Origin of the sequence: Hahella sp. CCB-MM4, assembly GCF_002260525.1 — a bacterium.
In the GTDB taxonomy this organism is placed as follows: Bacteria; Pseudomonadota; Gammaproteobacteria; order Pseudomonadales; family Oleiphilaceae; genus Hahella.
The window spans coordinates 346,029-403,699 of sequence record NZ_MRYI01000001.1 but is presented as its reverse complement, the minus strand read 5'-3'; the positions used below and the strand labels follow the sequence as shown (position 1 = coordinate 403,699).

52 protein-coding genes (1 of these 52 only partly in view) are annotated in these 57,671 nt (G+C 50.8%); 32 read left to right on the top strand and 20 right to left on the bottom strand.

Going from position 1 to position 57,671, the window contains the following annotated elements:
- From BTA51_RS01845 to pilG, 7 genes are all read right to left on the bottom strand, one after another.
- On the bottom strand, window positions 1-278 hold the 5' portion of the coding sequence (locus tag BTA51_RS01845) for a chemotaxis protein CheB (RefSeq protein WP_094705678.1). 772 nt of this gene lie to the left of the window's left edge; only the first 278 of its 1,050 coding nucleotides appear in the window; it begins with the start codon at window positions 276-278; the stop codon falls past the left edge of the window.
- Window positions 278-8,392: an Hpt domain-containing protein gene (locus BTA51_RS01840; RefSeq protein WP_094705676.1), complete on the bottom strand. Its 8,115-nt coding sequence runs from the start codon at window positions 8,390-8,392 to the stop codon at window positions 278-280. Before BTA51_RS01840 ends, BTA51_RS01845 begins: the two co-directional genes overlap by 1 nt.
- A gap of 11 nt (window positions 8,393-8,403) precedes the next feature.
- Window positions 8,404-9,297 (bottom strand): protein-glutamate O-methyltransferase CheR, encoded by an 894-nt coding sequence (locus BTA51_RS01835; RefSeq protein WP_094705674.1) that lies wholly within the window; start codon window positions 9,295-9,297, stop codon window positions 8,404-8,406.
- Between the two features lie 70 nt (window positions 9,298-9,367).
- On the bottom strand, window positions 9,368-11,464 hold the full coding sequence (locus tag BTA51_RS01830; protein ID WP_210404742.1) for a methyl-accepting chemotaxis protein: 2,097 nt from the start codon (window positions 11,462-11,464) through the stop codon (window positions 9,368-9,370).
- Window positions 11,465-11,548: 84 nt separating this feature from the next.
- Complete coding sequence (locus BTA51_RS01825) at window positions 11,549-12,091, bottom strand: chemotaxis protein CheW (protein WP_094705670.1); 543 nt, start codon at window positions 12,089-12,091, stop codon at window positions 11,549-11,551.
- Window positions 12,092-12,171: 80 nt separating this feature from the next.
- A complete protein-coding gene (gene pilH / locus BTA51_RS01820; RefSeq protein WP_094705668.1) occupies window positions 12,172-12,534 on the bottom strand; it encodes a twitching motility response regulator PilH in 363 nt (120 codons plus the stop codon).
- A gap of 58 nt (window positions 12,535-12,592) precedes the next feature.
- On the bottom strand, window positions 12,593-12,979 hold the full coding sequence (gene pilG, locus BTA51_RS01815) for a twitching motility response regulator PilG (protein WP_094705666.1): 387 nt from the start codon (window positions 12,977-12,979) through the stop codon (window positions 12,593-12,595).
- A 637-nt stretch (window positions 12,980-13,616) separates the two neighbouring features.
- Between pilG and gshB the strand changes: the two genes are divergently transcribed.
- The 8 genes from gshB (at window position 13,617) to BTA51_RS01775 (ending at window position 20,081) form a co-directional block, all read left to right on the top strand.
- Window positions 13,617-14,570: a glutathione synthase gene (gene gshB / locus BTA51_RS01810; RefSeq protein ID WP_094705664.1), complete on the top strand. Its 954-nt coding sequence runs from the start codon at window positions 13,617-13,619 to the stop codon at window positions 14,568-14,570.
- A 7-nt stretch (window positions 14,571-14,577) separates the two neighbouring features.
- Window positions 14,578-15,480, top strand: a complete 903-nt coding sequence (locus BTA51_RS01805) for an energy transducer TonB (protein ID WP_094706038.1) — start codon at window positions 14,578-14,580, stop codon at window positions 15,478-15,480.
- A 168-nt stretch (window positions 15,481-15,648) separates the two neighbouring features.
- Window positions 15,649-16,206: a YqgE/AlgH family protein gene (locus BTA51_RS01800; RefSeq protein ID WP_094705663.1), complete on the top strand. Its 558-nt coding sequence runs from the start codon at window positions 15,649-15,651 to the stop codon at window positions 16,204-16,206.
- Between the two features lie 48 nt (window positions 16,207-16,254).
- Window positions 16,255-16,683: a Holliday junction resolvase RuvX gene (gene ruvX / locus BTA51_RS01795; protein ID WP_094705661.1), complete on the top strand. Its 429-nt coding sequence runs from the start codon at window positions 16,255-16,257 to the stop codon at window positions 16,681-16,683.
- A gap of 9 nt (window positions 16,684-16,692) precedes the next feature.
- Window positions 16,693-17,205, top strand: a complete 513-nt coding sequence (pyrR, locus tag BTA51_RS01790; RefSeq protein WP_094705659.1) for a bifunctional pyr operon transcriptional regulator/uracil phosphoribosyltransferase PyrR — start codon at window positions 16,693-16,695, stop codon at window positions 17,203-17,205.
- Window positions 17,206-17,337: 132 nt separating this feature from the next.
- Window positions 17,338-18,342: an aspartate carbamoyltransferase catalytic subunit gene (locus tag BTA51_RS01785; protein ID WP_094705658.1), complete on the top strand. Its 1,005-nt coding sequence runs from the start codon at window positions 17,338-17,340 to the stop codon at window positions 18,340-18,342.
- Window positions 18,339-19,631, top strand: coding sequence for a dihydroorotase (locus BTA51_RS01780; protein ID WP_094705656.1), 1,293 nt, complete (start codon window positions 18,339-18,341; stop codon window positions 19,629-19,631). The genes BTA51_RS01785 and BTA51_RS01780 overlap by 4 nt, the downstream gene beginning before the upstream one ends.
- Before the next feature lie 42 nt (window positions 19,632-19,673).
- Window positions 19,674-20,081 (top strand): helix-hairpin-helix domain-containing protein, encoded by a 408-nt coding sequence (locus BTA51_RS01775; protein ID WP_246840883.1) that lies wholly within the window; start codon window positions 19,674-19,676, stop codon window positions 20,079-20,081.
- Window positions 20,082-20,160: 79 nt separating this feature from the next.
- On the opposite strand, the gene BTA51_RS01770 is transcribed toward BTA51_RS01775, so the two are convergent.
- The gene (locus BTA51_RS01770; RefSeq protein WP_256385697.1) at window positions 20,161-20,472 is read right to left on the bottom strand and encodes an HU family DNA-binding protein; all 312 of its coding nucleotides are present in this window, start codon (window positions 20,470-20,472) and stop codon (window positions 20,161-20,163) included.
- A gap of 372 nt (window positions 20,473-20,844) precedes the next feature.
- On the opposite strand from BTA51_RS01770, the gene BTA51_RS01765 reads away from it, so the two are divergent.
- On the top strand, window positions 20,845-21,897 hold the full coding sequence (locus tag BTA51_RS01765; RefSeq protein ID WP_246840882.1) for a hypothetical protein: 1,053 nt from the start codon (window positions 20,845-20,847) through the stop codon (window positions 21,895-21,897).
- A 126-nt stretch (window positions 21,898-22,023) separates the two neighbouring features.
- On the top strand, window positions 22,024-24,114 hold the full coding sequence (locus tag BTA51_RS01760) for a TRAP transporter large permease subunit (protein ID WP_094705651.1): 2,091 nt from the start codon (window positions 22,024-22,026) through the stop codon (window positions 24,112-24,114).
- Window positions 24,115-24,198: 84 nt separating this feature from the next.
- Here the strand turns inward: BTA51_RS01760 and BTA51_RS01755 are convergent, their stop codons facing one another.
- The 4 genes from BTA51_RS01755 to yrfG form a co-directional block, all read right to left on the bottom strand.
- Complete coding sequence (locus BTA51_RS01755) at window positions 24,199-25,734, bottom strand: phosphoenolpyruvate carboxykinase (RefSeq protein WP_094705649.1); 1,536 nt, start codon at window positions 25,732-25,734, stop codon at window positions 24,199-24,201.
- 310 nt (window positions 25,735-26,044) lie between these two features.
- Complete coding sequence (gene hslO, locus BTA51_RS01750; RefSeq protein WP_094705647.1) at window positions 26,045-26,902, bottom strand: Hsp33 family molecular chaperone HslO; 858 nt, start codon at window positions 26,900-26,902, stop codon at window positions 26,045-26,047.
- 85 nt (window positions 26,903-26,987) lie between these two features.
- The gene (gene hslR / locus BTA51_RS01745; RefSeq protein ID WP_094705645.1) at window positions 26,988-27,404 is read right to left on the bottom strand and encodes a ribosome-associated heat shock protein Hsp15; all 417 of its coding nucleotides are present in this window, start codon (window positions 27,402-27,404) and stop codon (window positions 26,988-26,990) included.
- An 84-nt stretch (window positions 27,405-27,488) separates the two neighbouring features.
- Window positions 27,489-28,169, bottom strand: a complete 681-nt coding sequence (gene yrfG / locus BTA51_RS01740; RefSeq protein ID WP_094705644.1) for a GMP/IMP nucleotidase — start codon at window positions 28,167-28,169, stop codon at window positions 27,489-27,491.
- Window positions 28,170-28,398: 229 nt separating this feature from the next.
- Here yrfG and cysQ point away from each other — a divergent pair, with 229 nt between their 5' ends.
- Window positions 28,399-29,235, top strand: a complete 837-nt coding sequence (gene cysQ, locus BTA51_RS01735) for a 3'(2'),5'-bisphosphate nucleotidase CysQ (protein ID WP_094705642.1) — start codon at window positions 28,399-28,401, stop codon at window positions 29,233-29,235.
- A gap of 139 nt (window positions 29,236-29,374) precedes the next feature.
- On the opposite strand, the gene BTA51_RS01730 is transcribed toward cysQ, so the two are convergent.
- The gene (locus BTA51_RS01730) at window positions 29,375-29,710 is read right to left on the bottom strand and encodes a hypothetical protein (protein ID WP_094705640.1); all 336 of its coding nucleotides are present in this window, start codon (window positions 29,708-29,710) and stop codon (window positions 29,375-29,377) included.
- 169 nt (window positions 29,711-29,879) lie between these two features.
- Window positions 29,880-30,698 (bottom strand): bifunctional DNA-formamidopyrimidine glycosylase/DNA-(apurinic or apyrimidinic site) lyase, encoded by an 819-nt coding sequence (gene mutM, locus BTA51_RS01725; protein WP_094706036.1) that lies wholly within the window; start codon window positions 30,696-30,698, stop codon window positions 29,880-29,882.
- A 410-nt stretch (window positions 30,699-31,108) separates the two neighbouring features.
- Here mutM and BTA51_RS01720 point away from each other — a divergent pair, with 410 nt between their 5' ends.
- Window positions 31,109-32,305 (top strand): acyl-CoA desaturase, encoded by a 1,197-nt coding sequence (locus tag BTA51_RS01720; protein WP_094705638.1) that lies wholly within the window; start codon window positions 31,109-31,111, stop codon window positions 32,303-32,305.
- Between the two features lie 99 nt (window positions 32,306-32,404).
- Here the strand turns inward: BTA51_RS01720 and rsmD are convergent, their stop codons facing one another.
- Complete coding sequence (rsmD, locus tag BTA51_RS01715; protein ID WP_094705636.1) at window positions 32,405-32,989, bottom strand: 16S rRNA (guanine(966)-N(2))-methyltransferase RsmD; 585 nt, start codon at window positions 32,987-32,989, stop codon at window positions 32,405-32,407.
- 191 nt (window positions 32,990-33,180) lie between these two features.
- Here rsmD and ftsY point away from each other — a divergent pair, with 191 nt between their 5' ends.
- The 9 genes from ftsY to BTA51_RS01670 all read left to right on the top strand — a co-directional run bounded on the left by ftsY (window position 33,181) and on the right by BTA51_RS01670 (window position 42,726).
- On the top strand, window positions 33,181-34,575 hold the full coding sequence (gene ftsY, locus BTA51_RS01710; protein ID WP_094705634.1) for a signal recognition particle-docking protein FtsY: 1,395 nt from the start codon (window positions 33,181-33,183) through the stop codon (window positions 34,573-34,575).
- Between the two features lie 105 nt (window positions 34,576-34,680).
- Window positions 34,681-35,337, top strand: coding sequence for a cell division ATP-binding protein FtsE (gene ftsE, locus BTA51_RS01705; RefSeq protein WP_094706035.1), 657 nt, complete (start codon window positions 34,681-34,683; stop codon window positions 35,335-35,337).
- A 33-nt stretch (window positions 35,338-35,370) separates the two neighbouring features.
- Window positions 35,371-36,402: a permease-like cell division protein FtsX gene (gene ftsX, locus BTA51_RS01700; protein ID WP_094705632.1), complete on the top strand. Its 1,032-nt coding sequence runs from the start codon at window positions 35,371-35,373 to the stop codon at window positions 36,400-36,402.
- 420 nt (window positions 36,403-36,822) lie between these two features.
- A complete protein-coding gene (rpoH, locus tag BTA51_RS01695) occupies window positions 36,823-37,677 on the top strand; it encodes an RNA polymerase sigma factor RpoH (RefSeq protein ID WP_094705630.1) in 855 nt (284 codons plus the stop codon).
- Between the two features lie 86 nt (window positions 37,678-37,763).
- Window positions 37,764-38,654: an NAD(P)-dependent oxidoreductase gene (locus BTA51_RS01690; RefSeq protein ID WP_094705628.1), complete on the top strand. Its 891-nt coding sequence runs from the start codon at window positions 37,764-37,766 to the stop codon at window positions 38,652-38,654.
- A 50-nt stretch (window positions 38,655-38,704) separates the two neighbouring features.
- Window positions 38,705-39,478 carry a hydroxypyruvate isomerase gene (hyi, locus tag BTA51_RS01685; protein WP_094705626.1) on the top strand — a complete coding sequence of 258 codons (774 nt, stop codon included), beginning with the start codon at window positions 38,705-38,707 and terminating at the stop codon, window positions 39,476-39,478.
- Between the two features lie 281 nt (window positions 39,479-39,759).
- The gene (djlA, locus tag BTA51_RS01680; protein WP_094706034.1) at window positions 39,760-40,569 is read left to right on the top strand and encodes a co-chaperone DjlA; all 810 of its coding nucleotides are present in this window, start codon (window positions 39,760-39,762) and stop codon (window positions 40,567-40,569) included.
- A 41-nt stretch (window positions 40,570-40,610) separates the two neighbouring features.
- Complete coding sequence (locus tag BTA51_RS01675) at window positions 40,611-41,291, top strand: response regulator transcription factor (RefSeq protein WP_094706033.1); 681 nt, start codon at window positions 40,611-40,613, stop codon at window positions 41,289-41,291.
- Window positions 41,278-42,726, top strand: coding sequence for a HAMP domain-containing sensor histidine kinase (locus tag BTA51_RS01670; protein ID WP_094705624.1), 1,449 nt, complete (start codon window positions 41,278-41,280; stop codon window positions 42,724-42,726). Before BTA51_RS01675 ends, BTA51_RS01670 begins: the two co-directional genes overlap by 14 nt.
- A 44-nt stretch (window positions 42,727-42,770) precedes the next feature.
- On the opposite strand, the gene BTA51_RS01665 is transcribed toward BTA51_RS01670, so the two are convergent.
- Complete coding sequence (locus tag BTA51_RS01665) at window positions 42,771-43,067, bottom strand: hypothetical protein (RefSeq protein ID WP_094705622.1); 297 nt, start codon at window positions 43,065-43,067, stop codon at window positions 42,771-42,773.
- Between the two features lie 238 nt (window positions 43,068-43,305).
- A complete protein-coding gene (locus tag BTA51_RS01660; RefSeq protein ID WP_094705620.1) occupies window positions 43,306-43,962 on the bottom strand; it encodes a TetR/AcrR family transcriptional regulator in 657 nt (218 codons plus the stop codon).
- 339 nt (window positions 43,963-44,301) lie between these two features.
- On the opposite strand from BTA51_RS01660, the gene BTA51_RS01655 reads away from it, so the two are divergent.
- From BTA51_RS01655 to BTA51_RS01645, 3 genes are all read left to right on the top strand, one after another.
- The gene (locus tag BTA51_RS01655; RefSeq protein ID WP_094705618.1) at window positions 44,302-44,727 is read left to right on the top strand and encodes a hypothetical protein; all 426 of its coding nucleotides are present in this window, start codon (window positions 44,302-44,304) and stop codon (window positions 44,725-44,727) included.
- A 58-nt stretch (window positions 44,728-44,785) separates the two neighbouring features.
- The gene (gene greB, locus BTA51_RS01650) at window positions 44,786-45,283 is read left to right on the top strand and encodes a transcription elongation factor GreB (protein WP_094705616.1); all 498 of its coding nucleotides are present in this window, start codon (window positions 44,786-44,788) and stop codon (window positions 45,281-45,283) included.
- 439 nt (window positions 45,284-45,722) lie between these two features.
- Window positions 45,723-46,127 carry a hypothetical protein gene (locus BTA51_RS01645; RefSeq protein WP_094705614.1) on the top strand — a complete coding sequence of 135 codons (405 nt, stop codon included), beginning with the start codon at window positions 45,723-45,725 and terminating at the stop codon, window positions 46,125-46,127.
- Between the two features lie 30 nt (window positions 46,128-46,157).
- Here BTA51_RS01645 and BTA51_RS01640 read toward each other — a convergent pair whose 3' ends face one another.
- Together BTA51_RS01640 and BTA51_RS01635 are read right to left on the bottom strand one after the other, a co-directional pair.
- Window positions 46,158-46,478 (bottom strand): site-specific integrase, encoded by a 321-nt coding sequence (locus BTA51_RS01640; RefSeq protein ID WP_094705612.1) that lies wholly within the window; start codon window positions 46,476-46,478, stop codon window positions 46,158-46,160.
- 196 nt (window positions 46,479-46,674) lie between these two features.
- Window positions 46,675-46,950: an acyl-CoA-binding protein gene (locus BTA51_RS01635; RefSeq protein WP_094705610.1), complete on the bottom strand. Its 276-nt coding sequence runs from the start codon at window positions 46,948-46,950 to the stop codon at window positions 46,675-46,677.
- A gap of 189 nt (window positions 46,951-47,139) precedes the next feature.
- On the opposite strand from BTA51_RS01635, the gene BTA51_RS01630 reads away from it, so the two are divergent.
- The 8 genes from BTA51_RS01630 to BTA51_RS01595 all read left to right on the top strand — a co-directional run bounded on the left by BTA51_RS01630 (window position 47,140) and on the right by BTA51_RS01595 (window position 55,220).
- Entirely contained in the window at window positions 47,140-47,622 is a 483-nt protein-coding gene (locus tag BTA51_RS01630) for a DUF4442 domain-containing protein (protein WP_094705608.1), read from the top strand.
- Window positions 47,623-47,727: 105 nt separating this feature from the next.
- A complete protein-coding gene (locus BTA51_RS01625) occupies window positions 47,728-48,648 on the top strand; it encodes a DUF3179 domain-containing protein (protein WP_094706032.1) in 921 nt (306 codons plus the stop codon).
- 455 nt (window positions 48,649-49,103) lie between these two features.
- Window positions 49,104-50,942 (top strand): ABC transporter ATP-binding protein, encoded by a 1,839-nt coding sequence (locus tag BTA51_RS01620; protein ID WP_246840881.1) that lies wholly within the window; start codon window positions 49,104-49,106, stop codon window positions 50,940-50,942.
- Between the two features lie 121 nt (window positions 50,943-51,063).
- Complete coding sequence (locus tag BTA51_RS01615) at window positions 51,064-52,188, top strand: ABC transporter permease (RefSeq protein WP_094705606.1); 1,125 nt, start codon at window positions 51,064-51,066, stop codon at window positions 52,186-52,188.
- Window positions 52,188-52,958 (top strand): ABC transporter ATP-binding protein, encoded by a 771-nt coding sequence (locus BTA51_RS01610; protein WP_094705604.1) that lies wholly within the window; start codon window positions 52,188-52,190, stop codon window positions 52,956-52,958. Before BTA51_RS01615 ends, BTA51_RS01610 begins: the two co-directional genes overlap by 1 nt.
- 14 nt (window positions 52,959-52,972) lie before the next feature.
- A complete protein-coding gene (locus BTA51_RS01605) occupies window positions 52,973-53,989 on the top strand; it encodes an MlaD family protein (RefSeq protein ID WP_094705602.1) in 1,017 nt (338 codons plus the stop codon).
- Between the two features lie 60 nt (window positions 53,990-54,049).
- The gene (locus BTA51_RS01600; RefSeq protein WP_094705600.1) at window positions 54,050-54,727 is read left to right on the top strand and encodes a membrane integrity-associated transporter subunit PqiC; all 678 of its coding nucleotides are present in this window, start codon (window positions 54,050-54,052) and stop codon (window positions 54,725-54,727) included.
- A gap of 178 nt (window positions 54,728-54,905) precedes the next feature.
- On the top strand, window positions 54,906-55,220 hold the full coding sequence (locus BTA51_RS01595; protein WP_094705598.1) for a DUF2007 domain-containing protein: 315 nt from the start codon (window positions 54,906-54,908) through the stop codon (window positions 55,218-55,220).
- Window positions 55,221-55,255: 35 nt separating this feature from the next.
- On the opposite strand, the gene BTA51_RS01590 is transcribed toward BTA51_RS01595, so the two are convergent.
- Window positions 55,256-57,517, bottom strand: a complete 2,262-nt coding sequence (locus tag BTA51_RS01590) for an ATP-dependent helicase (RefSeq protein WP_094705596.1) — start codon at window positions 57,515-57,517, stop codon at window positions 55,256-55,258.
- Between the last annotated feature and the right edge of the window lie 154 nt (window positions 57,518-57,671).

Below are 57,671 nucleotides of genomic sequence, written 5' to 3'. Positions count from 1 at the left end.
GGAGAATGCTTCCCGGGAGCTTCACCGAGCCCAAATAGAATAGGTGCTTCACTAAGTTCTATCAGGGCATCAATGGCTTCCGACCACAGATCTTCATCTGCGAGTATGACTACCCATGCCTGAACCAACATGTACCGTTCCAGAAACTCTTTGTCGATACGTGCCGGGTCACTGTTGGCCGCCACAGCAAAACCATAGCCTTCAATGGCGGCTTGCATGATGTGACGTTGCAGCGGGCAGTCAGAAATCAGCCCTATGACTGCTTGTTGGTCCGGCATCAGCGTTTATCCACAAGACTCTCTATCGTGTCGAGAAGAACGCTTTCCTGGAACGGTTTACCCAGGTACTCATTCACGCCGATGGACAGAGCACGTTCTCTGTGCTTCTGACCGGTACGTGAGGTGATCATGATGATCGGCACGTCTTTCAGACGCGAGTCGTGGCGAACAAGGCTGGCAACCTCGAAGCCGTCCATCCTGGGCATCTCAATATCCAATAGCATAACGTCTGGTTTGTGATCCTGCAGAATGGCAATCGCATCGACACCATCTTTTGCAGTGATTACTTCCATGCCGTTCCTTTCCAACAGACGTGAGGTAACTTTCCGTACTGTTACCGAGTCGTCCACCACCATAACTTTGGTCGGACCGACGGAGCGGGCCGCTTCTGCTGGCTGTTCAACTTCTCTGTGCAGCTGAGTCGTAATATCAGTCCGCAACAGGGCCGGCAAGTCGAGAATGACCACCACGCTACCATCCCCAAGAATGGTTGCACCGGATACACCGCGAACATTGGCAAACTGTGGTCCGAGACCTTTTACCACAATTTCACGGGAGCCCATGAGGCTGTCGACCTGCAAGGCCAGAGGCTTATCGCCACCGCCACGTACCAGAATTACCGGCAATGGCAGGACTTGTCCCTGCAGTTTAGGATGGTGCTCACTGTTAAGAAGACTGCCCAGATACTGCAGACGATATCTCTGTCCGGCATATTCATACAGCGGAGCATCGGGTTTGTAGTATTCCTCAAGCTCGTAGGTGCTGACACGAACAATACCTTCGATGGTATTCAGCGGAATGGCGTAATAGTCTTCGCCGGTGTTTACCATCAGGGCACGGTTTACCGATACGGTAAACGGCAGGTGAACGATAAAGCGGGTTCCTTTGCCTGGCTTGGAGTCAATCGAAACCCGGCCACCCAGCTGTTTGATTTCGCTGGCCACGACGTCCATACCTACGCCTCGCCCGGAAATCTGAGTTACTTTTTCCGCCGTACTGAAGCCTGCATGGAAGATAAACTGCAATACATCATGATCAGATACATGCATGCCTTCGTCCAATAGGCCTTGCTTGACCGCTTTCTTACGAATGGCGTCAACGTTGATACCGCCGCCGTCATCAGACAGGATCAGCACGACGTCACCACCCTCACGGCCGATGGAAAGCTCTATGCGGCCAGTCTCGGACTTGCCGGCAGCAGCACGCACGTCGGGCATTTCTACACCGTGGTCGACCGCGTTACGCAGCATGTGCTCCAGAGGGGCAATCATCCGTTCCAGAACCGTTCTGTCCAGCTCGCCTTCTGGGTTATAGACCTCAAAATCGACTTTCTTGCCGAGTTCTGTGCTGACTTGGCGAATGATTCTGCGCAGACGGGGGACTGTGCTGGTAAACGGTACCATGCGGGTTTTCATCAGCCCTTCCTGCAACTCGGTATTGATCCGGGATTGTTGCAGCAACAGGGTTTCCGCGTCGCGGGTCTTATTCATCAGAGTTTCACGGAGGTCCGTCAAATCCGAGGAGGATTCGCCCAGTGCCCGTGAAAGCTGCTGTATGGATGAATAACGGTCCATTTCCAGTGGATCGAAGTCTTCGTATTCAGGGCCGCCTTCTTTTTCCATACGGAAAAGAACCTGGGCCTCTGTTTCCATGTCCATTCGGCGTAACTGTTCACGCTGACGGTCGATGGTGGCCTGCATTTCTTCCAGAGTATAACCAAAGTCACTGATCTGCTGTTCCAGCAGGCCACGGGCAATACTGGTCTCACCGGCAAGGTTGACCAGGCCTTCAAGTAACGGAGCCGATACCCTGATAGTGTCAACAGGTGCCTGACGGGGAGCGGCAGGTGCCGGAGTGGCAGGCTTTTCCTCTTTCGCTTTGGCTGGGGCGGCAGGTTGCTCGCGCTGGAACTGCATCATTTGTTCCGCGAGCTTTTCGTCTGTCGCTTTTTCCTGTGGTTCCGCTATCTCTGGCGTCTGTTCCTGTTCGGCCTCTGCCTGGGTTTCCTGGAAGGCTTTCACTCGTGAGATTTCGACCTTCAAGCGATTAAACAGTGTTTCAATCTCACCGCGCAGACTATCATCCAGTTCGTGCTTGTTATTGGAAGCGTCCAGTACGATGGATTCCAGTTCCTGGGTCAGGTCACCGATATCAGACAGGGTTGCCAGACGAGCACCACCTTTCAAGGTATGCAGCGCCCGCGCCATTGCGTCAGCATGGTTGGCGTTGCGCGGATCTCTTGACCAATCACCCAGCTCACGGTCAAGAGAGGACAGCAGTTCATCTGCCTCTTCGATAAAGACCTGGAGAATTTCTGGGTCCACTTCCAATTCGAGAGTGGTGCGGACAATAGGTTCGCCACGCTCCAGCTGTTCAAGTTCATGGATCAGCTCGTTGGGTACTTCCGGCTGTTCCAGCTGCTCAATTTGATCCAGCAGACGGGAGATATAACGCATGGAGCGTTCAACCAGACTGATGACTTCATCACTGATCTGGTGTTGTCCGTCGACGACTGATTCCATGCACTTGGTCAGTGCTTCGGTCAGCGTGCTGACGCTGCCCACGTGAGCCAGCTTGGCACCACCATTCAAGGTCGCCAGGTCACGGGTGAGTTCGCGAGCCGGACTAACATTGTCCGGATTCTCCTTCCAGCGATCAAAGCAGTCCATCACGGCTTCCATGATGTCCCTGGATTCATCGAGGAAAATCACCCTCAATTCATCTTCACTGGTGTCACCGGCGAGGTTTTGCAGAGATTGCTGTTCGCGCTCAATTTCTGAAATCGTGTCGCGAGCTTGCAATCCGCCCTTGGCATGGTGGTTGTAGTAATGAGTAACCCGCATGATCAGGTCATTGGCGGCAGAAACCGGCTGCTGGTTAGCAACGTTTTCAACCATAACCGCAAGCCTGTCATGGCACTGCAGCATAAGATCTGATAGAGAAGGCTCCGCAGCGAAACGTCCTTCGACGATCCCTTCAAATAGTGTTTCCAGTTCGTGAGAGAGGTCACCGATCGGCTTGATTTCAGCCATCCGGGCGCCACCTTTGAGGGTGTGCAGTGCGCGCTGCAACTCTTTCACGTGCTCTATATTGTCGAGATCAGTCAGCCAGCTCTGCAGGTTCTGCGCTGTGGTGTCGATCAGTTCTTGAGCTTCTTCCAGGAAAATGGAAACCAACTCTCCATCGAGATTTGCGGTGTCGTAGGTTTCGTTTTCTACGCCGCTGACATCAAGCTCTTCCAACTTAGGCGTTACCGCTGGAGCTGGAGCCAGGCTCTCGGCATCAGGAGTTTCATCAGACAGTTCGACTTCTGGAAGCTCCAGCTCTTCATCTGTCTGTATTTCGGGTAACTCTTCAACCTGCATGGTGGGAGTTTCGAGTTCGAAGTCTGTCTCTTCCTCTACTTCCTCAACCGCTTCATGAGGTGTCCCCGAAGCCATAGCCTGAATGCGTGTAACCAGATCCTGGGCAGGTTGGACCGGATGCAATTGTGCGACTGCATCGACCATCCCGGCGAGCCGGTCATGGGATTCTGTTGCCAGACCCACCATACCTGGAACAGGTTGCAGGCGACCTTCTGTCAGGCGTTCAAACAGGGTCTCAAGTTCGTGGGCGAGATCGCCGATAGGCCTGATCTCGGCCATTCGGGCACCGCCTTTCAGGGTATGCAGATCCCGTTGCAGTTGCGCCAGCAGATCGCTGTTCGTCAGATCGGCTGACCAGTCATGAAGGGTTTCACCGGTGCGATGAATAATGTCCTGTGCTTCCTCAAGGAATATATCCACCATCTCAGGATCAAGTGGAGCGACTTCCTCCAGCACCGGAATCTCGTCGTCGCCATTAGCATCAATTTCCGGCAACGGAAGTTCGTATTCTGTTTCTTCGGAGCTGTCATCGGTTGTGGAACCGCTAATATAGCCGCGTAGGGCTTCAATCAGATCCGGAGCATCGCTGGCGGTTGAGGCATTGGAGATAGAGTCCACCATGCCGGCCAGAGTGTCGTGGGCCAGGAGTGCCAGATTAACGGCTTCTTCATCAGTGTGAACTCTGCCTTCAACAACACCTTCGAACAGACTTTCCAGCTCATGGGCCAGGTCGCCAATCGGCGGAATCCCCGCCAGACGGGCACCGCCTTTAAGCGTGTGCAGGTCTCTCTGAAGTTGCTTGACCAACTCCAGATTTGTCGAATCCTGACTCCACTCCTGAATAACTTCACCGGAGCTGGTCATGATGTCATTGGCTTCTTCGAGGAAAACTTCTGCCAGATCCGGATCCAGGGTATAAACGCCAGCTTCCGGAGCTGATGTTGAATCTTCCAGATTTTCTTCAAGGACTGGAATTTCCGCAGCAGCAGCTTCCTCGACGGAGATAGATTCCTCTTCCTCAACAGAAGGTTCATTGACTGATTGCAGAGAGACGGCTAATGCATTCAGCTCGGCGATCAGACCTTGTTCAGGTTGTGTTGCCAGCCCGGCTGCAACCTGATCCATCATGCTGATAAGGGACTCGTGACCGCGGATGGCCAGATCGAAGAAGTAGTCTTCCCCCGGCTCTCCCTTCATAGCGCGTTCGTAGAGACCTTCCAGTGCCTGAGCCAGCTCTGCCACATCGTCCAGTCCTGCAACATGGGCACCGTGGGCCAGAGTTGTCAGTTCGTTAACCAGATTATCGATGTCTATAGTGACTTCAGGATCCCGGCGCCATTCATTCAGGATACGCTCGGCATCAAGAAGAATATCCACGCCGTCTGTCAGGAACAGATTGATCAGATGTGGGTCTGGCTTATCTTCATTCTGCAGGTTGCCGTAACGGTTATCATCCGCAAGATATTCAGCGCTGATGTGCTGTAATTTCTCCAGGAATTCGGATGTTCCCTCCAGCTCCCTTAAAGGTGTGGTATCAACCTGATCCAGACCTTCGCGAACGAAGCGGGCGGTATCTGCCAACATTTCTGCAATACGTCCGTCTACTTTGACGGCATGGGCTCTGGCTTCTTTGACAAATTTCTCGACAGGAACCACAACGCTGGCAATAGGTTCGATGCCGGCCGTATTGGCGCTGCCTTTCAAAGTATGCATTGCCCTGGAAATATCATCGGTAAGATCGATCGGCTCTGCAGCAGTTTGTGCCTCACGGACAAACGCGCCCAAAGTTTCCAGATGGCTTTCTGTCTCCGCCAGGAAAATTTCTTTCAGTGCAGGGTCGATATCCAGAGTTTCTTCAACCAGCATGCTGTCAGCGTTAAGCGCGGAAGGCTCAACGAAATCTGGTAGATCTTCACCTGCCGGGATGGTGCTGCTGGGCACTTCGCCTTTTGCCAGAGCATGGGCTTGCTCCATCAGTCCATCAGTATTGTGGGAAGGCCCGCGTTGAAGTTTGAAATCCTCAACGAGATCAGGCAGAACTCCCACGACAGTGGTGATCAGATTGCCGATCACATCACTCATGAAAATGGTGCCATCGAGGACCCTGTTCAGCAGGTTTTCAACGGACCAGGAAAGCTCGCCGACCTGGGAAGCGCCAACGAGTCTTCCACTTCCTTTCAGGGTATGGAAGGCACGACGAACTTCCGTCAAGGCCTCATTGTTATCGTAACTGGACAGGTATTGGGGCAGGAATTCGTTGATGGTATCAAGAACTTCACCTGCCTCTTCGACGAATATCTCGATGATCTCATCATCGATCATGTCATCGTCATCTGCCACAGCAGCAGGAGCCGCAGTGGATTCAGCAACCGGCTCCTCAGTAATGCTTTCAGCTTCCGGTTCTTCCTCTTCTTCCACTGTAGGCAGAGCACCACCGGATGCAAATTCTGATGGGCTGGCGGGTTCAGATGGAGTAATGGGAAGAATAGGACCAGTAGTATCACTGTCTTCTTCCGGAGCCTCTAGAGTGGCTTCGATTTCAGTCTCGCTGTCTTCTTCCAGGTCTTCCTGGCTGACACGGGCCTGCTTTCTGGCAGCTGCCAGACGTTCTGCAGTGTCAATATAAGCCTGGGTATCAGCGACGCCGCTACCGGATTTATAACTTTCAATCAGTTCCGGGAGTTTGTCATTGACGTGTTCCAGCAGTTCAAACATTTCAAGGTTTGTCTGGATGGAACCTTCAATCACCCGGTTGAGCATGTTTTCCACAGCCCATGCCAACTCGCCAATGGCAGTGGCACCGACCAGACGTCCGCTACCTTTCAAGGTGTGGTAGGCACGGCGTAGCTCAGTCAAAGCTGTGCGGTCTTCCGGATTAGCCTGGAATGACGGGTAAAACTGTTTGATCGTTTCCAGAACCTCGGCAGCCTCTTCCACAAAGATCTCTATGATCTCGTCGTCGATCAGCTCCTGGTCTGTTGCTTTCTCGCTGGAAGATTCGGGGGCTGCAGCCGGGGGCGCCGGTTGTGGGGCTGCCACAGGTGCCGGTGCAGCAGCACCTCCGCCGATAGGATAGCCAAGCTGGGCCAGGCTCTGTTCTGCAACCTCCAGAATCATGTCGTTATCGCGACTACCTTCGCTTAGGCGTTCCAGGTAGTACTCAATGCTGGTGATGGCATCGGCCAGGGTGTCCAACTGGCTCCAGTCCGGAGCCTGTTCTTTTTTGAGCAATTGCTCATCAATATATTTTGCGCAGGCCTCCAGCAAATCTGCTGCCTGATCCAGAGGGATGATCTTCAATCCTCCCCGAATACTTTGCAGTAACGCTGGTACGCCTTGAATTTCGGATTTGTCCCAGTGAGAGGCAATAAACTCTACGATATCTGTTTTTGCCTGCTCCAGCCCGTTTCTGGCTTCGCGAATGACCGCCTCATGGGCATTCTGAACCTGATCTTTAGGCACTTCTGCTGGAGCACCGGCACTTGGCTCTTTCTGTTCATCTCCGCCAAAACCGCTAAGCGTGGCTTCGATATACAGCAGCGCGCCGGCAATATCCATCAGGACATTGTCATCAGGAACTTCGCCTGTCTTGACGAGATTTTCAATAATTTCAATCTGCTCGCCAATGACTTTGCGGGGAATGCCAAGGCCCAGTACCGCCATGGTATTGGATACCTGCTGCAGGCCAGGGATCAGTTCCTGCAGGTCTGAAGCATCTTTGTATTCACCACGGACAAACAAGTCCAGTTGATCTTTGACCCGCGCAAGCTCTTCATTAAGAGCATCGACAACGGAATCAATCGCACCACGGTCTGGTCCGGTCATCCGTTGACGTTCTTCGTTGACTTCCTGCTCGCTCGGCAGAGCCTGGGAGAGTCGATAATCCTTGCGAATGCTATCTATTGAGGAGTTGGACCCTTCGCTGCGTGCAATGTAATAAAGCAGGTGTTTGGCCAGATCTTCCGGAGCGGGTTGCCCGAGAATATCAACGTGTTCCTCAATCATTCTTTTCAGGTTAGCGTCCAGGTACCGCAACACATTCTTAGTGCCTGACGACAGCTCAATGTATTTGGCCTGTAACCCTGAAGTGAAACCGCCACTCAACCGCCACAATTGGCTGAATGGGGTATCCTGGCATATGCTCTCAAGGCGTTGGAACACCTTGATCATATAGTTGTAATTTGCTTCCAGGTCCGATTCCCGAATGATGCCGGCCAGAGCGAACTGGTACATCTGACGCAGCTTACGCAGCTGCGCTACCATCTTGTCATTTTGCAGGCGTTGGCGTGCAACATCCGGCGCCGGTATCCGCAATATAGACAGATCCGGGGTGAACAAAGAGGTATCGGAAAGTAGTGACTCGCCCCGTGAGGCGCGCAAATCGTTAAGAAGAGGAAGTAGTACTACCGGCAGATCACGCTGACTGCTTTGCAGACGGCTGAGATAGTTGGGCAACTGCAGGATTGCCTGCATGAGTACTTCGATTGCCTCGGTGGGATTGGCAACCTTCTCCTGTAACAGTGCCTTGGCCAGCTGCTCCATCTCTTCTGCGAGCAGCGCGGCGCCATAAAACTCCACCATCTGCAAGGTGCCGTGCACCTGGTGAATGTAGTTCAGACAGAATCTGAGCTTGGCACTGTCCTCGGTGTTGTTCACATAGTCCTCAAGCGCGAGTTGCGCCTGATTCAGTGTGCTATCAATTTCGCCCTTAACCCACTCAAGAGCTACGTAGTCATGGTTGCCCGCCATAACTTCTCCAGTTAGTTATCCCGCTCGTTGTGCCTGATAAATGCCAGTGTATTGTCACTTGGTATACGCTCCAAAAGAGGGTTATGCCAATCAACAATCTCCCCTTGTCCCAGGACCAGAAGTCCGCCGGGAACCAGGCGTTCAGCAAGGCGATTCAAAATCTCTTTACGCCGCCAGCGTTTGAAATAAATCAACAGGTTCTGACAAAAAATAACTGTCATGCCATGCATGGGAGCATCTTTGAGTTCAAGTACGTTGACTCTCGAAAAGCATACCCGTTCTTTCAATCGTGGCACGACGGCAAATTCATTGCCCGTCAGTTGATTAAAGTACTTATCTTTCCGCTCCTGGTTTAACGTAACCAGTTTGCGTGCCGGATAAACCGCTGCCCGGGCTTTTGCCAGCGCCGGGATACTGATGTCAGTGCCGGTGACGCCGTAATACCCTTTAAGCTTTTCAGCTTCCAGGGCTTCTTCAATGATCATGGCCAGTGTGTAGGGTTCTTCTCCAGTGGAGCAACCTACACTCCAGGCCTCAATACTTTTTTGGGTTAACGCATGGGGTGGGCGGGTGCAGAGATAATCTTTAACCAGATTAAAGGCATCTTCATCCCTGTAGAACCTCGTTTCCTGCACCGTTAGCCGGTCCACCAGCACGGTCCACTCCACCATGGCTTTGGCCCCTTTGGCCACCATGTCGAAATATGCCTGATAGGATGGGCAGCCGATTTCTCTCATTCGAATGCCCAAACTGGTCTGCAGAAAGACCTTGCGCTCCACCGGGAGATTCATTCCCGTACGCTTTTCCAGTAAATCCTGCCATCTGATGAACTCTTTATCGTCCATCTGTGGCAGGCTCTTCAGGCTCCAGAGTCCTTCTGTCTGTTGACCATCACTGTTCGCCATAGAGGCGCCCTAACATAACTTTGGCCCGCATTAACCCTCGGCTATCTCCTGATAACCATTCGTCATCGGATTAAGCTGCATCCATATCTGCATCTGCGTCGTCGATATCAATTTCTTCGCTATCGTCCATATCGTGGCCAAGCTGATCAGGCAGCTTGAAGCCTGCTACAGAGTTACGCAGCTGGTTCGCCAGTTCTGCAAGCTTACCGATAGACTTGGCCGTTGCGTTGGTACCGGCAGAGGTCTGTGAGGTGATTTCCTGGATAACGTTCATCGTATTGGAAATGTGACCAGCGGAAGAAGACTGCTGACGTGCAGCGTTCGAAATGTTCTGGATCAAGTCCGCAAGGTTTTTGGATACGTTCTCGATTTCTTCCAGGGCAACACCCGCGTCCTGGGCGAATCGAGCACCACGTACCACCTCTGCGGTGGTTTGTTCCATCGAGATTACCGCTTCGTTGGTATCTGTCTGGATGGTTTTTACCAGTGCTTCAATCTGCTTGGTTGCTGCTGAGGAACGTTCCGCAAGGCGCTGTACCTCGTCCGCAACCACCGCGAAGCCCCGACCTGCGTCACCAGCCATAGATGCCTGGATTGCAGCGTTAAGAGACAGAATGTTGGTTTGGTCGGCAATGTCGTTAATCAACGATACGATATCACCGATCTCCTGGGATGATTCACCCAGTCGTTTGATCCGCTTGGAAGTTTCCTGGATCTGTTCACGGATATTGTCCATCCCGCGAATGGTAGACTGTACGATTTCCGCACCTTTCTTCGCGATCGCAACCGACCGCTCCGCAACCGCGGCTGATTCAGCAGCGTTAGAAGATACCTGGTCGATAGAAACCGCCATCTCGTTGATCGCGGCAGATGCCCCGGCAATTTCCTGGGCCTGGTGCTCAGAAGCGTCGGCGAGGTGCATCGCAGTCGCCTGGGTTTCCTGGGCAGCGCCCGCAACCCTTACAGCGGTCTCGTTAATGGAGGTTACCAGCTGACGCATCTGGTCGATCGCGAAGTTGATAGAGTCAGCGATCGCACCGGTGAAGTCCTCGGTTACCGTCGCCTCTGTGGTCAGGTCACCGTCAGCGAGGTCGGCAAGTTCGTCAAGCAGACGCAGGATCGCGTTCTGGTTCTGTTCGTTCTGAGAAGCCTCTTTCTCATACCGTTTTTTCGCTTCCTGGTTACCCACAACACCGATAATACCGATGGCGACGATAATGACGAACAGCAACAGGTAACCCAATTCGTCACTGACGATCCGGGTTTCAGCCTGAGTCTGGAAGGTGTTGTTCAGCTCTGACGTTTCTGACAGCAGAGACTGTGATTTTTCGAAGATGTTGTTGGCAGCTTCACGTACCCGGAACAGTTCGGGGGAGGTTTCCAGGATGGTGTCAACGTTTTCGTTAACAAATTCGAAGAGTTCGGCGATGGCTTCAAGACCGAAGACGGCGTCTTCGTCTTTTACTTTACTGATACCCATGACCTGGTTGCCTTCCACCATGCCGTTGAGTACCCGACCAAACAGGTTTACGTCCCGACCGAAACGGTCAGCAGCTGTTACAGCGTCTTCTCCACCTGCAAGTACTTTGTTAACACTTCGAACGATACGTTCTGCCAGCAGCGCCTGGCGCTGGGCTACCGCTACCTGGTCTGCAGGAGCGTCGTTTTCCAGGAGGATCTGAACAACGTCATCATACTCAACCTGCAGCTGGGGGATAGTGTCGTTGAGGGTGATGGCAACCTGGTGAAGGCCCAGTACGGTATCTTTTGAATTCAGAATCTGGTCAGCATTGGCCCGTACTTCTTCCCACAGGGTTCCAACGTTGGACATCTGCGCCATTTCAACCGGAGGCAGGTTCTGTTCCGGATTCCCCTTGTCAAGGACGTCCCATAAACCTTGGAAGTCATCACGGGAGCGGCGCAGCTGGTCGAATGCCTCAGGCTTACCGTCAGCGGCTTCCGATGAGTTCTTTGCGATTTCCTGTGACAGTACCCGCAGTTCGGATGCGTAACTGATGTAGGTCTTATCTCGGCTTGCGTCCAAGTTTACCGTGAATATTACATAGAGCAGGGCGATAACCGCGACCACTACGATGCCGTACATGGCCATCTGTAGCGGGTTTGTTGTCCCCTGTCCGGATGTTGATTTTCCAGCTTTTGATATCATTGCTAAGGCTCCCCAGCCGTTTCAACTCTTACCTGTTAAGCGTAGCAGACGCAGGTTACAGGCGCCGTAATCACTGCGCAGCGATTACTGCGCCACATTTAAAAAATTTGGATTGTCGATCAGATTGTCGGTGTTAAATACGTTCCAGCGATCCTGGCTTCGGGCATAATAGCCACTGACAAAGTCTTGAATTTTATCAGGAACATCGGATTTACCGGTCTGGAAGCTGTCGATGGGAAAGTACTGCATGCCCAGTACGCCATCGACAATCAAACCGCTGAATATATCATCTTTCTCAATGACCAGAACCCGCCGGTCGCGGGTGCTTCTGGTTTTGTGATCCAGGCCAAAGAATTCGGATAGGTCCATGACGGGAAGCAATCGGCCCCGTACATTGGCAATGCCTTCCATCCACCCTTTCACGCCGGGAATCTGCGTGAACCGTGGAACAGGAAGGATTTCGACAACCTCGCCCATCGCGGCCACAAATTTATGGCCAGCCAGCGAAAAACCGATGCCATTCCATAACTCGATGACATCTTCCTGGGCAGGTAGACCCTCAGCTAAGGCCCGGCTTTTGCTCTCTATATCTACAAGAACACTAAACGGGTCTGTCTTTGTTGGCATGATTTATGGCGGCTCCTTCGGGCGGCTTCTGTGGCCGTTTCCGATATTTCTTTATCTAGTGAATATCCAGCGCTTGGTAATTAACCAATCAGGTCATTGATCGTTTTGATCAAATCACCTTCATTCACCGGCTTGACCAAGTACCCTTTGGCTCCCTGTCTGGTGCCCCAGACCCGATCAGTTTCCTGATCTTTGGTGGTCACGATCACAACTGGAATGTTCGCTGTGTCGTCTCCACGGGTGAGCTGACGGGTTGCCTGAAAACCATTCAGGCCTGGCATGACCACGTCCATTAGGACCAGGTCCGGCTTTTCAGCGCGGGCCAGGGCCACACCGTCCGCACCATTGTCGGCGGTCAGAATTTCATGTTGGTGTTTTTCAAGAATGCTGCTGATTTTTCGCACTTCAGTAGGCGAGTCATCTACAATCAGTATGCGAGCCATAATTCCCCCAATAAAAGAATGATAAGCTGTAGTCCTAGTTTAGCTTATTTAAACGATGCTATTTGTTCGAAACGTGATTGCGGATTGTGCCCAATAACTCATCCTTGCTGAAGGGCTTGGTTAAATATTGGTCAGATCCGACAATACGGCCTTTGGCTTTATCGAACAGGCCGTCCTTACTGGACAGCATGATGACAGGCGTGCTTTTAAATGCGCTGTTATTCTTGATAAGTGCGCAAGTCTGATACCCATCAAGTCGTGGCATCATGATGTCCACGAAGATGATATCCGGGTGTGAGTCAGCAATCTTTGCTAAGGCATCGAAGCCATCCGTTGCAGTGATAACGGTGCAACCGACTTTCTTCAGCAAAGTCTCGGCCGTTCGACGAATCGTCTTGCTATCGTCAATGACCATGATCTTGAGGTTTTCAAAGTTATCTTCCATCTCAATACGGCCCTGATATAAAGGTCACCTTGTAATAGTTTTGGTTAGTAATAATGGTTGTAATTCAGTCAACAAATCGGCTGGCGTTGGTTGCGTTGGAAAGTGGCAGCAGGCAAGTTAATGGCCTTTTTTAACATAGAATTACAACGCAATCTATATGTAAATACTATTTATAGTGCATGTCCGTAAATAGACAAAGAAAATCTTTGTGTATAAATGTCACCGACATCGGTCGATGATCATGTTTTTCCGGCAGATGACACATAATTAATGGCGAAATATTAATCAGCCTTTTAATTCGTATCCTCCCGGTAACCTCCATGATTCGCTGCATATACCGCAGAAGCACACCTGACGTAAGCTTGGGTGACGGTATGGCAAGCTTCGTTAGATGTTGTTTTTCCGGTATTTTGGAGAATAGTACAGATATGGGAAATCTGCCTCCTTCATGGCATTATTAGCGCCCATTGATGACATCGATATGATGCTGATGCATTGGTTATAAGTCATATGTCCTATAAATGTATTCGTTAGCTGAGCTGCCCGTATCGGCTTTGGGTGATTTCAAAAGTCGATGCTACAGCCTCAAGTCTGCGGCTTTTCGTTATTCAACTGTGAGAGTGCCGGGTATTTAGGTATGAGTATTAAAATTGGTGTTGTGATGGATCCAATTGCCGCCATCAACGTCAAAAAAGACAGCACGCTGGCGATGCTGCTCGCAGCCCAACGAAAGGGGTGGCAGATATTTTATATGGAGCAGGAAGACCTGTTTCTTGATCAGGGATTGCCATATGCGAGGATGCGGTCTCTGAAAGTGGCTGATGATCCGCAGAGTTGGTTTGAAATGACCGGTGAATTTACCGAGTCGCTTGACTCACTGGATATTATCCTGATGCGTAAGGATCCGCCGGTCGACAGTGAATTTATCTTTGCCACCCATATTCTGGAAGCTGCTGAGCGTCGGGGGACCCTGGTGGTCAATCGGACTCAGAGTTTGCGTGACTGCAATGAAAAGCTCTTCGCCACCCAGTTTGCGGATCTTTGTCCTCCAGTGTTGGTCAGCAGAGACAGCGACAGGCTGCGTCGATTTTTTGCAGAACACGAAGATGTCATATATAAGCCTTTGGACGGGATGGGTGGGCGTTCAATATTTCGTGTCAAAAGCGGAGACTTCAACCTGGGCGTTATTCTGGAAACGTTGACCGATAATGGGAACAGACAGATTATGGCCCAGCGTTACCTGCCGGAAATCAAAGATGGTGACAAGCGTATTCTCTTAATTGATGGTAAGCCGGTGCCTTATGCTTTGGCACGAATTCCATCTCAGGGTGAGAATCGAGGTAACCTTGCCGCCGGCGGGCGCGGTGAGGGGAGACCCTTGTCCGAGAGGGATCTTGAAATTTGCGAGCGTGTTGCTCCGGTGCTGAAGGAGAAGGGACTATACTTCGTAGGCCTGGATGTCATTGGTGATTACCTGACCGAGATCAATGTGACGAGCCCTACATGTATCAGGGAGCTCGACAAGCAATTTGGTCTGGATATTGCCGGTCAGTTGATGGATTTTCTGGAAGAGCGGGTTGGCAAGCGGTAATAAAAGTATGGTTGTTGAGGAAGGATACCCAGAGGACATGCGACGGGACGCTTCTAAAGTGTCTCCCGGGGATCGGTTGGGTTTTACTATATTTATGGCTCTGGCATTGCATGCCACCATTGTGTTTGGTGTGTCGTTTGCGATTGAGGACCGGCAACCGGCTCCGCGGACGGTTGAGGTGACGCTGGCTCAGTACGATGATCAGGAAGAGCCTGAAGATGCTGATTTCGTGGCGCAAACCAATCAGAAAGGCAGCGGTACACAGGAAGAGAAATCTGAACTGACAGCGATAGAAAAAGCTGATTTTCGCGACACAGATACCCGCAAGGTTGCTCAAGTTGAGCCGGATACGCTGCCTACTAAAAAGGAGCGTCAGGCCAAAGAGGTTGTGGTCACTAAAGCCAAGACCCCTGAAGATATAGTCCCCTCCGGTAAGACCGAAAAAGAGACTCCAAAGGAGGAGAATCCTCAGAAGCGCACATTGCTACAGCGTAGTCTGGAGATCGCGAGCCTGGAAGCCAAATTGGCTGAGCAGCAGAATGCATACGCTAAACGGCCGCGGGTTACCCGGCTTACCGCTGTTTCTGCACGTCAGTCCAACAGTGCCTTTTATATGGATAACTGGCGCAGGAAAGTTGAACGGGTTGGAAACCTGAATTACCCGGATGAAGCCCGACGCAGAGAGCTTCATGGCCAAGTGAGGGTAGCGGTTAAGATTCAACCTGATGGCAGCGTAACGGAAGTCACTATTCTGGAAAGCTCGGGCTATAAGATTCTGGATGATGCGGTGGTCAGAATTATCCGCCTTGCAGAGCCCTTTGCTCCATTTACCGAGGCAATGAGAAAGGAAGCCGATATTTTTGAAATTATCAGAACGTTTGATTTTGACAAACGTATATCGAGCTACTGAATTCGATTGCGGCTTTCTATATAGCTTTCTCCAGGCTGTTGGCATGGCGTTTCATTGGTTGGGCGCAGGATTATTTTGTATTAACAAATCAATTCAGGTTTTGCTGCATCCCCGACATGTGGTTTATGCTTACAGATACCAATCGGTGCTTCAGGAGGATGTATCCTCATGACTGAGTCCATGTCCAGCCTCCGCAATCAGTTTTTGATTGCGATGCCTCATCTCAAAGACCCCAACTTCGAAGGGACCATAAGCTATATCTGTGATCACAGCGACGAAGGTGCCATGGGAATTGTCATTAACCGGCCGCTGGAAATCTGTATCAGCGATATGCTTGAACAGTTGGATATCGAAGGTAATGAACTGCCGTCCCCCGTATACAGTGGCGGACCGGTGCAGTGTGAGCGAGGATTCGTGCTGCATACCCCTCTGGGAGGCTGGCAATCGTCGATGGCGATAAGTTCTGACATATGTATTACCACTTCCAAGGATATACTACAGGCAATGGCAGAAGGCCATGGCCCGAATTCAAGCCTGGTGGCTCTGGGATACGCAGGCTGGGGAGCTGGGCAGTTGGAACGTGAAATTGCCAACAATTTCTGGATCACCTGCCCGGCGAATGCAGAAATACTGTTTCGTACTCCTGATACTCACAAGGTTTCTGCGGCTCTCGGGCGTATTGGTGTCGATTACAATCGGCTCAGTACACACTCCGGGCATGCCTAATCTTTGATATCTGACGGAGGACAAGGTTATTAAGGTGTATTGTTATCCATGACGACGGTTCTGGGTTTTGACTTCGGATTGAAAAGAATAGGTGTTGCGAGCGGCCAGTCCATTACGGGGACGGCTTCGCCGTTGTCGGAAATTCCTGCTCGGGACGGTATCCCGGACTGGAATATCATTGGTAATCTGGTCGCTGAATGGACGCCGGACATGGTGTTGGTGGGTGAGCCTTCAAACATGGATGGTACCGACAGTGATATGGCTCGTCGGGCGCGGAAATTTGCCAATCGTATCCATGGGCGCTTCGGAGTTCCGGTCACCATGGTGGATGAGCGATTGACCAGCTTTGAAGCCAAGCAGATGGTCCGGGAACGATACGGCAATCAGGATTTTGGCAAGTATGCCGTTGACTCTATCGCTGCGGTCCTCATTATTGAACATTGGTTTGCTTCTCAGGGAGAAGTGTCCTCAGAGTAAGGATCAGGAATGCCCTCAGTTATTAATGTCGAGACAACGATTGCGACAATGGCGGTCGAGCTGGAAACCATGATCGCTGCCCGTGGAATAGACCGCCCTGCGATGATCGGTATCAGGACCGGTGGTGTGTGGGTGGCGCAACGGTTACGACAGTTGTTGAAGCTTGAAGAGACCGTTGGTGAGCTGGATATCTCATTTTATCGCGATGATTTCACCAGAATTGGATTAAATCCCAGCGTAAAGGCTTCCTCTCTCCCATTTGAAACAGAAAATCGCCACCTAATTCTGGTGGATGATGTTATTATGAGCGGCCGAACCATACGGGCGGCAATGAACGAATTATTCGATTTTGGCCGTCCGGCCAGTATCGTGTTGGCAGCACTGATTGATGTCGGTGCGAGAGAGCTGCCGATACAGCCTGACGTGATCGGACATCGGGCTCACCTCGAGCCAGATGAACGGGTAAAACTGGTTGGTCCGGATCCCCTGCAGGTGGAGTTCAGAAACAAAGTCCGCACTTAATTTAAGTTCGTAGTTAGATAAAGTTCGTACTTGGCGTAAGTTTGTGCATAGCTGAAGTTCTCCAGTGTCGGGTCTGTGATTGTCCAGGTTAGAAAAAATGCCAACAGACCCTAAACAGCACAGAGTTAATTCATGCCAGAACTCGACGAACACTCACCGGTATTGCAACTCAATCGATTTGATCACCTCAGACATTTTCTATCCATCGACGGCTTGAGCCGACAACACCTTACCGACATTCTTGATACAGCAGAGACCTTTATCGAAGTGGGTACTCGCTCTATCAAGAAAGTTCCTCTTCTCAGGGGGAAAACGGTCGCCAATCTTTTCTTTGAAGCCAGTACGCGAACCCGGACGACATTCGAGCTTGCAGCCAAGCGACTGTCTGCGGATGTGCTCAACATCAATATCAGTACATCGGCCACCAGCAAGGGGGAATCGTTGTCGGATATGTTGCAGAACCTGGAGGCGATGGCGGTGGACATGTTTGTCGTTCGTCATGCTCAGAGTGGCGCTCCTCATTTTATTGCTGAATCGGTTACTCCGCGGGTCTCAGTGATTAACGCGGGTGATGGCCGGCATGCACATCCCACTCAGGCCATGCTTGATATGCTGACAATCAGGCAGCATAAAGGGCAGTTTAAAGGGCTTACTGTCGCTATCGTGGGCGATATTCTGCATTCACGGGTAGCCCGCTCACAGATCCGGGCACTGAATGTGCTGGGAGCTAAAGAGGTGCGGGTCATTGCTCCTGATACCTTGCTGCCGGTGGATGTGGAAAGCTTTGGTGTTACCGTATTCAATGATATGGCCCAGGGGTTGGATGGGGTTGATGTCGTGATCATGCTGCGGCTGCAGAAAGAGCGAATGGAGGGGGCTCTGCTGCCGAGTGAGAGTGAGTTCTTCCGGCTCTATGGTTTGTCTGAGAAAAAACTGAAGCTGGCAAAGCCCGATGCGATTGTGATGCATCCAGGGCCGATAAACCGGGGGGTAGAGATTGATTCTGCGGTTGCCGACGGCCCCCAATCTGTCATTTTGAATGAAGTTACTAATGGGATTGCAGTGCGTATGGCCGTGTTATCGATGGCGATGAGTGGGCAGATTGCTGATCTGGCTGCTGATGAGGAGGTGCTATGAGTTCTCGTCTGTTGCTAAAAGGAGGTCGAATCGTCAGTCCAGGTTCCATGTGCGGACAAGTGGTTGACGTTGCTGTCGCTGACGGGAAGGTTCTCTCAATAGGGAGTGTGCCCGCCGGATTTACTCCCGATACAGAGATCGATGCTGCGGGTCATTGGATCAGCGCAGGTTTTATCGATCTTAGTCACACACTGCGTCAGCCGGGACTGGAGCATAAAGCGACAATCTCAAGTGAGGTGCTGGCGGCAGCCCGTGGTGGTTTCACGACACTGTGTACTCCGCCTTCAACGTCCCCGGTTAATGACAGTGCTGCCGTTACTAATTTGATTTACGACCAGGCTCTTGAAGCTGCCCAAGTCAAAGTATTGCCGATTGGTGCCATGACCAAAGGGCTACAGGGTGAACAACTCAGTGAGATGTTTGCTCTCAGGCAGGCGGGATGTATTGCGGTGACCAATATGCGCAGACCATTCCGTAATAATCAGGTGCTGAAGCGCTGTCTGGAATATGCCTGTTCTCAAGATATCCGTGCATTTGTCTGTCCCCAGGATGCTGCCCTGGCGAAAGAGGGTTGTGCTCATGACGGAGCAATGGCCAGCAAGCTGGGGCTGGTTGGCATCCCTGCCATTGCTGAGGTGTTGTCTGTTGCTCAATGGTTGATCCTGGCGGAGGAAACGGAGGCGCAGGTGCACTTCTCGCAGATATCCTGTGCACGGAGCGTATCAATGATTTCGGAGGCCAAGTCGCGTGGTCTCAAAGTGACTGCCGATGTTGCCATCGCCAACTTGATGCATACGGATGCCGTTATCGCAGGATATAACCCCATGTATCATGTGGAGCCCCCGTTGAGGAGTGAGGCGGATCGCAAAGCTTTGCTGGAGGGGGTGAATGAAGGCGTCATCGATGCGATCTGTTCCAATCACGAGCCCCACGAGAGCGCTGCCAAGCAAGCCCCCTTTGCAGAAACTGCCGCCGGTATGAGTCAGGCTGAGTTACTGTGGTCTCAGATGGTTGGATTGATTCAGACTGGTCAGTTACGGCAGGACGCTGCGATACGGGCGTTGACCGTCGGTCCGGCAGCCGTGCTGAATATAGAGTCAGGAAGCCTCGAATCTGGTGCTGTCGCGGATTTGGTGGTGCTGGATCCTGATACCCGCTGGACGGTGTCGGAAGACAGCTTGTTATCCAGAGGTAAAAATACCCCTTGGATAGGCAAATCTGTTCAGGGCAGGGCGCTTTACACAATACTGGATGGCACTATAGTGTATTCAGCGGAAGGCAGCTTCTGATCTAAGTTGACATAACTTTCAAAGGCAAGATGGAGAACTGGAATGGGATTTATCGGCTTCCTGGTGTTACTCGTCGCAATCTGGCTGTTGTGGAACATCTCGCGCAATACTGCTGATGCGTTGGACAAGCAGACCGCGCTTCAATACGAAATTGTGGCGCTGGAGAAGCGTCTTGATGAGATGAACGAGCTGCTGAAGTCTACTGTTGATAAGGCTCCGCAGGCGACGGGAGCTTCTTCGTCCCTCCGTGCCCAGTCTGAAAATCCAGGGCAAGTGGTGAATCTAAATACTGCCACAGCAAATGCACTGACCCAGCTGCCAAAAGTGGGGCGGGCTACTGCACAACGTATTGTGGAAGGGCGGCCCTATGCCAGCGTTGACGAGCTGACCCGGGTGCAGGGGATCTCTCCGGAATTGCTTGAAGAAATCAGGGAATTCGTCGAGGTCTAGCCTTCTCTTTGTTTGCAGACAGCAGTTTATTCTGACTGCTGTCTGCCGTATGTATCTCTATCAACGCCTGTTCAAGTCTTTATTTGTTTACCGCGTCTTTTAGTGCCTTACCCGGTTTAAATCCAACGCTTCTGCTGGCTGGAATTTTGATGCTGGCCCCAGTTCTGGGGTTTTTACCCGTGCGTGCACTTCTCTCCCGTTGGGAAAAGGTCCCGAATCCAATGAGTGAAACACTGTCATTTCGTGAGACGGCTTCGGTGATTTCGTCTGTCAGTGCATTGATGACTTCGGTTGCTTTGGATTTGGACAGACCCACTTTTACGGCAATGGCTTCGGCTAGTTCCGGTTTGTGCATTGTTTTCTCCTGATGCTCGTGAGGATTTGCTGAAATCTCCAATAACTTGCAGACCTCAACATCCTGGTAAGGCAGTGAATATTTGATCTGCTGTTCGCCTTTAAGGGAAAGGCGACAATTTAGTTATAGTGCCAATACCCGCGCTGTCAACCTGAAAGCGGGCTTTGTCGCCAAATGGTCTGGCCAATTCACAGTTCGCGCAACCTGTTAACGAATGCAACCTTTGATTACATTTTGTGTGTCCATTGTTGCGCTTTGTGTATTTCATCTCACAAAAAACTCAGGGATTTCGCGATAATCCCCCGTCATATAACTAAAACAATCCGGAAAAAGGACGTGGCTGTCAGGCTGTTGATCCTGTGAATTTCGGAAAACGGTGGATAAAGCGATGCAACCGGGAGGTTCTCTGTGACTCTACACAGAATTGGGTGGGTTTCTGTGTCTTCCATGCTGAAGGCTCTTGTGCTTGGCCTGATCATGACCGGGCTGACGGCCTGTGGTGCAGTGCAACACATGATGTATAAGACAACCGGTGACGTGATGGTGGGGTTCGCCGCAGATCATCAGGTGCCATTTACTCTGGCGACGGAAGACATGGGGATAAATTGCGCAATGTCTGAGGCGCTGACTCCCATGCTGATGTCCTTTGGTCGCGTGCGGGATGAGCCGCACAAACTCGCTGTTATCACCTACGGCTCGGCGGGACTATGCGCGGAAGCTATGTCCTGGGAAGAAGAGCTGCGCTACTTGCGAGCAATTAAAAGCCAGGATGCGAATGAAGCTGAAGATGCCCTGATTGCCCAGAAGCGTCTCAATGTGGTGGCAGCCAAGCGTAACTACATCGCTTATCAGCACTTGGTCGCGGAATATGGTGAGCCCGGCGGAGAGTGTCCGGAGCTGGAGGAAGAGCTGGACCAGTTCATATGGATTATGGGGATGGTGTCGGGTCTTCAGGCGCTTAACAACGAAATCACCTCCACGACCGGACTGGGGGTTCCCAAGAATATTGCGGCCAAAGTCGAACGAGCGGCAACCTGTGTAGATGATGACCGCTGGTGGGGGGTCCCTATGGCGCTCCGGGCGACGATCTGGGCGATGTTGCCGGGAGCTGAACCCAAAGGTGAGGATGCCATGAAGCGCCTCAAAATGGCGGCCAAAAAGGGAGAACGGGCGGGTGTCAGGCTTCCTCATGTGTTCCAGGCGCTGGCTTACTTCGGTAAAGGGGATGTGGATAACGTCAAACAGGTGATTCGCAATCATGTCAAAGCCAAGAAAAAGAAAGACGCTGATCCTGATTACCGGTTGCTTGATGAGTTGGCGACAACCCTGTTGACCGCAATGTCGGATCGGATGTGGACAGAAGCCAGGGGATATCGAACCCCCGTTGGTGGACTTGGCACATTTTGGGATGACCAAAAAGAGTCACCGGCAGAAGCAATTGATCTGGACGATATCCTGTAAGCAGGGACGGCTACTGCGAAAGTCAGGCAAAGCCTGCGAATTGAAAACAAAATAAATAATTCAGTCATCAGGAGCAGGGCATAACGTCAGATCTGATCTGCCGCCTGCCGAAGTGGAAGTCAAATTGTGGAAGGCGTTAATTCATACTCAGTTGCACCTCAAGGCCTGGCTGGCCGCTCTGCCAGGGAATGGTTGTCCTCATTTCCAGCTTGTTTGCTTTTATTATCGGTCGTTATTTTCAGTACCAGCAGTGATATTCATAATAAAATCCTGAAGTTAGGGCAATACAGCTGGAATGGTTACTACGAACTGCGTACCGATCCTGCCGTGCCGGAATGTAACCCTAATGTGGATATTGATCAGGAGCTGGCGCGTCTGGTGGCGGCCCAGTCGGCCGAGGCCGACGATTTTGATCTGTTTGAAGCGGACCCCGTGAATCCGGACATCCTTCGGGAGTCCATCCTCAACGCTCAAGCAGCTTGTCAGGAAAAGTTTGCCAAATATGAAAACACCAAAGACCGGATTACGCCTGGGCTGAGGGTGTTTCGTGGTGTGGAGTTGTTTATCGGGGAGTTGATCGCATTCGGTCTGACCTCCCAGAGATTTATTCTGGCGTTGCTGGTGGTTACCTGTGCTGCCACCGCAACGTTTACCCGCCACCATATCTCTATGCGTCCCATGGAAACCCGGTTGGATCACCGCTTGTCTTCATTTCTTCAGATGGTGGCGAACGGGTTTTTATTTCTGTCCTCGTTTTCATTCTTAAAGCTGACCCATGCCCATGGGGGCGATGTTCCATTTGATAAGGACGCTCTGCATTACATGTGGATCATTGGGTTTGGCTTTCTCACTTTGGTCAGTGCCTGGCAGATGATAAATGTTCCTGCCGATGCCAAGCCCGGAGGCAAGTTGGCCCATGCTCTACTGAGTGTGCCTCTGTATACCACTATGTGTCTGATTTCCGGTACGTACTTTACTCTGGGGCAGCATGTGGCTGGTGTCGGGATCTATCTCGATAAAATGATGGATCTGTCGGATATGTTTCTGAATGTGGGCCTCTATGTCTGGATCGGGATGATGTTGAAAGAGACCCGTCTTGCAGAATTGGTATTCAGGTTGTTTCAGCCCTGGAAAATGCCTCCGGAGCTGCTCGCATTGGCGGCTATTGCCATTGCGGCTATTCCGACGGCTTACACAGGGGGGTCCGGTATCTTTGTTATCGCCGCGGGTTCCGTCATCTATATGGAATTGCGTCGTGCAGGTGCCAGACGTCAGTTAGCGCTTGCTGCCACTGCTATGTCTGGTAGTTTGGGGGTAGTGCTGCGCCCCTGTTTGTTGGTGGTGATTATTGCGTACCTGAATCGTGAGGTGACAACGGATCAACTGTTCGGGTGGGGCAAATATGTCTTGCTGTTGACTGTGTGCCTCTTCGGTCTTGTCGGTCTAACGCTGAACCGGCAATCCTCCATTAATCTGGCGCCTGCCAGTGAGGCGTTACCTGCGATGATCCGGGCATTCCGTCCCCTGGTCCCTTATATTTTGGTGATTGCGGCTGTTACCCTGTTTTACCGGTATGCACTGGATGTCTCCCTGAATGAGTTCAGTGCGGCCAGGATTCTACCGGTTATGATGCTGTCGATTCTCATCTACGAACATGTTGCCCGTAAGAAAGATACGCCTGAAGTGAAAGAGGGGCGTGAGCATGGAGGCGTCGAGCGGGCTCTGCGGGTAGCCACCAATGAAACCACTACGCATATCGGCGCACTATTATTCCTGATGGGGCTTTCTGTGAGTATCGGCGGGGTAATTGAGCGTTCCGGGTTGATGGAAATGTTCCCGCAGACATTCACCAGTGTGTGGACGGTCATGGCGTTACTGGTTGGTATTCTGGTGATTATCGGCATGGTGATGGATCCATACGGCGCGGTGATTCTGGTGAGTATCACTATTGCCAAGGTGGCCTATCAGAACGGCATTGATCCAGTGCACTTCTGGATGGTGACTCTGGTGGCGTTTGAATTGGGCTATCTAAGCCCGCCGGTAGCATTGAATCACTTGCTGACTAGGCAGGTGATAGGTGAGGAAGAGGTGCGCTTGTCTCAGCTGGAAGGCGGCACATTCTATCAACGACATGAAAGAATCATCATGCCCTTGATTGTAATGGGAAGCGCTTTATTGCTGGTGGCATTTGTACCGTTGATTGTCGGCTATAACTAGCGAGTCAATTAGAATCCCGTTGTTCGGGAACATAAAAAAGGCGGCACAGGTAAACTGGCCGCCTTTTTTGTTGCCTGCTTGTGACTACGAGAGCTTAGGCCCGGCGTTCACAATGGCTTCGGATACGTCAAACTTCTTAAAGTTTTCCACGAACTGGGAAATCAGGTCTTTCGCTTTGGCGTCGTACGCTTCTTTGCTTGCCCAGGTGTTGCGAGGGTTAAGCAATTCCGGATCCACGCCTTCGATAGATTTAGGGACATCCAGATTCAGCGTGTCCAGATGTTCTACCTCAGCGTCGACCAAAGCTCCGCTCTGAATAGCGGAAATGACAGCGCGGGTGGTAGGAATGCTGAAGCGCTTGCCTTCACCGTAAGAGCCACCGGTCCAACCTGTATTTACCAGATAGACCTTGCTGCCGAACTCTTCCATGCGTTTCATCAGCAGTTCTGCATAAACACCGGCAGGACGTGGGAAGAAGGGAGCGCCGAAGCAGGTTGAGAAAGTGGATTTCAGCTTGGAGCTGGAGCCCATTTCAGTGCTACCTACGAGTGCAGTATAGCCACTCAGAAAGTGATAGGCCGCTGCTTCTTTGGTCAGAATGGAGACTGGAGGCAGTACACCTGTCATATCGCAGGTCAGGAATACAATCGCTGACGGCTCGCCGGCACGGTTTTCCAGTACACGTTTTTCCACGTGTTCCAGAGGATAGGCGCAACGTGAGTTCTCGGTCAGGGAAACGTCTGTATAGTCCGGCTGGCGTGTTTCATCGTCGATCGTCACGTTCTCAACAATGGCGCCGAAACGGATGGCATCCCAGATTACCGGCTCGTTCTCTTTGCTCAGGTCGATACACTTGGCGTAGCAGCCGCCTTCAATATTGAAGACAGTTCCGCGTCCCCAGCCATGCTCATCGTCACCGATCAGGTAACGGGACTGGTCGGCGGAAAGTGTGGTTTTTCCAGTGCCGGAAAGACCGAAAAACAGACAGGTTTGCCCGTCTTCGCCAACGTTTGCGGAACAGTGCATGGGGAGCACGTCTTTTTCCGGCAGCAGGAAGTTTTGCACGGAAAACATGGCTTTTTTCATTTCGCCGGCGTATTGCATGCCTGCCAGGAGTACTTTGCGGCGGGCAAAGTTGATCATCACTGTGCCGTCGCTATTGGTACCGTCACGCTCTGGTTCGCAGACAAAGTGGGGGGCGTTCAGAATTTGCCATTCCTGCTTGTCTGAAGTGTTGTAACGTTCCGGTTTGATAAACAGGTTGCGGCCAAAAAGATTGTGCCAGGCTGTTTCAGTAGTGACTTTTATCGGAAGGTAGTGATCGGGATCTGCGCCGACGTGGAGGTGGGAAACAAAACGATCGCGCTCTGCGATGTAGTCTTCCACCCGCTCCCAGAGAGCATCAAACTTCTCTGCATCAAAGGGGCGGTTAATCGGGCCCCAGTGAATCGCATCTGCGGTACTGGGTTCCTGAACGACAAAGCGGTCCATGGGCGAGCGCCCGGTCCGCTTACCTGTGGTGACAACCAGAGAGCCATTATCGGCAACTCTTCCTTCACCACGCTTAATTGCCAGCTCAACCAACTGAGCTGGACTGAGATCAGTATATGTTTGGCTCACTTCGACCTGCCCTCATTCGCAATCAGATAAGTACAGTCATCGCCAATTATTAGTTAGTTTTGTCTGGGCTGGCGAAGCTGTGTTGGTAAAAAGTGGGGCGCTATTATGCCAAATGCCTGCTTAAAAGACGATCTTTTCGGCGGGCTTACGACTAATAGCCATCATTCATGATTTTTATTTAATCATCATGGATTGTATTTATTCGTTGTCCCTAACGTCTTGTACAAAATGCACAGTCTTCCTTCCAGGGGCAGATGAAACGTCATACTGCCCCTTATACACAATCCCTAATTACCGAAACAATACTGTTTTAATGGACAGTTGGATCCGCAAACAGCTGCTCAATGCGTTCACGTTCGAAGCTGTAGTGCTGATAGCAGAACTGGCAGTCGATATCGATTTTTCCCATGTCGTCAAGAATAGAGAAAGCTTCATCTTTGCCCAGTGACTTGATGACTTCGAGGGTTCTGTCTTCTGAGCAGCTGCACCAGAACTCTGTGGGTTCGTCTTCAAGGACTCTCACCGTTTCCTCATGGAAAAGGCGATGCAGGACGGTCTCAGCGTCAAGGTCCAGCAGTTCTTCTGAGGTCAGGGTGGCAGCCAGGGCGCATACCCGTTCCCAGTCATCCTGGTGGGTCTCCGAGCCTTTTTGCTCGGGGAGTTGCTGGAGCAGTAAGCCCCCCCATTTATTGTCAGCCTGGAACAGCCATAAACGGGTCGCCAGCTGTTCGGAGTGGGCGAAATAGTCTTCTATGCAGCCTGCCAGATGATCCTGTGTAAGCTCTACAATGCCTTGATAGCGTTGGCCTTTGCTTGGCGTTATTGTCATCACCAGAGTTGCCTGCTCGCCAAGAGTGGACTTCAGAGTGCCGTCAGCAGGTGTCTGGCTGTAGCGGGCAATACCCCGGCAGGTACGTTTGTTAGTCGCTTCTGCCATGATGGCGGATACCGGGCCTGAGCCTGAAGCCTGGATACTGATGCTGCCCTGTATTTTCAGAGTGGCGCTCAGAAGTAGGCTGCTACAGGCCATTTGCCCGAGTAACTGTTTGATTTCAGACGGGTACTGGTGCTTGCTGAACATGTCGTTGGTGGTCTTTTCCAATACAACGAGTTCGCCGCGAATATTGAGGTTGTCGAAAATAAAACGCTTGAGGTTATCTGTGCTCATAGTCTGCCAACATCACAATGTTAAATTTACGTGCGGGAGGTCATCACGCTTTCTGGTGTTGTAAATTGCTGCCAAAAGACCGGCATTAGCCGGACTGATCCGTGCTCTCCCTGAATCGATGTATCTGGCGGCGTTGCTTTTTGGTTGGTCTTCGCGGGGGCGGCATTTGGGCGGTTTGCAGTTGTTTCCGCTGCCAGGCCATTTCCTCCCGGTGTTCAATACTTTCCTGGGTTTCTTCGTAGAGCCGTTGAGCCTCAGGTGCCGGGCCCCTTCGCTCCGAAAGACCCAATACCTTGATCACCTTTTCGCTCCAGCCCTGGCGGATCTTGATCTCTGCCCCGACATCCACGGCCCGGCCGGGTTTTGTGCGGGAACCGTTATAGTGGACTTTGCCACCGTCTATTGCATCTTTGGCCAGGGAGCGGGTTTTGAAAAAGCGCGCAGCCCAAAGCCATTTATCAAGACGGATTTTATGTTCTTCTTTGGCTGAATTATCAGTCATTCAACGCCCGTGCATATAGTCAGTTCCCAAATCAGCTGGATACCAAATGGGGTTGGTGTAAATGGATAGGTTCGGCATAGAAAATCAGGCAGACCGGTCATTGCTCGGCAGAATTTCATTGAAGTGGTCGATGGCTTTAATACCGCTATCCAGCCCTTGAGCGTCGCGGCGTGGCTTCTGGCTATCAGGAAGCAGAATGGTCAGAAGGTGGCGAATGCCAAACAGCTTGGCTGAGCGCAGTACCGGCAGGCTGTCATCAATCAGCAAAGTTGTTTCCGGATCGAAAGGTTCAACTTCCTGCACCCGCTTCCAGAACTCCGGATTTTCTTTGGGTATCTGGAAATCATGAGAGCTGATAATCCGGTCCATGTATTGGGCCAGATCAACCTGTTCCTGTTTGAGGTCAAGGCTGCCGCGGTGTGCATTGGTGACCAGGACGACCCGGTGGCCGGTGGACTGAAGCTCTTTCAGGAAGTCTTCCACATGGGGGCGGAATTTGATCAGGTGCCTGACTTCCCGCTTTAGAGCGGTAACATCTAATGAAAGTTCCTGGCTCCAGTAATCCAGGCAGTACCAATTAAGATGTCCTTGCTGGGCCTCGATCTTATCCATTAATGAGGTTTGGGCATCTTCTTGAGGGATGTTATTGATTTCGGCAAACCTGCGCGGCAAATGCTCCAGCCAAAAATAATTGTCGAAATGCAGATCAAGTAAGGTTCCGTCCATATCCAGCAGAACGGTTTTAATCTCTTGCCAATTGATCATCTGCAGTCGGTCAGCTCCTCTTTGTTTATCTATCTTTGTTTATACAGCATGGCTGCCTGCCGTAGAGATTTGCCTCTTCTGGTTTTGCTTTTGCAGCCTGTTTGTGGGATTTTACCGCCTTAAGTTCTCCGGCGATACCGCTCTGGAGGTCCGAACCTTCAAAACGAATCCAAGCCGGATGGCCAAATGGCCGAAAAATCCTCGTTTTTCACAGTATTAGGTTAAACCAATGCCAGAAAATGGAAATCCAGCCCAATATCACGAGTCCCTGCGAGCCATTATGCATAAGGCCGGGGAAGCTATTTTAGAAGTCTACTCCGCAGCCGAGGGTGTGGAAGTGATGACCAAGGATGATAATTCGCCACTGACAATCGCTGACCAGCGTGCTCACAAAATCATTGTGGAAGGACTGCGGGAGCTGGATGGTGGAATTCCTGTGCTGTCGGAAGAGTCTGAACTGCCTGATTTTGATACAAGGCGCCAGTGGTCAACCTATTGGCTGGTGGATCCTTTGGATGGCACCAAAGAGTTTATCAATCGTAATGGCGAATTTACCGTCAATATTGCACTGATAGAAAATGGTCGTCCGGTGGCCGGCTGGGTTTATGTGCCTGTCAAACACAAGCTTTATTACGGCTGGAGCGAAGCGGGCACACATGAAGCCTATCTGGAAGATGAGGATGGAGTTAATCCTATCCGCTGCAGAAAGTTGAATCCTGAAGAGAAGGTCGTCGTCGTGGCCAGTCGCCGGCACGGTGGTGAAGCTCTCCAGGGGATGCTGGAAAAGGCTCAGGAAGTGTTTGCGGACGTCGAGTTACAAAGCATAGGAAGTTCTTTGAAGATCTGTCTTGTTGCTGAGGGGAAAGCCGACTGGTACCCGCGCCTTGCGCCGACTTCTGAGTGGGATACGGCGGCAGCTCATGCCGTACTGCTGGGCGCTGGTGGGGTGATGGTCGATACGGATCTGGCGTCGCTGGAATACAATCAGAAAGAGTCTATTTTGAACCCGTTTTTCCACGCGCTGGGAGAAACTCATGAGATCTGGCAGTCGCTTTTAAAAGCTTGAGACTGTTACGGATAGAGTAAAAAACGGGCTCCCATCGGGGGCCCGTTTTTATTTGAAGTGTGAAATCTCAGCTAAGCTGCTGGTTGCATTGGGAGATGCATTCCTGATATTGGCAGCAAAGCCGGATAGATAGTAGGGATCAGTATTCTTCTTCCAGAACCACCACTTCTTCTTTCTTGCCTACGCGGGTGCATCCCAGGCAACGCACGAAAGTGGCTTTAGCTGGTCCCATAACCAGAATCTCGCCAGCTTCCTGCAAATTGCCGCCCAAGGCAGAAAACGGCAGTGATACCACATATACCGCCGCACCGACTACCGTCATTCCGAACAGTACCGGGCGAGCAAACAGGGCGTCACCGGTCATCGCAAGAGCACTAGGCTTTTCTTCGATGGTTTGGCTATATCCTGCGGTAGGCAGGGTAAGAGCCATCACGGCGGCAACAATACTAATCCAACGTAAGAGCGACTGGCGCATGGGTGTGTTCTCCCAACAAAATCTTTTCCACTGATCATATAAATATAACAGGGAAATGAGAAGTTTCTAAAAAGAATCAGAAGTTTTCCGTAAATATTTGTATTTTATAGGCCAAAGGTCTATGCCAAATGGCAATAAAATGTCTGCTACCGCAGATTTGCGGTCATGATTATCTCTGACAATTGGTGCAATAAACAGTGGATCTTTGACCCAAACGAATTTCCTTCAGAATTTTTTGACAGACTGCGCAGGGTTGTCCCCCGCGTCCGTAAACCAGAAGGGTTTGCTGGAAGTATCCTGGCTTGCCATCTCCGCCGACGAAGTCTTTCAAAGTTGTTCCTCCCATATTAATGGCTGCCATCAATACGGTTTTGATTTCTTCTGCGAGTCTGCGGTAGCGGGTCTGGCTGACCTGTCCTGCCGCACGGGAAGGAGATATGCCCGCTTTGAACAAGGCTTCATTGGCGTAGATGTTTCCAACACCAACGACAATGGCCTGATCCATAATAAAGGTCTTGATGGATGCCTTACGCCCTCTGGACATCTGATACAGATAATCTCCGTCAAACGCGTCAGAAAGGGGCTCCAGACCGAGATTTGCCAGCAACGGATGGCTATCTGAGTCCTGGGAGGAAATAGGTAGCAGGCAGCCGAATCTTCTCGGGTCGTTAAATCGAAGACGAGTGCCGTCAACAAAATCGATATCAATATGATCATGTTTGAGTCTTGGGGTCTGGTCAGACAGAATTCTCAAACTCCCTGACATTCCCAGATGGACCAAAAGTGAGCAGTTTTCCAATCGAATCAGGACGTACTTGGCCCGACGCTCAACTGACTTAACGGTCTGTCCGGATACCAGGTTTTCAATATCTGGCGGGACCGGCCAGCGTAGACGGGGCTCGAATACCTGTATCCTGGCAATTTTCTTGTTGATAATGTGGGGCTCAATGCCCCGGCGAGTGGTTTCGACTTCAGGTAATTCCGGCACTTTCAATCCCATATAAGTCTGTAGTTTGACTTCAGCCGGGTATTTTAGCCTGCCATTCGCTCACTGAGTACCATTGATATTTATCCTCTTTATTTACTCTCCTTACTTGCTTGCCCACATTTACAAACTGCTGCATATGCGAAGCAATATCACGGAATCCTCCGATAAGGTTACATTTTTCATATGCGCTGGAAATAGTTTTAGCGTACACTTGTACGCTGAAATTTTCCGACCCTTTACCCAAGAGCGGAATCAATCGATGATGAAGACTTGGGAGCCGGCGATAGGGGATGGTGATATCGCATATCCCATGGATTAGCCGGAATAATGCAGTATGGGAAGCGGACTGAACGATTGGCGGGGCGGACCCGTGAACAGACAACAACAGCTACAACCGGAGAGATCAATACATGTGGTATGAAGGCCTGCTGCAGTTATCGGCTTGGCAAACTGTCGTCGTTACCCTCATTCTTACCCAGATTACTATCGTCAGTGTGACCGTTTATCTACATCGTCACTCTGCTCATAACTCGGTGGACCTGCATCCTGCGCTGGCCCACTTTTTCCGTTTTTGGCTCTGGCTGACAACGGGGATGATTACCCGTGAGTGGACCGCCATTCACCGGAAACATCATGCCAAATGTGAAACGGAGGAAGACCCTCACTCTCCGGTGCAAAAGGGTTTCAACACCGTAATGTGGCAAGGGGCGGAACTTTATCGTGAAGCTGCCACTCCGGAAACGCTTGAGCGTTATGGTCAGCGTTGTCCTGAAGACTGGCTGGAACGCAATGTCTATACCAAAAACTGGCTGGGAATCAGCATTATGGCAGTGATTGATCTACTGCTGTTTGGTGCTCTGGGCATTACTGTATGGGCCGTACAGATGATCTGGATTCCGTTTTTTGCTGCCGGGGTGATCAATGGTATTGGTCATTTCTGGGGCTATCGGAATTTTGAGTGTTCAGACAATGCTCGAAACCTGGTGCCTTGGGGACTCATTATCGGCGGTGAAGAGCTGCACAATAATCATCATACCTATCCAAACTCTCCCAAGTTGTCGGTGAAAAAGTGGGAAGTGGACATCGGATGGTTCTGGATCAAGCTTTTTGAATTCTTTCGCCTGGCCAAGCCTAAGCGCGTCGGACCCATTGCTCATCAGGTTCCTGGCAAGTCTCTGTTGGATCTCGACACCTTGATGGCGATTGCCAACAATCGTTTCCAGGTGATGGTTCAGTACCGCAAGAAAGTGCTGCAGCCTATTCTGAAGGAACAGCAACGTGCTCAAAGCTGCCCCCGTGAAACCTCAATGCTCAAGCGGGTGAAGAAGCTGATGTACCGGGAGGAGTCACTGATCGCTCCTGGAGAAAAAGAGCACTTGGAAGCGGTTCTGGAAAAGAATGAAATGCTTCGGGTGATTTATCAAAAAAGTAGAGAGCTGCAGGCTTTATGGCGTCGCCAACCTGGGATCAAATATCAGGACAAGCTGCATGAGTTGATAGATTGGTGTCATCAGGCCGAGCAGAGCGGTGTGCAATCTCTGGCCGATTTTGCTGCCTGGTTGAAGACTTTCTCTTTGGCTCCGGCACCTGCAATGGCTCGGGCGTAAGATGTTTCTGTCGTAATCAGATTTCGAGTTTAAAAAAAGCGGGCAGTCAGCCCGCTTTTTTATTGGGCGTAGTATGTCGATAGTGATCTGAGAATCGTCCTAATCTCTGATGCAAAGACTATATTGAACCTGCCCGGCTTGCTTCTGCCGGATGACATGCCAGTTAGGTGGTAACGGCAATGTGGAAAGTGAGGACTCAGCTTCTATATATATGTGGCTGCCGGATTTTAGGAAGCCATTGCTTTCCAGCAGCTTGCAGGCATCTGTGAGCCAACCTTTGTAGAAAGGCGGGTCAAGGAAAACGATATCGAAAGGGACATCAGGGCGGTGTTTCTTCAGCCAGGCGATAGCATCATCAAGGAAAATCTGGGCATTGTCTTCGCGGAGTGTTTTGAGATGCGACTTCAACGTGTCCACTACTGCCGGGGCTGAATCAACAAACCACACTTCAGTGGCGTCCCTGGAAATAGCCTCAAGCCCAATAGCGCCACTGCCAGCAAAGAGATCCAGACAACGCGCACCAGGCAGGTGGGCTGTCAGCCAATTGAAAAGTGTTTCTCTTACTCTATCCGGGGTGGGACGGACGCCCTCAAGAACAGGAAACTGTAGCTTCCTTCCTCGATGGCGACCACCGATGATACGCAGTGTCCCCAACTCAGTTTTGGGCTTGTTTGGTTTTCTCATGGGAATTATTCGATTCGGGGTTGGGTTAAATCAATGTTCAAGGCTAGAATAGGCGCCCATCGTAGCGCGGTTAGGTAGCTTCTTTGAAGGTGTTTTTGTCTGCTGCCGGTAAATACTGTGATTTCGGCGCAATTACCGACGCAGCCTGACTGTCCGCAATTCTTCTATATTATTACCCTTTGGATTCAACTATGGATTCTATGATCAGTACAGTCTTTTTGGTTCTTCTTGCTGGCTTGGTTTTAGCCTGGGTGTTGGACGGTATCAAGCGTAAGAGTGCGCAACCGAAGCCCCGCCCGTTTGAGTTGAAGCCCGAACAGAAGCCGCAACCTAGCGTTCAGCCAGTTAATAGCGCGAAGCTTGCTTCGCAGCGTCAGGAACCTGTTCAGCCCAGCCGGGAAGTAGAACCGGTTGTAGCTCCTGAAGTTCCCGAAGTTGAGCCGACATCTGGCACAGATCAAGAGGGAGCTGTTCAAGAAAAAGCGGCCCCGGAAGTGATAGAGGCTCCTGTTGAAGAGCCCGCTGTAACGGAAGAATCGAGAGAGGAGCCGAAAGCAGAGGCTGAGGTTCTGCAGCCTGAAATTGAACCGAAGGCGGAAGCAGTTGAAGAAGTTCCTGCCAAAGAGGTAGAAGAGACTCCGGCTTCCAAAGAGACAGAAGAAGAGAAAAAGGCCGGCTGGTTTGCTCGTGTTCGCAGCGGATTGGGCAAGACTCGCTCCCAGCTGACCGATAACCTGGTCAACCTGTTTGCCGGCGCCAAGACGATCGATGATGATCTGCTGGAGGAAATCGAGACCTTGTTGTTGACCGCGGATGTGGGGATTGAAGCGACTACCCAGATCATCGGCTCCATCACCGAGAAACTGGCGCGAAAAGAGCTGAAAGATGCTGAGGCGCTTAAAGTTGCACTTAAAGCCGAGTTGGCCGCCCTGCTTGAACCATGCACCAGTGAGCTGATGCTGGAGGAAAAGTCTCCCTATGTAATTCTGGTGGTGGGAGTAAACGGAGTCGGCAAGACCACGACGATAGGAAAACTGGCGAAGCGATTCCAGCAACAGGGCAAATCTGTCATGCTGGCTGCCGGTGATACGTTTCGTGCCGCCGCTGTTGAGCAACTGCAGGTATGGGGGGAGCGTAATAATGTCCCCGTCGTTGCCCAGCATACCGGAGCGGATAGCGCTTCCGTGATTTTTGATGCCATCCAGGCGGCTAAGTCGCGTGAGGTGGATATCATCATTGCTGATACAGCGGGTCGCCTGCAAAACAAAGACAATCTCATGGCAGAACTGGAAAAAGTGGTTCGGGTGATCAAGAAGCACGACGAAGCCGCACCACACGAGGTTCTTCTAGTGTTGGATGCCGGTACCGGGCAGAACGCTCTCAGCCAGGCTCAGTTATTCCGTCAAGCGGTGGGCGTTAGCGGCATTGCCGTTACCAAGCTGGATGGAACCGCTAAAGGTGGTATCTTGTTTGCCATCGCCAAGCAGCATCAATTGCCCATACGTTTCATTGGTGTCGGTGAAGGTATCGATGATTTGCGCCCGTTTGAAGCGAATGAGTTCGTCAACGCATTATTTGATGCCTGACCAAGCTAAGATATTTGGGCTCACGCGAATCCAATTGATTCATGTCGCGAGAGATAGATGTAACCCATTATCCAACTTTGGAAGAGTTCAATGAGTAACGACCCTATGATCCATTTTGACCGGGTGACCAAGCGTTACCCCGGTGGTTTCGAGGCTTTGACGGAAGTTAGCTTCAAGCTGGGGCGTGGGGAAATGGCATTCCTGACAGGACACTCCGGGGCAGGAAAAAGTACTCTTCTTAAGCTGATTATGCTGATGGAGCGCCCCAATAAAGGACAGATTTTTGTCGGTGGGCAGAATCTGGATCGCTTTTCCCGTCGGCAGATACCCTATTTCCGGCGCCATGTCGGCGTGGTGTTTCAGAATCACCAGCTCCTGTTTGATCGCACTGTTTTTGATAATGTGGCACTGCCTCTGGAAATTGCCGGGGTCGCGCCAAGAGAGATCGGCAGGAGAGTGAGGGCTGCGCTGGACAAGGTTGGGTTGCTGAAAAAAGAAAAGGTCTTTCCCATTACACTTTCCGGGGGGGAGCAACAGCGTGTGGGGATTGCCCGGGCTGTAGTCAATAAACCCCCAGTATTGTTGGCGGACGAACCCACAGGTAACCTTGATCCGGAGTTGTCTGAGGAAATCATGAAGTTATTCCAGCAGTTCAATCAGGTTGGCGTAACAGTACTCATTGCTTCCCATGACCTGGCGTTGATTTCTCATATGCGTCATCGTGTGATTCGTCTGGATCACGGACAATTGCAAATTGGATAAGGGGTATCGGGTAATGCTCAGGAACCTGGCAGTATGAAAGATGCAGTACAACGAGGCGCCAAGCCCTCACAAGGGAATCGACGCTCTCAGCCAGCGATCAACGAAACGCCCTCCCGACAGGGTGCCTCGGCAGGTTTGGAGCAAAGCAGTCTTGAAGCTTACTTCAGCCATCATCGGCAAACCGCTAAGAGCAGTCTGATTCGTCTTTTCTCCACCCCCCTTTCCAGTTTAATGACCTGGCTGGTGATTGCTGTGGCCCTGGCTCTACCCATGGGGCTGCTGGTGTTACTGACCAATGTGACGGGATTGACCGCGGATCTGGAAGGGAGTTCGCGTATCTCCCTGTATATGAAGTTGGATGTAGAGGATCAGGCGGCATTCCAGCTTTCCCAGGAGATCAAAAAAAGGGCTGATGTTGACTCGGTCCACTTCATCAACCGTGTGGAAGCCTTGGAAGAGTTCAAGTCGATTTCGGGATGGGGGGATGTTCTGGCCTATCTGGATAATAATCCACTGCCTTCGGTGATTGTGGTGCAGCCAGATTCGTCGGTTACAAATGCGGGACAGATGGAGACGCTTGCCAAATCCCTCGGGGAGACTCCTGGTGTGGAAAGTGTTCAGGTGGATCTGCAATGGGTGAAACGATTGAATGCCTTGTTTGAGGTATTGGGGCGAAGCACGCTTGCCATAGCGTTGTTATTGGGGGTGGCTGTTATCCTGATTATTGGTAACACCATTCGGCTCGCCATTGAAAACCGTCGGGACGAGATCCTGGTCGTGAAACTGGTCGGGGGGACGGATCCCTACGTTCGTCGCCCATTTTTGTACACAGGATTCTGGTATGGTGTTGTCGGAGCTATGCTGGCCTGGCTTCTTGTGAATGGTGCGCTGTGGTGGCTTTCCGGGCCGGTGAATCAGATGGCATCTCTGTACTACAGCCGCTTCCAGCTGTCCGGACTCTCGCTTGAAGCTACAGGGCTGTTGCTTGTCGTTGGTGCTTTTTTGGGATGTGCTGGCGCCTGGATGGCGGTTAAGCGCCACCTTGATGAGATTGAGCCCCGTTAAACTCTGATGGAGTGACCCCAAGAGCTGTGTTTTTGCCTTGGTTCTGCCATTTGACCGCATCAGCGGGATTCTGGTTATTGATGAAAGTTTGGTAATAACGCTTGAAATGGTTGGGGATTGGTACAATATTTTGTGAAGTTTTCAATCGATCTGGTTTTCGTCCTTCAATTGGACAGACAGAGCATGGGTAGTCAGATCGAAGAAAGCCGGTGTGCTTGTTATGCTAACTTGGCCGGTAATATACTGAAAACTAAATAAAACCGAATTTATATAGTCAGCGAGGCAAATTGTTACCGGGCATTCTCACAGACGAATCAGAATGCAAGGTTACAAACTGTTACATAGGGAACTTTTGGGCTCGTTGGCAGTCTAATATACAGATGATATATTTCTGTCCCTAGCTAATTAGTGGAGAATTAAATGGGTACAAGTTTACGGCCAATTGAAATGCTAGCTCCGGTAGGCAACCTGGAGGGGTACATTCATGCAGTAAACTCCATTCCGGTACTGACTGCTGAAGAGGAGCGCGAGCTGGCTCAGCGCTATCATCAGGATGAAGACCTGTATGCGGCCCGTCAGTTGGTTATGGCCCACTTGCGGTTCGTTGTCCATATTGCAAAAAGTTATTCAGGATATGGCCTGTCACAGGCAGATCTGGTTCAGGAAGGTAACATTGGCCTGATGAAGGCTGTAAAGCGCTTTAACCCGGAATATGGGGTGCGTTTGGTATCTTTTGCTGTGCATTGGATTAAAGCTGAAATTCACGAATTTATTCTGCGTAACTGGCGCATCGTGAAAGTGGCGACTACCAAGGCGCAACGTAAACTTTTCTTCAATCTGCGTTCTGCCAAGAAAAAGCTGGCTTGGTTGACTAATGATGAAGCCAATGCAGTGGCGGCAGATCTGGGTGTCGAAGCGAAAGTGGTTCGTGAAATGGAGAGCCGTTTAGCCGGGCAGGACACCCCATTTGATGCATCCGCGGATGACGATGATGACAATGCTTATCAAGCGCCTGCCAACTACCTGGAAGACCGTCGGGCAGATCCGGCTTTAATGCTGGAGAACGAGAATTGGGAGGAAGATTCCAATACCCGTCTTCATGATGCTCTGACGCAGTTGGATGATCGCAGTAAAGACATTATCCAGAAACGCTGGTTGGCAGAGAGTAAAGCGACTCTGCATGAGCTGGCTGACGAGTATGGCGTGTCTGCTGAGCGTATCCGTCAGTTGGAAAAGAATGCCATGAAGAAAGTGAAGAACATGCTGGCAGCCTGATTTCAAGGCAGTACAACAAATCATTAAAAACCGCCCTCAGCAGGCGGTTTTTTTATGGGCGAACAAAAAATGAATAGGGTGTGTTAATGAAACCGACAATCGCATTTTTGGGGATTGGCCTGATGGGCAAGCCCATGACTGATAATCTGCTAAAGGCGGGATTCCCCATGAAACTGTGGAACCGGACTCGCAGCAAGGCAGAATTCTTTGCTGATAGGGCGACGATTGCGGAAACGCCTGGAGAGGCTGTTTCAGGGGCGGATATTATCATTATCATGCTGGAAAACGGCCCAATCGTCGATGATGTATTGGTTGGTCAGGGCGTCATGACGGAGATGTCCCCTGGAGCGCTGATTATCGATATGAGTTCAATCCCTCCGGCTACGGCTAAAAAACATGCGAAGTTAGCGATGGAGTATGGACTTTCTTACCTGGATGCACCGGTATCAGGTGGTACGGTTGGGGCTGAGCAGGCAAGTCTTTCCATTATGGCTGGTGGGCAGGAGCTGGATTACGAGCGTGCTCAGGAAGTGTTTAATGTACTGGGGCGCTCAACATACATTGGCCCTTCAGGCGCTGGCCAGCTTGCTAAACTGGCCAATCAGGCCATTGTTGGGATCACCATTGGAGCGGTATCCGAAGCCTTGCTTCTGGCGGCCCAGGGGGGCGCTAATCCTGCGGCGGTGCGAGAGGCCTTGCTGGGTGGTTTTGCTTCCAGCAGGATTCTTGAGTTGCATGGGGAGCGCATGCTGCAGCGGAATTTTGAGCCTGGTGCGACTGCCAGAGTGCAGCATAAGGATTTGCGTATGATTCTCGACGAAGCAGCCAGCTCTGGTTTGCAGTTGCCTCTGGCCGAACAGGTCTTTGCGGAGTATGACAGTATGCTGAACGAAGGCTTGGAGAATGTTGACCACAGTGGATTGCTATTACATCTGGAGCGTTTGAACAACACACAGCTGACGCCGGATAAGGGCTAGTCACAGCCTGAGGGCCTAAATGAAAACGTCTCAATTTTAAGGTGTATTTCGTGCCAAATTTTGCTGCTAACCTCTCAATGCTGTTTACTGAGTATGATTTTCTGGACCGCTTTGCGGCGGCCGCAGACGCCGGATTCAAGGGAGTTGAGTATCTATTTCCCTATGATTATCCGTTGCCGGAGCTGCAGCGCCGTCTTCAGCAAGCGAGTCTGGTCCAGGTGTTACATAATCTGCCGGCAGGCGACTGGAATGCCGGTGAGCGGGGAATCGCATGCCTTCCGGGAAGACAGGATGAATTCAAGCGAAGTGTTGATCTGGGGATAAATTACGCCACTGGGCTCGGGTGTAAGCAGGTTAACTGTCTGGCTGGGCTCCGGCCGGAGAACGTCAGCTTTGACGAGGCCTGGGAGACGATGCTTGAAAATGTGGATTATGCTGCCCGACAGTTTGAAGGGCATGGCATTACCCTTCTGGTGGAAGCGATAAACAGCCGTGTGGATATGCCTGGGTTTATGCTGGATAGCAGCGAAAAGGCCATGTCATTATTACAGGCACTGAAGCGTCCGAACCTGCTTTTTCAGTATGACATCTACCATATGCAGATCATGGAAGGACATTTGATGGAGACCATGCGTAGTCTGCTGGATAGTATTGGTCACATTCAGTTTGCCGATAATCCTGGGCGGCATGAGCCCGGCACCGGTGAGATCAACTTTGATTTTATATTTCAGGCACTGGATCAAATGGGCTACCGTGGCTGGGTCAGTGCGGAATATAGACCGCTTGAAAGCACCTTATCCTCACTGGACTGGTTTAAAAGCTAATCGTCAGGGTTTTGCTCGTCAGGGTTCTATAAGCAAGAATCGCTTCCGCTTCGGATCAATTTGCCCTTGTATCTGACATATTCACCCATATGTAATGACATGTTAATAATTCTTAACTGGGCACTATACCTTGCCTTTCCTAGACTATTTTGCCAGATGCCGTCAGTTGCGCTGAACTGCAGGGTATATACGGGAATTTCAGTCAATATACGGTACTGATGCAGAGCCGGCGGGAAGTTGTCAGGGCCGGTCAGGCAAATTACAGGGGAATCTTTGTTTTAATGAGTTGGTGGGGAAAACTGATTGGTGGTGCGTTCGGTTTTGTACTGGGCGGTCCACTTGGTGCAGTGCTTGGCGCTGCTCTTGGACATTCACTGGACTCCGGGATAAAAAGCCTGGAAGTTGGTGGTGTTGACTGGTCTGGAGGCGACACTGAGAGAGTTCAGGCAGCTTTCTTCACTGCTGTCTTCAGTGTTATGGGACATCTGGCAAAGGCTGATGGTCGCGTCACTGAAAGCGAGATTCAGGCAGCCCGCCACATTATGGATCGCATGCAGCTCGATGAAGACCAGAAGCGTCTTGCCATCGAGCTTTTTAATCAGGGCAAACAGCCTGATTTCAACCTGAATTCCGTGTTAGAACAGTTTCGCAAGGAATGCCATCGTCGGACCAATCTTCTTCAAATGTTTCTGGAGATCCTGATTGTCACGGCGTTAGCTGATATGGAACTGCATGCCAACGAGCAGAAACTCCTGCTCCAGATTGCTGAATCTATCGGCTTTCAACGCAGACAGTTTGAACAACTTCTGGCCATGGCCGTTGCTCAGCAGCGCTATGCCGGACGTCAGCAACAATCGGCACCTCAGGCAAAAGGTCCGACCATGGAGGAAGCCTATCAGGCGCTGGGGGTTGATTCATCCGCATCAGATGCGGAGCTGAAAAAAGCCTATCGGCGCTTGATGAGTCAACACCATCCGGACAAATTGGTTGCCAAGGGACTGCCGGAAGAGATGATTAAAATGGCCACTGAGAAAACCCAGGAAATCAGGGCTGCGTATGAACAGATTAAACGTGCCAGAGAGGCTGCCTGATGTCGGTTGAAGGCGAAGGTATGTCAAAGAAGGAGGTTTCAATGCGTATATTGGTGATAGAAGACGACAAAGAAGTGGCGTCTTATCTCAGTAAGGGACTCAAGGAAAGCGGTTATGTGGTGGATGTGACCGATAACGGTAAGACCGGGCTGCATATGGCGTCCAACGAAGGTTACGACCTGCTGTTGGTTGACCGGATGTTGCCGGAAATGGACGGTCTGTCTGTGATTAAATCACTCCGAGCCGGTGGTGCCAAAGTGCCGGTACTGGTATTAAGCGCGCTGGGAGAAGTGGACGATCGGGTTCAGGGATTGCGCGCCGGTGGCGATGATTACCTGGTGAAGCCGTTCTCATTCAGTGAGTTATTGGCTCGAATTGAGGCGTTGGAACGTCGCAGCCAGCAGCAACAGGAAGTGGTTACCGCTCTGAAAGTGGCGGATCTTGAAATGGATCTGTTGGCTCGTACTGTCAGAAGGGACGGGCAAAGCATTGATTTACAGCCGCGGGAATTTCGTCTTCTGGAGTACTTCATGCGTAATCCGGGGCAGGTGTTAACCCGTACCATGCTGTTGGAAAAGGTTTGGGATTATCACTTTGACCCTCAAACCAATGTGATTGATGTGCACATCAGCAGATTGCGTGCAAAGATCGATAAGGACTTTGAGGTTCCGTTACTGCACACGATTCGTGGTGCAGGGTACGTACTGCGTGAAACTGCCTAAACTCCTCAGAAACTCTGCCTTCCAGCTGGCGCTGCTTTATACATTACTGTTTGCAGCGTCGGTATTCTTCCTACTTGGGTTTATTTACTGGGCAACGGTCGGATTTATGTCTGATCAGGTCGATGAGACCATCCAGGCCGAGATCCAGGGACTTGCCGAGCAATACCGGCGTCAGGGGTTGCGTGGGATGGTCAGTGTCATGAACGAGCGGGTACTGAATGATCCCCAGGGCGAATCGATCTACCTTCTGGTGAATAACGAATTTCAGCCTCAGGCGGGAAATCTCAACGAATGGCCGGCTTTGGTTGAAGATGATGACGGCTGGATCAGTTTTTATCTGAACCGTTCTGGTGGTCGTTTTGCTGCACCTCACATGGCGCGTGCGCGGGTTTTTACTCTGCGGGGCGGCTACCGGTTGTTAGTGGGCAGGGATGTGTTTGCTCTGTTCAGAGTTCGTGAATTGATTGAACGGTCATTGACATGGGGGGTGGCGATCACTCTTGCCATGGCATTCTTAGGCGGTGTGGCGCTCTCGAAGAGTACAAGGCGGCGTATTGAAGCCATCACCCATACCAGCCGACAGATTATGCAGGGAAATCTGTCACTAAGGGTTCCGACCCGGGGCACCGGGGACGATTTTGATGAGCTCGCGGAGCATCTCAATCGGATGCTTGATCAGATAGAAGGGTTAATGGCCGGAGTTCGGCATGTTTCGGATAATATTGCCCATGACCTGCGAACCCCTTTGACAAGGATGCGGGGGAGGCTGGAGTTGTTGCAGAGCAAGCAACTGGAGGAAGAGGCAAGGCATATCGTTCAGGAGGTTATTGCGGAAGCTGATCACCTGCTGGTGACATTTAATGCCCTGCTGCGTATCGCTCGAATCGAATCCGGTGGCTACAGTAGCAAATTTGACGATGTTGATCTGTATGAGCTGGTGGTGGATGCAGTTGATCTCTATGAAGCTGTCGCATCAGACAAAGAGCAGCATTTGTCTTTGGATCTGGCTAAAGGGATTGTCGTGAAGGGCGACCGGGACTTATTGTTCCAGGCCATCGCGAACCTACTGGATAACGCAATCAAGTATACGCCGGAAGGCGGAAATGTCGGTGTTCGCTTACGTGCATTTGATCATGCGGTTATCTCTGTATGGGATGAGGGCCCCGGAATTGCCGAAGATGAGCGTGAGAGGGTTCTTGAGCGGTTTTACCGGGTGGACAAAACCCGTGGTCTGCCAGGAAACGGCTTGGGCTTGAGTATGGTGAAAGCGGTCAGTGAGATGCACAAGGGGCAGTTGCAGCTGAAGGATAACCAACCTGGCTTGAGAGCGGAGTTGCATTTACCGCTGATTAAATTTAACAAGCCTATTGTCATCAGTCAGGATCAAAAGGTGCCTCAGGCCCCAAAACTTCCAGGCCCCGAGAGCGCAACCTGACGGGAGCGTTCCCGGGACGTGGATCATCAGTCTACGGCTACCTTCTATTGAAGGCGAGACTTTAAAAAATCCAGAGTATGTTGAACTGGGCTTCCGGCAAACTCGATACCGTCATTAACCAGTTTTTCCGCTTGCTTACGTAAACGTTCTACCCGGGCTTTTTGTTGATCTATACGAGCATTCAGGCTGTCCAATTCACCCTTCAGGTGGTTTTGTTCCGCCATGATATAGGCCAGGGTCGTGTGGCGGTTTACTTTGTCCGTAACTCCCAGAGCCTCTAATTGGTAGCCTACATAATCCAGGCCTGACAAAGCTTTATTTACTAGTTCTTGTGTCTTCATGGTCCTCTTACCCTGAAACTCGATATTGGCTGTCTTTCAAGATGGGTATTCACCCAGTCATGATCGGGGCGCAGCATCTTGCCCCGTTGCTGGAGCAAAAACTTACTGATTAATTGTAGGCGGAGCAACCTAATTTGCCTGTTTTATGCGCAAATATACTTATAGGCAAGGAATATCGAGGATCTGATGAAGACCCGACTTTGGTCGGGTCATAAGAGGGCGGGGGGAGATAGCGAATCTATTGTCCTAGCGCAATATGCCTATCAATAAAGCGTTCCAGCAGAAGATCCAGAATATGTTCGTAGGTTTCCACGGGTTTATCCGTCAGGTAGTAGGTATTGCCCGTCAGGTGAAGGCTGACCATACCGTGCAATAGGCTCCATAGCTCGATCAACATGGTACGGCGCTGTTCTTCCGTAGTCTCAAGTCCGACTTTATCCAGGACCAGTTGGATACAGGTTTCTGCAAACTTGGCGACTTCCATGCTGAGCGCGAATTCCTGTTCCGACAGCTCCTCGATCTCAGTTCCTTTGAATTCCTGGGCTTTTGGACCGTGGGAGGAAAACATCAGTTCGTAGTGCTGAGAGTGGTTGAAACCAAAATCAATATACCCCCGCATGATGGCTTTTCCCCGAGATACGGGGTCATTTTCGGCTTCTGCCACATCGATCAGGTGTTTTCGTAGTTTGTTGAAGCCCTGAATCATCAGTGTGATATATATTTCGTCTTTACCACGGTAATAGTTGTAAAGATTGGGGGCAGTCATACCCAGACTTTTTCCCAGGCGGCGCATAGTGAGAGCATCAAAGCCTTCACTCACAATCAGGTCAAGGGCAACATCAAGAATTTTTTGTTTGAGTTCTTCTACTTCTTCTGGGGGGCGAACAGGACGCATCTATATTGGAGTCTCCGTGTCAGGGCTGCCAGGGACAAATTGCAGGGCGTTCTTAAGTATTGCAAAACCAGGACAACAATACACTATGTCCCCTTTACGTAGCGTTAACAAAGGTTAATGCCCACTCCACATCTTGGCAACAATGAAATGACTATATTGTCAGTCAAGTTGCCGCATTGGATGCTGGCAAGTTGAAGTTGAATGGTTGTTTTTTCCCGTCTCATACTGCGCCTTCTGGTGCTTTAGCCACTGCCTAGCGTTCCCCCGTTCGTCGGGGGATTTTTTTTTGCCATTCGCATACAATCATAAGCACAAATTTCTACGGACCAATCCTACGCTATGATGTTGAATTTCCGGGCGATTATAACCGGTGTCGTGATTGATATCGTCGGCTCTATTGCCGGCGGGCTAATCTTCATGTCGATCTATCCCACAATGATGCTGAGTCGGGGGATGGGGCAAGCCGAGATCAAACAGATTCTGGCCAATCCTGCCAGCTCTAATGAACTGCTGTGGTTGCTGATAGCCATTGGTATATTTTTCGATGGATTGGCCGGCTATGTGACCGCGCGCATGGCTGGATATCTTGAATACTGGCATGTACTTGCCATGATCGGTCTGCTGACTATCGTACAGTTTGCTATGGGGGGAGGGGAAGTTTTTCCTGCCTGGGTACAGTTTACCGGCTTTTTGGGAGGAACCACTGCTGCCTTTTTCAGTGCCCACCGGTTGAAAATGAAGAGACTGTCGTTGCCAAGAGAATAACCGGGCCACTTTGCTGCTTGAACATCCCGGTCAACTAGGTGCTATTTGAGGAATCCATATGGGAAGATACCGTCCCCCAGCGCCACCAAAAGCCAACCTTATTACACCTGAGGGTGAAAAAGTGCTCCGGGAGGAGCTGAACTATCTCTGGAAAGTCAAAAGGCCGGAAGTAACCCGGGCGGTTTCCGAAGCTGCTGCAATGGGTGACCGATCAGAAAATGCGGAGTACATCTACGGCAAGAAACAACTCCGTGAAATTGACCGCAGAGTGAGATATCTGTCCAAGAGGCTGGAATCGCTCCAGGTTGTCGATCGCAAGCCGGACGATACATCCAAAGTCTATTTTGGTGCCTGGGTGTCATTGGAGGACGAGGAAGGACAGGAGCATCGTTATCGGATCGTTGGTCCTGATGAGTTTGACGTCAGCAAGGGGTGGATCAGCATTGATGCGCCACTGGGACGCGCCTTGCTGAAAAAGCAGGTGGATGACGAAGTGTATATCACGACACCGGAGGGACGTCGGACTTATTTTGTTCTGGATATCGAGTACGAATAAGGGCCAATACGTAGATATGACGGGCTTTAGAGGCTGAAATCGTCAGAGATTGTTAAACCTGCCGGCAGAGAATTGAAGAGTTCAGAATAAAACATAAACTGACAAGCGTATTCAATATTCTTCAAACAGGTGACTCATGCAGGTTTTAGCTAAGCGACTTATCATCCAGGATTCTGAGGTTGATAGTATCTTTAAAGACCCGCGGGCGTCCCGCTCCAGCCAAGGTAAACACGTCCCTGAGCGTCGTAAGAGTAGTTTCAGTGATAGTGAGTGCTGGTATTTGCGCAAACGGATTTTGATTGGCTCCGCAGGTTAATCTTTTATTGATGCCGGTTCACGCCTGTGAACCGGTTCACGAACCCTCCAGAAATTCCACGCAAGCTTCCCTGGTGGCTATAAAATAGCCACGCACAATCCATTCTACAGACAGGGAAATATCATGTCCGTTGCGTGCCTCATCAGCAAACAGCTTTGGTGTCGGTTGTCATCGTTTATGGCTGGCGGCCTATTCTCGGCCATTGCTCTGGCTGCCGGGCAGGATCCCATTGACCCAATTCCTGCTTTTCAGGAAAAAACCACTCTCGAATCATTCAATCTTAAATCTTTGGATTCCGACGAATTGGCTGACGCTGTTATCGGTGGTGCGCTGGATGTTCCGGCAGCAGGCGAAGAAACAGAAGCCCCGGGGGAATTGCGTAAGAGAAATAATGGGGCGAGTGATCAATTGCTTAAAGATGAGTTTGCTATTGCCCCTACACCGCAGACAGCTTTGCCGGAACCTCGTTTACCCCAGGTGACGCCAATCAGATCAGTATATGATGTACTGGATGTCACGCCGAGGTAGCGAGGGCAACAGGGGATGTAAATTTGCTGCTTAGCAGGCGCCGCCTGTTGCCGCCAGAGCAGGGAGAGGGCGCTTTAATACATTCTGGTACATGAATGCGAGTGCCTGCAGGGCCTGTTTGCATTTGGCCGGCGACGCCCGGAGTTGGGTTGCTACATACTTCAGAAACCTTAATACGTCACTTTCACTCAGTTCGCTGACGGACTTGTGCTGATGAAACGACAGAAACCTGGCGATCCAGTGAATATAATTGTGTTGGGTGCGGGTGCTGAACCCGGCTTCTTTGATCGCGTTTTGCAAATCAACATATAGATCATGATTGGACTGAATGAATAGTTCAGCTGAATCCATGGTCACACTTTTCCTTAACCAATTTGTGATTGTTATTTTATTTGGACTCTGTGACGGTGATATGAAATGACAATGACCGAAGGGAGACTCACCGTAGAAATTTGCTGTGGGTGCATCCATCGAATACACCCACGATTTGTTCATGGATTGAAAGTGTTGTTCCGAAGTTGAAAGCTAACTTTCAATCGACTGCGTATCAGCCACCAAAACGCTTTTTCAGGTCTTCAATGGTGTCCACATAACGCTGCATCGCTTCTTCGCTGCTCAGGCCTTTCAGTTTTGCCCAGGCGTCATATTTTGCACGGCCGACAAAGTCCATCATGCCGGGACGGCTGCCAGAGACGTCCCCATCTGTGGCCTGCTTGTATAGGGCATACATGTCCAGTTTCATTTCATTGGATGGCTGAAAGTCACCATCGGCAGTTTTGACGTAGTTCAGTGCTTCTTCAAATGCTTGTTTCAGATCGCTCATCTTGTTCTTCCCAGTTGATGAATCCGCACATTATAGAGACCGGATACTGAAATCAAAAGTGACCGGGTTATCAGAATAACCGTGAACAGTCGTTCAGATTATTGTGATACAGCCTTCTTTCCCTTCTGATTTTTCGCTAGTCTTACTCCCGCATTTTCATCACATATATTAGAAAAATCAGGTCATGTCATGAATCAACTTAATAAAATCGTAAGCAAAATCAATCTATTGCCTGAAGTTGCCCGTTCCAGGGCCTTGACACTGTTCTTTGGTAAAACAGTTAAATTTGTGGGTACGGCTGGTGCAAAAGTTGAAGAACTCTCAGATAGTCGTTGTGTGGTGACGCTTAAGAACCGTAAACGGATTCAAAACCATATAGGGTCTGTTCACGCCGTGGCAAATGCCTTGATTGCAGAAACGGCTACCGGCTTTATCGTGGGAATGAACGTCCCTGATTCATCGGTTCCAGTCATCAAGACCATGAAGCTGGACTATGTAAAGCGTACGGCAGGGGATATGAGAGCGGAAGCGTGCCTGACCGACGAGCAGATCAACGCTATTCAAACTCAGGAAAAAGGGGAGGTGGCAGTGCCTGTGACCATCACTGATGCTGAAGGCAAAGAACCGGTCGTCGCTGAAATGATATGGGCCTGGACACCCAAGCGGCGTTAACAGCGATATTGTTTGAACTTTGCTCAATGAGGCCAGTCAAAAGGTTAAAGTTGATTGAGCATCATGATGGGCAGACGTACCTTTTTTGCGCGGTTTTTTTTGATTATGGTCTGGTTGGCCTGGGCCACTGACGCTCGAAGTGAACGTCTGAATGGGTTTGAAATCGTTGACCCTTTGGTTCCTGCCAATGAAATCATGCGTGGAGGGCCTCCCAGGGATGGTATTCCCTCCATAGACTATCCCCGGTTTGTCCCGCTGAATCAGGCGGGATATATGAGTGACGGTGATCGGGTTCTGGGAATTGACTACGCTGGTATCAGGCGGGCATATCCGATCAGAATTCTGAATTACCATGAAATCGTCAATGATGACTTTGCCGGTCGGGCAGTGCTTGTCAGCTTCTGCCCATTATGTGGCACCGGTATGGCCTTTTCGGGCATTTTGGATGAAAAGGGCAAGGGAAAGAAAAAGACAGCACAGTTCGGTGTTTCGGGACTGCTCTATAACAGTGACCTACTGATGTACGATCGTGCTACAGAGTCCCTGTGGTCACAAATAGAAGGTCGGGCTATTTCCGGCCCGATGAAAGGGGCTCGGTTGGAGCTCATTCCCGTTCAACATACTACCTGGGCTGACTGGAAACAAAGATACCCCGATTCCCAGGTGTTATCTCTGGATACCGGCCATCAGCGGAACTACGGTCAGACGCCATATCCTGGTTACCAGGAATCAAAATATGTGTATTTCCCTGTAACGGTTATGGACCGCCGTTATCACCCCAAAGAACTGGTTTTGGGAGTTGAATTGAACGGAAAAAGTAAGGTGTATCCCTTTATGGAATTGTATAAGGGACCTGCGGTTTTTGACGATGTTGTCGGCGGACAGGCTATTCGTGTGGAGTTTGATGGTGATCACCGGGCGGCACAGGTATTTGATAGTCATGGAAAAGAACTGCCCAGTCTAATTGCATTTTGGTTTGCCTGGATGGCATTTCATCCGGACAGTGAGGTCTATCAAAACCGATGATTCATTCCTCACTAACTTGATATTCAATATCTGACATTATCGTCATCTTCTTTTTGCGCCCTAATTTGACCTTGGAGGTCGGGTTTTGCTGCGGATTCGAGTAAACTGCCTCCAGGACCTGTGCACGTTTATGGGGCTCGTCTCTGATCAAGATGATTGATCTCTGGGAGAGGCGTTCATTCCCTTAAGATAAGCGCGCTGTGAAATCATTATCAATCGATTGATGCCGAAGCCGAGCAAAATGATCCAAGCTTTGCGGATTCTGGCTGTTTATTTGTGGCGAATAGGTTCTTTAGTTACAGCAAGCTATTTACATGTAGCAAGCAAGTATTTCTGGTGGCGAGCAAGCTATTCACAGGTAACGGGAAAGCCATAACGCCACCAGAGCCAGTCGAAAAAATTCAGTACAGCAGCCGTATGGTTGCCTGTTAGAACGATAGAAGTTTAGCCAGCATATGCCTGAACCGAGTTTCATTAACAAATCCACGTCAACGGTCAAGCCCCTGCCGGAATTGCCGGCACGTTATAGCTGGGGTTATATCAAATCACTGGTGCTGAAACATCGTCGTGAGTTGGTAAAAGCCAATATCATTGCCATATTGGGAACCCTGGCGGCGGTGCCGGTACCGTTGTTACTGCCGTTGCTGGTTGATGAAGTTCTGCTTGAAAAAGCCGGGCCGGTCATCCCGTTTATCAACAGTTTTGCTCCGGAAAGCCTGCATGGGCCGGTTCTGTACGTAGCGGTGATGGTCATTAGTGCCCTTATTCTCCGCTCGCTATCACTTGCCATGAATGTATGGCAGGGGCGCCAGTTCGCGATCATTGCCAAGGATATTGTTTTCCGCATCCGTGCCGGGCTGCTGCGGCGGCTGCAGTTTATTTCCATGGCTGAATATGAGGCGTTGGGAAGTGGTGCCGTCGCTTCCAGGTTTGTGACAGACCTGAATACCATCGACCAGTTCCTTGGCGTCACCATCAGCCGTTTTCTGGTGGCATTACTGACCATTGTGGGGACCGCCTTGGTTCTGCTTTGGGTGCACTGGAAGCTGGGGCTTCTTGTGATTTTATGCAATCCCTTCGTGATTTATCTGACGACGCGCCTTGGCAAGAAGGTCAAGGAACTGAAACGTCGTGAGAACAGAGCCTTTGAAATATTCCAGGAAGCTCTCACGGAAACCCTGGATGCGATCCATCAAATCCGGGCGGCCAACCGGGAAGAGCACTATCTCAGTCGCTTGGTCGGACACGCTAGAAATGTCCGGGAGCATGCGGTTCAGTATGAGTGGAGAAGCGACGCAGCCAACCGCTTCAGCTTTATGTTATTCCTGTTTGGTGTAGATACCTTCAGGGCCGCAGCCATGTTGACCGTCCTGTTTTCTGATCTGTCCATCGGTTACATGTTCGCTATCTTTGGGTATCTCTGGTTCATGATGGTCCCGGTGCAGGAAATTCTGGGGATGCAATACAACTATTTTGCGGCCAAAGCGGCATTACAGAGAGTGAATGAATTGCTGGCTCTAAACCTTGAGCCGGTGTATCCGGCTCTGGAGGATCCTTTTCAAAATAGAAGGACTGTTCCGGTGGAGGTAAACAATGTCCACTTTGCTTATCAGAGCGGTCAGGAAGTCTTGAGAGGTGTATCCCTCAATATCGAGGCGGGTGAAAAAGTCGCGCTGGTCGGAGCCAGCGGGGGAGGCAAGTCCACACTGGTTCAAGTGCTGTTGGGAATGTACAGTCCTTCGCAGGGGCAAGTGAAATACGGTGGAACGCCCATTGAAGACATTGGTCATTCAAAGGTCCGCCAGAACGTTGTCACAGTACTGCAGCATCCGTCCCTGTTTAATGCGAGTGTGCGGGAAAATCTGAGCCTGGGCCATGGGCATAGTGATGCTGATCTGTGGGAAGCCCTGACAGTGGCGCAGCTGGATGATGTGGTCAGTCGAATGCCAGATGGATTGGATACGGAATTGGGCAGGCAGGGTGTGAGATTATCCGGTGGACAGAGACAGCGTCTGGCTGTGGCGAGGATGATTCTAGCCAATCCCAAAGTGGTGATTCTGGATGAAGCCACATCGGCGTTGGATGCTGAAACAGAGTTTCGGTTGCACGAAGCTCTGGCTGATTTTCTCCAGCACCGGACGACGATCATCATTGCTCACAGGTTGTCCGCCGTTAAACAGGCTGACAGGGTTTATGTCTTTGATGGCGGTCAGATTGCCGAAGAGGGCAGCCATAGCGAATTGCTGGCGCAGAAAGGTCTATATGCTCAGTTGTATGGAGTGCGGCAACACTGAATCACAGACAGTCCGATTCAAGGTCAGACGAGCAAGTGCAGTCAGTTGGATCTGTAAGGAAATCCTGGGGCTATACTAGTGACTGAATTTCCCATAAATAATACCTTGCATGGATATGACCATGTCCGAACAGGTCAGTCTGACCGTTAAACAAAGCCAACTGCTGGTGCAGTTGCAAGGAGACTGGAGTATTCACCGGACATTGGTGGATCATGCTCCTATCCTCCAATTGCTGGAAGATGCGGCTCAGGTGCGGGAAATTGTTGTTGACGGAAGTGCGCTGGGCAGGTGGGACAGTGCTCTGGTGTCTTTTTTATTCCAGCTTTCTCATATCGCTCAATCCAAGTCCCTTGCTGTAGTGCATCACGCTCTGCCTGATGGGGTGGTTCGGATGTTATCTCTCGCCACGGCGGTGCCCAGAGCGCGGGGCGCAGATAAGAAACCAGGCCACTGGCCGTTGGTCGATCGTGTTGGGGTGCGCGTTATCTGGATCTTTCGCGAATTCATGCGATTTGTCGATTTTCTGGGTGAGTCCCTGCAAGCCTCTCATCGATTTCTCATCCGAAAAGCCGTATATCGGCGTGATGATCTCATGTTCTTTTTACAGGATGCCGGGCCCTCTTCCCTTGGCATTGTCACGCTGATTAGTGTGCTGATCGGGATGATTCTGGCATTCGTTGGGGCCGTGCAACTGGAAAAGTTCGGTGCCAGCATATATGTGGCTAATCTGGTCGGACTTTCCATGGCTCGTGAGATGGCAGCCATGATGACGGCGATCATTATGGCCGGCCGTACCGGCGCCGCCTACGCTGCCCAGTTAGGCAGCATGCAAGTCAATGAAGAAGTGGATGCCCTGAAAACCATGGGGGTGTCTCCCATGGAGTTTCTGGTGGTGCCACGGCTGATGGCCCTGGTCATCATGATGCCCCTGTTGACGGTTTATTCCAATCTGATGGGAATTTTAGGGGGCGGTCTGGTCAGCATATCCATGCTGGACCTGTCTTGGAGTATCTATTTTCAGCAGATCAGCCAGTCGGTGCCTCTGGTGCATTTTTCGATAGGTCTGGTGAAGAGTGTTATCTTCGGTATTCTGGTGGCACTCTCCGGTTGCTATATGGGGATGAACTCGGGGCGCAGTGCTACCGCAGTGGGCGCTGCGACTACCTCAGCCGTGGTGCTGGGGATCGTATTAATTATTGTTTTTGATTCACTGGTTACCATTCTGACAACGGTTCTGGATATCTGATGGCGAATGCTTCTCCTCACATTGAAATCCGCAACCTGACAATGAAATACGGTCATAAGTTGATTCAGGAGAATCTTAACTTCTGTATTAACCGGCAAGATATATTCATTCTGATGGGAGGGAGTGGCTGTGGAAAAAGCACTCTCCTGAAGCACATGATTGGGCTGTACAAGCCTGCGGCCGGAAAAGTGCTCGTGAATGAAGAAAGTCTGTGGGAAGCAACCCCTTCAAGGCGGCGGGAAATGCTGCAGGGATTTGGTGTTTCCTATCAGGCTGGGGCTCTGGTCAGTTCCCTGACGTTGGCTGAAAATGTGGGGATGCCGCTAGAGCTGTACACGGATCGCACTCCTGCAGAGGTTCGGGAGTTGGTGGAATTAAAGCTGGCAATGGTGGGATTATCCGGCTTTGAGGACTATTATCCTTCAGAGATCAGTGGCGGAATGTTAAAGCGGGCGGCATTGGCACGTGCGATTGCACTGGATCCTGACATCCTTTTTTTTGATGAGCCTTCAGCCGGTTTGGATCCTGTCAGTGCGAGGTTGCTGGATGATCTGATACTTGAGCTGAGTGCCAGTCTGAAGTCCACAATTGTTATCGTTACACATGAACTGGCGAGTATTTTTGCGATTGCCACCAATGCGGTGTTTCTCGATGCGGAGACCAAAACCATGCTTGCCTGTGGGCACCCGAAGGATCTTCTGGATCATTGCGATAACCCGAAAGTTCAGCGCTTTTTACGGCGGGGAGAAGAGCCCGCCCGGACCAATTAAGGAGCCCGTTTAAGATGTCTGCCCCGGTAAGTGCACGCTTGATTGGATTGTTTGCTATTGGGGCGATCGTTACCCTGATCATTGGTGTGCTGGTGTTTGGTTCCGGTAGTTTTATTAAAAACGAATATCCGGTGCAGATGGTCTTCACGGCTGATGTCAGAGGGCTTAACGTCGGGGCTCCCATCACCTATCGTGGCGTGAAAGTCGGCGAGGTTACCAGCATTGATTTTCATATGTCCTCTCCGGAAACCAATATTATTATTGTTGTGTCGGGCAAGATTATCCCGCAACAGAGCGATGCATTGCGTAATGAGGATGAGGTCGGAGAGTTTCTCAACAAGCAAATCGCCAAAGGGCTTAAGGCCCAATTGGTTGCCCAGAGTATTCTGACCGGGTTACTTGAAGTCCAGCTGGATTATTTTCCTGATCTGGAGGGGTATACCATAAAAGCCATCGGTTCCCATCACAGTATCCCCACGGTACAGACTGACTATGAAATTATTACCGACACCGTGAAATCAGTTGCTACGCAAGTCAGTAACATGCCTCTCCAGAAAATGACAGAAGATTTGAGTGAGTTGGTCGTTGAACTGCGGACACTGATTGCTCAGCCGGAAGTGCGTAAGTCCATGAAGGATTTTGCAGAAACGATGGCGCACTTGAACCGGATCACCCGGGAGTTGGATAACGGAAAAGAGCAACTGCTGGCAGAATTGGTGGAAACCATGGATTCCATGCAGGCGATGTCAAAAAAGGTGTCTGCCGTTGCCCAAAGCGGTGAGGAAGCGATTCTGAGCGGGGACAGGTTATTGCGCTCAGGGGTGAAAACTCTGGAAAGGTTTGACCAAACTCTGACTCAAGTGGACAGCACTCTAAAGACCTACCAGAAGCTGGTAGAGCCAGGCTCCGAAGTCTCCGTCACCCTGATTCAGGCGTTGCAATCGCTTGATCGGGCATCAGAGCAAGTCAGGCAGTTAGCTGAGACTCTGGAGCGCAATCCGGAATCTGTGTTGACAGGAAAACAGCGATAGTTGGACTCAGAGTCATTATCCCGCTTAGTCGGGAAACCCATCGGGAGGAAAAGGTCGAAGATGGCGTGTAACAGCTCAGATTTTTTTAACAGCTCAGGCTTTAGAACGAATGGAAGTCGCCAAACCGTTTCAGGAGCGGTGGCCTCATACTGGCGTGGTCTAATCGTGGTGTTTGTTTCATGGTTACTGATGTCCTGCAGTCTTACCCAGCCTTCGGCTGACAGCCGTTACTACTTATTATCGGCTCAATCATTGCCACCGACCTCTGAGCCTGGCAGTAACCAGTTAACAGAGTCAGGGCAAGTCTATGTCATAGGACCCCTGAACTTTGCCGATTATCTGCAACGCTCCTCCGTGGTAACACGAGTTTCCGATACTGAATATAACGTTGCCAAGCTGGAGCAGTGGGGCGGCAAAATTGAAGATGAGTTCCAGATCGCTTTACTTAAAAACCTCTCAGCCTTGATGCCGGATAGCAGGTTTATGCGATATCCCAGTCTGGTCAGTCTACCTTCCAGCATATCCTTGCGTGCGGACATCATGCGCTTTGACAGCCAGTTGAATGGTTCGGCCAGGTTGGAAGCGAGTTGGGCATGGGTCAGACAAAATCAGGTGCTGAGCTCAGGAAACTTCTCGCGCACGTTGGCTGCCGGGTCATCCACCCAGAGTGCGGTGGCTGCGCAAAGTGCTCTGATACAGTCATTTGCGGAGGCCCTGTCTGCCGGGTTATCACAATGATTAAGATAGGTGGGTGAGTCCAAAAGCTAACGTCCATAGACCAGCTGTGCTAAGTTATATGTTAGAGACTGTTGGGATTTCATCGGTATCCGATGGGATGTCAGGGGTGTTGTCAGATAAACAAGAAGAATCTGACACAAGCAAAAGACAGTGAACTGACTCGAAAGGGGACGAGGTTATGCGTCATGTCTTTGAAGCCAGCAATATGCTTGAAGCGCATGTCGTCAACGGGATGCTTCAAGCTGAAGGGATTAACAGCTTCGTCCAGGGGGATTACCTCCAGGGCGGTATAGGTGATTTACCGGTCTCAGGGCTGGTTCGAATCGCGGTTAACGATGTGGACTATGAGCAGGCCCGTGCCATTATCCAGCAATGGGAGCGGGAGCAGCAGGATGCCGTTGTTTTACCTTCCAGAACACAGGATAAGCCGTGGGTATACCCGTTTGTGTTAGGCTTTGGGCTTGGAATTCTGGTGGCATTGTGGTTCTTGTAGTGAGCCTGATCGCGGATGTATTCTGACAAAGCCGCTCAGTGGATAGTCACCACTTCCTCGGCTTCTTCCACGATAAAATACAGGTGAGCGCTTTTTTTGCTGAAGGTCATCTTACTGCCGTCCGCAAATTCCATCTCAAAAGCGTCATCCAAATCTCCCAACACATTACCTGATCCTAAAACTGCGTGCCTCAGGCGTGGATAGTGCCATAGCTCACGAGCTTCAGTATCTGCGGCTCGTTCCGGTGCATGGTAGTGAACTTTGTGCCAGTCAAGATAACGTTTTAATACCGGTGTCAGAGGTTTGGGGCTTTGGAAAACCTCCTGATCTGAACAGGTTTTTCCTTCATCGAGATATTCTCCCGCAGCCACTGAAAGTTCTGTATGCATTTCTGCAAGAAAACGACTGGGATGCGTGTCTTTGCTTGTGGGATGCGGTGTTCCGGGGCGGTAAAGATACAGCCCTTGCTTAGCTCGGGTCATGGCCACATAAAGCAGCCGTCTTTCTGCCTGTAGATGAGCGCCGATATCCTCATTGGAGCGCAAGGTGTAGGGAAGATACTGTTCATTCAATCCCAGGATCATGACGACGGGCCACTCAAGCCCCTTGGTGCGGTGCATGGTGGCTAAAGTGACCCCGGCATTCTTTTCCTGCTTTTGAGCTCGCTGGCGAAGTTCATCGAAATGATCCAGTGCATTCAGGGGATCTTGATTGAGAGTTCTGAGATAGTGCTCCATTGCCAGAACATGATTGATCCGCTCATCAGCATTTTCATGGGTCAGGGCGAGCTCCTCAAGATTTTTAAACAGCTCGGTGGCGTCGATATATTGATGAAGAACTTCTGCTGCGGAGGCCTGTGAATTAACCGCCTGTTGCCAGGCCATGGCAGTGTGGCGCAGCTTGCGTTTCTGAATTGAGTGCAGGGATTCAGGAATCCAATCCAAAAGATAATCGCACCAGTCGCCGGACAGGTGTGACAAGCCGGCGGCCAGTTCCCGAAGGGCGTCTTCCTTCAATCCGACATGGGGAAACCGTAGCAAGCTGACAAACATTTCAGCACGGCGTTCTGGGCTGTACTGGATGATTCGGCCCGAGCTCAGCTCAAGTAGTGCCAGCACCTGGTTTAACTCTCGGTTGGCCAAGGCACCTTTGCCATGATCAATATGGTAGGGGATACGAGCTGCCAGTAACGCCAGTTCAATACCCACTGCCTGTGACCACACCCTGAATAAAATTGCGATATCGCCAAGCTCTGCGCCGGATGCCTGCAGGCTTTTTATATCGCTAATCAGCGACTTGGCTTCATCCCGGCTGGCACAGGTATTCACCCGGGTTTGTGGTGTCGTCGGGTGAGATCGGCAGAGCACGTCCTTGCGGCCGGTGTTGTGGGTAATCAGATGGTTGGCCAGAAGGGCAACCTGATGCCCATAGCGAAAGGTGTATGACAGGGTGAAATCCCTTGGACTCTCAAATTCTTCTGCAAATCGGTTGAGGATAAATTCCGGCTGTGCCCCACGGAATTCGTAGATGGTCTGGTCCGGGTCTCCCACTACAGTCACTCGTGCTCTCTGGCCAGCGATATACCCCAACAGAAGATGCTGTATTTCATTTGTATCCTGATACTCATCGACCAGAATCATATCCATTTTATTGGCGATCAGGCGTTGTAAATCCGGACGTTCAGAGAGTGCCTTGACCGGTTCATATAACATATCGGCAAAGGTGATACGGGCTTCCTGTTTACGCCAATGCTCAAAAGCCTGCACGACATCCTTCAAAAAACCATGTTGTTTGGGGTAATTGAGCTGCTCGAAGGTCAGTTCAAGTGACTGTAATGTCGTTTTACTCAAATCCAGCAAGGTGGCGGCGAGTTCAATGTAGTCTTTCTTGTTGCGTTTAATCGCATCACTTTGTGATTCGGGAGCCAGACGGCGTAAGAGAACCCACAGCTGAAAATGGATTTCCTGCTCGGAGAGGATGTCTCCGACGTATTGATTCAGTACTCCTTCCTGGATAAAGCGGCGGTAAAGCCTCAATCCCATTGCATGATAGGTTCGCACCTCCGGTAGCCCGTGATATCGGTTGTCCGCCACCTGGATCAGCTTTTTCTCGAAGTCCTCTTTGGCAGCCCGGTTGAACATTAACACCAGTAGACGCCGGGGATCGTGGCCCTGCGAAAGCAGGTAACAGATCCGATGGGCCAGCGTTGTGGTTTTGCCGCTGCCTGCCACTGCAGTGATCACGCAGTGTTCAAAGTCTGCTTCGACAATCTGGCGTTGTTCTTCGGTAAGCTGCATAGAGAAAGGGATGGCTGGTGTACGACATGCTACAACGGAAGTAATAGCGGCTAATTACTTTTTTGAAGGCGTATTCTAACTTGATGTGGACTTAGTGGCGAGTGGGCTTCTTCAGTATGGCAAAAATGGACGTCCTTTTGGCTTATCCGGAGCG

Excerpts from the sequence above, each read along its gene's own strand:
- BTA51_RS01840 (WP_094705676.1), bottom strand. The coding sequence starts at position 8,392 with ATGGCGGGCAACCATGACTACGTAGCTCTTGAGTGGGTTAAGGGCGAA.
- BTA51_RS01835 (WP_094705674.1), bottom strand. The coding sequence starts at position 9,297 with ATGGCGAACAGTGATGGTCAACAGACAGAAGGACTCTGGAGCCTGAAG.
- BTA51_RS01830 (WP_210404742.1), bottom strand. The coding sequence starts at position 11,464 with ATGATATCAAAAGCTGGAAAATCAACATCCGGACAGGGGACAACAAAC.
- BTA51_RS01825 (WP_094705670.1), bottom strand. The coding sequence starts at position 12,091 with ATGCCAACAAAGACAGACCCGTTTAGTGTTCTTGTAGATATAGAGAGC.
- pilH (WP_094705668.1), bottom strand. The coding sequence starts at position 12,534 with ATGGCTCGCATACTGATTGTAGATGACTCGCCTACTGAAGTGCGAAAA.
- pilG (WP_094705666.1), bottom strand. The coding sequence starts at position 12,979 with ATGGAAGATAACTTTGAAAACCTCAAGATCATGGTCATTGACGATAGC.
- gshB (WP_094705664.1), top strand. The coding sequence starts at position 13,617 with ATGAGTATTAAAATTGGTGTTGTGATGGATCCAATTGCCGCCATCAAC.
- BTA51_RS01805 (WP_094706038.1), top strand. The coding sequence starts at position 14,578 with ATGGTTGTTGAGGAAGGATACCCAGAGGACATGCGACGGGACGCTTCT.
- BTA51_RS01800 (WP_094705663.1), top strand. The coding sequence starts at position 15,649 with ATGACTGAGTCCATGTCCAGCCTCCGCAATCAGTTTTTGATTGCGATG.
- ruvX (WP_094705661.1), top strand. The coding sequence starts at position 16,255 with ATGACGACGGTTCTGGGTTTTGACTTCGGATTGAAAAGAATAGGTGTT.
- pyrR (WP_094705659.1), top strand. The coding sequence starts at position 16,693 with ATGCCCTCAGTTATTAATGTCGAGACAACGATTGCGACAATGGCGGTC.
- BTA51_RS01785 (WP_094705658.1), top strand. The coding sequence starts at position 17,338 with ATGCCAGAACTCGACGAACACTCACCGGTATTGCAACTCAATCGATTT.
- BTA51_RS01780 (WP_094705656.1), top strand. The coding sequence starts at position 18,339 with ATGAGTTCTCGTCTGTTGCTAAAAGGAGGTCGAATCGTCAGTCCAGGT.
- BTA51_RS01775 (WP_246840883.1), top strand. The coding sequence starts at position 19,674 with ATGGGATTTATCGGCTTCCTGGTGTTACTCGTCGCAATCTGGCTGTTG.
- hslO (WP_094705647.1), bottom strand. The coding sequence starts at position 26,902 with ATGAGCACAGATAACCTCAAGCGTTTTATTTTCGACAACCTCAATATT.
- hslR (WP_094705645.1), bottom strand. The coding sequence starts at position 27,404 with ATGACTGATAATTCAGCCAAAGAAGAACATAAAATCCGTCTTGATAAA.
- yrfG (WP_094705644.1), bottom strand. The coding sequence starts at position 28,169 with ATGATCAATTGGCAAGAGATTAAAACCGTTCTGCTGGATATGGACGGA.
- cysQ (WP_094705642.1), top strand. The coding sequence starts at position 28,399 with ATGCCAGAAAATGGAAATCCAGCCCAATATCACGAGTCCCTGCGAGCC.
- BTA51_RS01730 (WP_094705640.1), bottom strand. The coding sequence starts at position 29,710 with ATGCGCCAGTCGCTCTTACGTTGGATTAGTATTGTTGCCGCCGTGATG.
- BTA51_RS01720 (WP_094705638.1), top strand. The coding sequence starts at position 31,109 with ATGTGGTATGAAGGCCTGCTGCAGTTATCGGCTTGGCAAACTGTCGTC.
- rsmD (WP_094705636.1), bottom strand. The coding sequence starts at position 32,989 with ATGAGAAAACCAAACAAGCCCAAAACTGAGTTGGGGACACTGCGTATC.
- ftsY (WP_094705634.1), top strand. The coding sequence starts at position 33,181 with ATGGATTCTATGATCAGTACAGTCTTTTTGGTTCTTCTTGCTGGCTTG.
- ftsE (WP_094706035.1), top strand. The coding sequence starts at position 34,681 with ATGATCCATTTTGACCGGGTGACCAAGCGTTACCCCGGTGGTTTCGAG.
- ftsX (WP_094705632.1), top strand. The coding sequence starts at position 35,371 with ATGAAAGATGCAGTACAACGAGGCGCCAAGCCCTCACAAGGGAATCGA.
- rpoH (WP_094705630.1), top strand. The coding sequence starts at position 36,823 with ATGGGTACAAGTTTACGGCCAATTGAAATGCTAGCTCCGGTAGGCAAC.
- BTA51_RS01690 (WP_094705628.1), top strand. The coding sequence starts at position 37,764 with ATGAAACCGACAATCGCATTTTTGGGGATTGGCCTGATGGGCAAGCCC.
- djlA (WP_094706034.1), top strand. The coding sequence starts at position 39,760 with ATGAGTTGGTGGGGAAAACTGATTGGTGGTGCGTTCGGTTTTGTACTG.
- BTA51_RS01675 (WP_094706033.1), top strand. The coding sequence starts at position 40,611 with ATGCGTATATTGGTGATAGAAGACGACAAAGAAGTGGCGTCTTATCTC.
- BTA51_RS01665 (WP_094705622.1), bottom strand. The coding sequence starts at position 43,067 with ATGAAGACACAAGAACTAGTAAATAAAGCTTTGTCAGGCCTGGATTAT.
- BTA51_RS01660 (WP_094705620.1), bottom strand. The coding sequence starts at position 43,962 with ATGCGTCCTGTTCGCCCCCCAGAAGAAGTAGAAGAACTCAAACAAAAA.
- BTA51_RS01655 (WP_094705618.1), top strand. The coding sequence starts at position 44,302 with ATGATGTTGAATTTCCGGGCGATTATAACCGGTGTCGTGATTGATATC.
- greB (WP_094705616.1), top strand. The coding sequence starts at position 44,786 with ATGGGAAGATACCGTCCCCCAGCGCCACCAAAAGCCAACCTTATTACA.
- BTA51_RS01645 (WP_094705614.1), top strand. The coding sequence starts at position 45,723 with ATGTCCGTTGCGTGCCTCATCAGCAAACAGCTTTGGTGTCGGTTGTCA.
- BTA51_RS01640 (WP_094705612.1), bottom strand. The coding sequence starts at position 46,478 with ATGGATTCAGCTGAACTATTCATTCAGTCCAATCATGATCTATATGTT.
- BTA51_RS01635 (WP_094705610.1), bottom strand. The coding sequence starts at position 46,950 with ATGAGCGATCTGAAACAAGCATTTGAAGAAGCACTGAACTACGTCAAA.
- BTA51_RS01630 (WP_094705608.1), top strand. The coding sequence starts at position 47,140 with ATGAATCAACTTAATAAAATCGTAAGCAAAATCAATCTATTGCCTGAA.
- BTA51_RS01625 (WP_094706032.1), top strand. The coding sequence starts at position 47,728 with ATGGTCTGGTTGGCCTGGGCCACTGACGCTCGAAGTGAACGTCTGAAT.
- BTA51_RS01620 (WP_246840881.1), top strand. The coding sequence starts at position 49,104 with ATGCCTGAACCGAGTTTCATTAACAAATCCACGTCAACGGTCAAGCCC.
- BTA51_RS01615 (WP_094705606.1), top strand. The coding sequence starts at position 51,064 with ATGTCCGAACAGGTCAGTCTGACCGTTAAACAAAGCCAACTGCTGGTG.
- BTA51_RS01610 (WP_094705604.1), top strand. The coding sequence starts at position 52,188 with ATGGCGAATGCTTCTCCTCACATTGAAATCCGCAACCTGACAATGAAA.
- BTA51_RS01605 (WP_094705602.1), top strand. The coding sequence starts at position 52,973 with ATGTCTGCCCCGGTAAGTGCACGCTTGATTGGATTGTTTGCTATTGGG.
- BTA51_RS01600 (WP_094705600.1), top strand. The coding sequence starts at position 54,050 with ATGGCGTGTAACAGCTCAGATTTTTTTAACAGCTCAGGCTTTAGAACG.
- BTA51_RS01595 (WP_094705598.1), top strand. The coding sequence starts at position 54,906 with ATGCGTCATGTCTTTGAAGCCAGCAATATGCTTGAAGCGCATGTCGTC.
- BTA51_RS01590 (WP_094705596.1), bottom strand. The coding sequence starts at position 57,517 with ATGCAGCTTACCGAAGAACAACGCCAGATTGTCGAAGCAGACTTTGAA.